This window comes from Oceanicaulis sp. (assembly GCF_965249665.1).
Taxonomy (GTDB): Bacteria; Pseudomonadota; Alphaproteobacteria; order Caulobacterales; family Maricaulaceae; genus Oceanicaulis.
In genome coordinates this window covers 2,044,065-2,101,321 of the sequence record NZ_OZ252247.1, presented here as the reverse complement: position 1 = coordinate 2,101,321, position 57,257 = coordinate 2,044,065, and the positions used below count along the sequence as shown (strand labels likewise).

The window sequence follows — 57,257 nt, the reverse complement described above, 5'->3', positions numbered from 1 at the left end:
GATGATGAGCCCGGCAGCGCCGCGGGGCGCGGCCTTTACCTATTTCGGCGCCCGCGGCGACGCCTTCACCCAAGCTGCGAAGAAGCTGGGATAAAACACGCTCACTGATTCAGTTCAGGGTTTGAGCATTCGCGCTGCGGACTTCACCTAGCAGATCAGCTTGCCGCCATAAGCTTGGCGACCGGCGCCGGCATGCGATGCTCGGAGCGGGCGTCGAGCGCCTCCGCCCAGGCCTGCTCAAGGTCTTCTCGCGCCCACTGGCTGAAGAGTTCAGGCTCAATCGCTTGGATTAACGGCGCTTTCGCCCAGTCCGCATCCGTCAGCAGATGCGTGATCGCCGCCGCCACTTCGCGCCGCTCTCCGACACACTCCCAGGGCTTGGCGTCGGTCAGCCCAGCGATTTCGCGCAGAAAGTCGAGGTTCTCAGGATTGTGCAACGGCTTGGACTGGAACACCTGCTCATGGCGCTCCACCGACAGAAACGGCGCCAACAGCACAGCGGTATAGACACATTTCGCGCATTCCCCGCACCAGCGCCTGTCCCTGGGCAAGGCGTTGGGCCCCGCGAAGACGAAATTACGATTACAGCTGGCGAAGATATCCAGCGCCGCCTCGCCCGCCGTCGCCAGATAATGCGCCGTCCAGAGTTCGCTCACCGGTCGCAGGATCGAGAAATAGGTCACCGGCGCATTGATCGCGGTGAAGGCCGTGCGCAGCGCGTCTTCAAACTCAAGCGATTTGGAGAACTGATGGTTCACTGGATGGCCATGGCTTTCCATCGTCGGCTCGCTGGCGGCGCGCTCATTGGCGAACACCACCCAATCGAGCCCTTTGGCCGCCGCATAAAGCGCCATCAGGCATGAATTGACGCCTGTAATCGGGATATGGCCGTTGAGCGCCTCGCCAGACCGACTCAGCTCGATCAGGCGGGGGTCAATCCGGCGCCGGATCAGGGTGACCGGCGCCTCGCTCATTGCGACCAGCCGTTCGCCCACGCTTTCAGACAGAATGAGGGATACCCGCTCCACGTCTACGCCTGACGCCTGGATCAGGCTGGCGGCCACATGGCTGTCCTTGCCGCCGCCAAACGCCACAGCGGCGCGAACCTCTTCGGTCTTGATTACAGGGGTTCGGAGCTGCGCCATGCGCGGCTCGGCCTTGATCGTAAAATCAGGCGGATAAGGCAGATCATTGCGCACATAAAACTCGCCCAGCCCCGGCCCATAAGCCAGCTCGACCAGGCGTCGTTCCGCCTCGCTCAGCGCGAAATCGGGCTCGATCACCTCAGCCGGCGCCGCCTTGTAATAACTGGTCCCGATCAGAATGGCCGCCATGCGCACAAGCCCCGCAAGCACAGAGCGCTCCAGTCGGTCAAACCGGGCCTCGTCGGGGAAAATCACCGTTTCGGTAAAGGCGCCAAGGCCGGGAACGTCATACTCAAAGGCGAACCCGTTCTGCCCGTCCAGGCGTCTCGGGAAACAGAGGCGAAAAGAAGACATCGGGGCTCACGACAGTCAAAGCTGGGCCGACCCTAGCGGGCCTTGCGCGCTTAGACCACCGCGTCGCGCTGCGCGGTGATGATCATATGTCCCGGCTTGTGAAAAATCGCCAGCTCCGGCTTGGCGTCCAGCACCACAGCCTGCGGCGTCACTCCGCAGGCCCAGAATACCGGCACGTCCCCGTCTTCCAGCACCGGCGCATCGCCAAAGTCAGGCGCCGAAAGATCTGAGATGCCGATTTCTGCGGGATCGCCCACATGCACAGGTCCGCCATGGCTGCCGGGAAAGCGGCCCGTGACTTCACTGACCCGCTCCACCAGCTCTGGCGGATACCCGCGCATGGACACGACCATGCCGCCTGAATACGGGCCCACGGGCGTACAGGCGATGCTGGTGCGGTACATCGGCACGTTCGTGCCCGCCGCGATATGGCGAACCGGCAGGCCTTCAGCCATCAAGGCGTGCTCAAAGGTGAAGGAACATCCCAGCAGCAACGCGACCAGATCCTCACGCCAGACATCGGTCAGATCGTTACGCTCTTCAGCGAACGCGCCATCGCGAAAGACTTCATAGCGCGGCGCGTCCGTGCGCACATCCACGTCAAGCTTCGCAATCCGCGGGTCACCGGGCTCGCTCATCCCCAGAAGCGGACAGGGTTTGGGATTGAGTTGGGTGAAGAGCAGGAAATCATAGGCCAGCGCCGCAGGCAGAACGACCAGATTGGCCTGGGCGTAGCCTGCACACAGACCGCTCGTGGGCGCGTCGAACGCGCCCGAACGCACGGCTTGCAGATGGGCGTGTCGAAGGTCGGCAGGGTCAGTCATCGCGAAGTCCTTGATCTGGCGACAGTTCACGTCAGATCAGCGCGCCACGCAAGACATGATTAACGCGATAATGCATCGCGGACAGCGTCAACGCGCGATCGACCGACGGGCGTCTCGGCGCCCCCCAAAAGACTGAGCCCGTACCGGCTTCCCGGACGGGTCAACAAGGCGTCAACCTTGCTCATATTGACCGCATACGAACGATGAACCCGCAGCAATCCCTCACCCGCCTCCTCCAGCACCGCCGCCAGGCCGCGCTGATCCAGCAACCAGCCGCCCGAACAGCGATGCACCTCGGTGTAATTGCCCGCCGCCTTCAGATAGAGCACGTCATCGAGCGCCACGCGGTGCATCCTGCCCGTCGACTGCACGGTCAGGGCGGACTGGCTTGTGACCTCCAGGGGCTCGGCCGCAGGCGATAGCAGGTCCGGCGCCCGCACCATCCAGACCCCGAAGGCGACCGCAGCGATCGCGTACACGCCCAGATCAATGAACCGCCCCGGCGCTGCGAAATTTACCAGCAAGAGCGCCAGAAACAGCCCTGTCATGGCCAGAGCGCTCCGGTCCAGCCGAAAGCCCGCGATCAGCGTCCAGACCAGACAGCCCAAGACCGTACACATGGTGAGCAAGATGATTTTGCCGTCATAGCCTTCATACAACAGCACGCCGAGCAGAGCGCAGACTGTGGTGATGCCGATGGCGGCCCGGCTCCAGACCCGACCCAGCACCCAGCGCTGAACAAGAAAGCCCAGAAATCCCGCTGAAGCGCCTGCCATGCCAAGCAAGATCACCGCCTGACGCGGCTGATGCCAGTCATAGGGATAATTCACATAGGCGCGCGACATCTCGGCCAGTGCCGCCAGGACCAGCGCGGCCAAACCGCCTGCGAGCCAGAACACCGTGCGGTCGTCACGGTCGAGCCCCAGGCGGACCAGGCTGATCGCCAGCACGGCCAGCACGCCCGCCAGCCCCAAGGTCAGAGCATAGTCGCGCAAGGAGCGTCTGGCGTCAGGCCGGTACGGCGTCACCGCCAGGGTTTGCACGATCACGGCGGGCGCGTACCCGGCGCGCGTGCTGGACAGGATGAGCATGATCTCATTTCCGCTCGGGCGGATCAGATCAGGCGGCAGGGCGATCAGGCTGTCGATCGGCCCTGCGCGCTCGGGCGCTTCATCACTCAACGGGCGTCCCTTGGCGCCGATCCTCTGGCCGTTCAAAAACGCCTCGGCGGAAAACGGGCCGGACAGGGCCAGCGCCATCGGCGTGTCTGTCGCAAAAGCAGGGTCTGGCGCCTGCCATCGTAGCTGCATGACGCCGTCTCCGGGATCGGCCCGCCAGAACGCTTGCTCCCGCCAGAGCGGCGCTTGCTCGGAAGTCTGGTCAGCGATCGCGGTCTCCACCCGATCCGCCTGCCAGACTGGCGCATTCGAACCCGGCCAGGGAACCAACAAGGCCAGCGCGCAGAGCATCGCCGCCAGCCCCGCCTCCCACGGGCGCAAGCGCTGTCCGATCTGCGCCAGACCGGCTTTGAGCCGTTCACCCTGCATATGAGCCGTTCGTCCTTTTCACCTTTTCCGCACGCGAAACCGCCTGCACAGGGAAGGCCTTGGCGGTCACCGCCTCTCCCCAAGCAAACGACAACAAGGATGCATGCAATGCAAACCCTGATAGCCGCAATCGGCGCCGCCGCGCTGGTTTCAAGCCCTGCCCCCGCGCAAAGCCACAGCGACACCGCGCAGGCGATCTTTGATCACTTTGCGCAAGACTATCCCGCGCTCAACGTCACTGTCATGGTGGAGGGCGAAATCGCGTTTGAAGCCGAAGGCGGCATGAGGCGCGGCGCGCGAGACGGCGTGACGACCGATTACAATGTCTACTCTACCGCCAAGCTTCTGACCGGGCTTGCATACGCCCGGCTCGAGGCGCGTGAGGGGCTGGATCTCGATCAGTCAGTGCGGGCCATCGACCCTGCCCTGCCCGCCGCCTACCAGCCCGTCACGCTGCGTCAGCTGCTCAGCCATACGGCCGGCGTGCGCGGCTATACCGGTGAAGAAGACTGGATCGCCTTCAATGATCGCCGATGTGCCCTGCCCTCAGACGCGCTGGGTCATTTCATCAATGATCCGCTGATCGGTGAACCCGGCGCCCAGCATGAATACACCACCTACGGCTTTGTGCTGCTGAGCCATCTTCTGGTGGAGCTGACCGGTGCGGACAGTTTTGACGCCGCCATGAGCGCGTCGCTGGGCGAGGCCTACACTGCTCAATCAGACGCAGACAACGCGAACAAGGCGACGACATTTGTCTACGCCGGCGAAGGACTGGCGCCCCTGCCGCTGTCGGCGGAATGCAAGTTTGGCGGCGGCGGCCTGATCGCCTCCAGCCGGGAGATGGCGCAGATGGGCGCGGCGCTCGCGGACGGCTCACTGCTCAGTGCGGCGGCGATCGACGCCGCCTTCATGCCAATCCAGACGCTCACAGGCGAAGCTGTCAGCTATGTCTATGGCATGGAGGCCGGATTTGAACCCAGCATCGACCTCCACTACGCCGCTCATTCGGGCGGCAGCCCGGGCGGACGCAGCTTCCTGATGGTGTATGTCGAGCCGCAAGTGGTGGTCGCCACGACCGCAAATGCAGACGGCGAAAACCATTACCCGCTCGCACTGGCGCTGGCGGATTTATATGCCGGGTATAGCCAGTAAGAGGTCGTCGAGCGCCCGGATCGCTCCGGGCGCTCGACCCAGACGGAGACCGATGGGGCCGCTGCAGGCCGACCGCAAGCGGTCTGCCGTCCATGCGATCCGTGATCGGCTCAGACTATACCAGCGCCAATCATGGATCAGCACTGAATAGGAAACGCGCCATCTGCGTTCTGGTTCTATTTTTAAGACGACTCAGGCGTCGGGCGGGGCGTCCGCATGCCGCCACATATAGCGCGCCAGATAAGATCGATACGGGGCGAACCGCGCAGCGGTGCGCAGTGTTTTACGCCGTTTGCTGGTGAGTTTTTCAAGCGTTTTACGGGCGGTCACATCGCCATCGGGCCAGATGTCGGCTTCGCCAAAATAAAAGATATTCGCCATGTCCGCAGTCCATCGCCCTACGCCCCAGATCTCCACCAGGCGATCTGATCGCGCCTGAGGGGTCAAGGCGCGCAGGGGGGCTGTCTCAAGCCAGCCTTCCCGCCGGGCCTCCGCAATGGCGATCAGCGTCTTCACCTTGGCGCCGGACAGTCCGCATTGACGTAAAACGTCATGCTGGTCGGGGTGAAACGCATCAAGCAAACCGTCAGCCTGATCGCTAAGCGTTTGCACCCGCGCCCAGATGGAGGCCGCGGCTTTCACGCTTAACTGCTGGCCCGCCACAGAGCGGCAGAGCGAGACCGGGAACTCAGTGTGCGGCGGGGTCCAGGGCTCTAGCGCGCCTTGCCGCTCAATCGCCTGAAACAGCTCAGGGCTCAGCGCTTCAGCTGCGAACAGTGCATGGTCATGGATGTGATGCGTCATGGCGCCATCCAGCCCCGGCTCGGCCCTCCCGTCAAATAACTTATTCCTGCAATTCATTCTCAACTGCTGTTGATAGTGAAAATGATTCGCATTAGTGAAAGCGCAGATTTGAGAATGGGGATCCCCGATGACTTTGCGTACCACCTTGCTTGGCGCTTGCGCCTGCCTCGCCCTCACCCCCGCTGCGCTCGCCCAGTCCGACGCCGCCCAGCCTGAAACCGGCGACGTGATCGTCGTCACCGGTACGCTGGGGACCTTTGGCGCGACCAAGTCCAGCGCACCCATCCTTGAGACCGCACGCTCTGTGTCCGTCGTCACCGCCGAAGACTTTCTGGCGCGCGGCGCACTGACCCTGGATGACTCGCTGAACTACACAGCCGGGGTCGTCGGCGACACGTTCGGTTTCTCCACGCGCGGCGACTTCTTCCAGGTGCGCGGTCTGGATGTGCCAGAATATCGCGACAATCTTCAGGCTTTGTTCGGGAACTACAACAACACCCGCCCGCACCTGTACACGGTGGATCAGGTCGAAGTGCTCAAGGGCCCGGCCTCCGTGCTCTATGGCCAGGGCTCTCCGGGCGGGATTGTGAACCTCGCCTCCAAGGTCGCAGGTCCGGATCTCGGTCAGGAAGTGGTGCTGAGCTACGGCACACATGACCGGTTGGAGATTGCAGGCGATTTCAGCGCGACCCTGATCGCGGACACACTCCATGCCCGGTTCGTCGGCGTTATTCGCGACGCGGACACCCAGGTCGACTTTGTCACCGATGACGCTGTGTCTTTGGCGCCGTCCCTGACCTGGACCCCGAGCGAGGCGACCGAGATCAATCTGCTGGTCAATTACGACGAACGCGATGGCGACACAGCGCATCAATTCCTGCCGCTGACCGGAACTTTGAACCCGGGGCCGAACGGAGAGCGCATGTCCAGCTCGGTCTATCATGGCGAGCCGGGCTTTAATCGCTATGACACCGAATCCACGTCTGTCACCGTGATCGCCAGCCATCAGCTGAATGAGATTTTCACGCTGGAAGGCACGGCGCGCTGGCGCGATTCCTCGTCTGAGTATTCCCAGAGCTGGCTGGCGTTCGCCGGCGCCGGCGTGCCGCGACTGGACGCCAATGGAAATGGCGTGCGCTCGTGGTATGACAATCCGGCCTCATCCGAACAGCTCGCGTTTGACACCCGCGTCCGCGCGGACTTCATGACGGGTGAGCTTGAGCATGAAGTGCTGGCAGGTGTGAACTACCAGACGGTGGAGCTGAGCTCATCTCGCGCCTTTCTGCGTCAAGGGGTCCTGAACGCCTTCAACCCGGTCTACGGCAATGGCGTCCCGTCCATGGCGGATCTTGACGCAGTGCGCGGCACGACCGAGAGCGAAAGCGAGTACTGGGGCTTTTACGCCCACGACCAGATCAGCTGGAACAACTGGATCGCCAATTTTGGCGTCCGGGTGGACGATGTTTCAAACACCAATAACGGCGTCTCCCAGGACGATGACGCGACCACGCTGGCGGCCGGCCTGCTCTACGCCTTCGACAATGGTCTGTCGCCCTATGTGAGCTATGCTGAGTCCTTCAACCCTCAGCTCGGTGTCGACAATGTCACCGGCGATGCGTTGAAGCCTGAAGAAGGCGAGCAGTTCGAACTGGGCGTGAAGTATCAGCCGACCGGCTCGCGCAGCTATGTGACGCTCGCCTATTTCGACATCACCCAGTCCAACCTGCCCAATCCGCAGGGCCTGCCCAATGCGCCGTCCCAGCAGGAAGGCGAAGCGAGCATTACCGGCTTTGAGATCGAAGGCGTGACCGTTGTCGAGCTGCCGGTTGGTGATCTCAAACTCAATGCGTCAGCGTCCTGGCTAGACGCGGAAGACCCTAACGGTCTGCCCTTCTCGTCCATTCCCGAAGAACAAGCCTCCCTCTGGGGCGAATTCCGTCCTGCAAGATTGCAGGATTTGCGGATGGGACTGGGCGTTCGCTATCTCAGCTCCAACAGCAGTGTCGGCGTGAACCCGTTCACAGGGGCGCCGGTGGAGATCGACACTGACGGCTACACGGTCGCCGACATGATGGTGGGCTATGACTTTGCAAACTGGAGCGCGATGCTGAATGTCCGCAACCTGTTTGACGAAGAGTATTACGCCACCTGCCTGGCGCGGGGCGATTGCTTCCCGGGCGAGGAGCGCACCGTCAATCTCCGCGTCGCGCGACGTTTTTAGGATCAGGTGCTGAGATCGTGGCGACCTCTTCGATTTTAGCACTGATCGCCGGACTGGCGCTGGGCCTTTTGGGCCTGGCGCTGGTTCGGCGATCGTGGATCCGGCGTCAGGGTTCACACCTCTATCTGATGATCGCGGGGTGGGTTCTGATGCTGGCGTCCGTCTGGCCGTTTGTGCTCGCCCTGGGACCAGACCTGGGCGTCACTGCAGCCTTCATCGCGCCCATGCTGGGCGCGATGGGCGTGATGATCCGAGGGATGACGCGCCCTGTGGCCGCGCCCGCCCTCAGAACAGCTCTGGTTTCCACTGAGGCCTCCCGCCCGCGCTGGCTGGCGAGCCTGCGCACGCTTTCCGTCGCCGCGCTCGCGGGACCTGTGTCACTGGGTGTCACGCTGATCGCCAGCATTGCGCTGTTTCGTCTGACCCAGAGTTTGAGCTGGGACATGGCGGACAGCCTGTTTACGGCCCTGGTGGTCGCGCCCCTCGCATGGGCGGGGCTGGCTGTGGTCTGCGCGCTGGAGGCGCCCCTGCGCTGGCGCACCGCGGCCCTGATCGGCCTTTCCCTTGTTTTTGCGCTGATTGCGCTTGCCCTTCCGCCCTCGGTTTCGTGAGACCCTGACTTATGGCCACCTCCTCTCGCCCCACTGTCTGGCCCGACCTCTCAGCCAAGCTCGTCGCCCGCATGCTGTCCGCCCATGCCGGGATTGGCGTGGTTCTGGGCGCCTTGCTCTACATCGTCTCCTTGAGCGGGGTGCTGGTGGTGTTTCACGCCGAGTTCGCCCGCTGGGAACAGCCCCATATCACCGAAACTCACACCGCATCGCCAGAGCTGACCGCCCGAGCAGCGCAATCCCTGCTTGATCATGCACGCGCGGCGGGCGAGACGCCGGATCGGATCTCGGTGTTCCTGCCCACCCCGGATTCTCCGCGGCTCGCAGGCGGGTATGGCGACACCTACTGGTTCATTGATCAGAACGCGGCTTTGGGCGATCGCATTGATCACGGCTTTTCCGAGTTTCTGATTGACCTGCATTACTACCTGCACCTGCCCTCCACACTGGGCCTGATTGTGGTGGGGCTTCTGGGCGTCATGATGCTTGCGCTGGTGGTGTCGGGCTTCCTGGCGCATCCGCGCGTGTTCAAGGATGCGTTTCGCAGTCACAAGCCCGGCAATGGCCAGCTGAGCCTGGCGGACCGCCATAATCGGCTGTCAGTCTGGGGCGCGCCGTTTCACATCATGATCCCGCTGACCGGCTCGGCGCTGGGGCTCGCCACCATCGTGGCGCTGACCCTGGCGCAAACTCAGCCCGGCATGGACGTCAATGAGATGTTTGACACGGTGTTCGGCCCCGGCGCCGAAGACACCGCTCAAGCCGGCCCCCTGCCCGACATCGCCCAGGCGCTGCGCGTGGTGGAGGCTGATTTCGCCGACGCCGGCCTTTCGCCCTGGATCGTACAGATTGCAAATCCGGGTCAGGACGGTCAGGCCCTGCAAATCCTGACGGCCGCCAATCAGCGGCTGATCTTCGGCGAGTACTTGCAGTTTGATTCTTCTGGGGCCTTCATCGGCAAGACCGGGCTGGATGACGGCACGTTTGGCCAACAGGCGACCGCCTCTGTCTATAATCTGCATTTTGGCAATTGGGGCGGCGTTCCGGTCAAGCTCGTCTATGTGGTGCTGGGCCTCGCGCTGTGCGTGGTCTGCGTCAGCGGTGTTCAGCTCTGGCTTTACAAGCGCACCCGCAAGACAGGCCCGCAACCGCTGCTGGAACGCAGCTGGATCGCGCTGGTCTGGGGACCACCGGCCCTGATAGGCCTCGTGCTGGCGCTCGACCGTCTGCTGGGCCTGGCCGACACCGCCATGCCCGCCGTGTTCTGGGTCGGGCTTGTCATCCTGACCGGGCTGAGCGTGTTCGCGCCCTCCAAAGCGGCTTTGTCGCGCGGGCTGAAGCTGTGCGGCGCGGCGCTGATCCTCGTCGGCGCGCTGGCGCATTTCGGAGCCTATGGCGTCTCAGGCTTCCAAAGCCCTGCCGCCTGGGGTGTCTTAGCAGGCTTGATCGTCAGCGCCCTTGTACTGGGCGCCAATGCCATGCTGAGCCCAAAAGACCGCAAAGCCGGAAAGCCCGCATCCGCCGACACGCCTGTGCAAGCCTAGACCGAGGCCACACCAACTGCGCTGCCGGGTATAGGAGTCATCAATGGCAGGCTGTACAGCCTGAGGCCCCCCCAGCGCTGAGAGCCCCAATCAGCGAAATCGTCATCCCTGAGCGACGGTATGAGAGCCTGGCCCTTTACAGGCACTGCAAGTCTAAGTGCTCGCTTGGCGACGCCTCGGTTAGGCGCCATCCTTGGGCTCAGATCACTCGGGGGCCTTATCCATGAAACGACTTCTCTTCATTGCGCTCGGGGTGATCATCGCCATCGTGCTGATCCTTGGCGGCGCCTTCGGGGCTTTCATCTGGAAGTTCACCCCGAAAATCCCGGACGCTGCTTATTCCGAACCCGCAGATGAGACAGAAGCGCGATTGCAGGATCTCGATTATCTGCGTCGGATGCCTGAAGCGGACAAAAGCTTCTCGCCTGCAGAACGGGTCGCGTTCAACGCCTTGATCGACGACCTGGAACGTCGCGCCGAGACGATGAGCCACGCCGAGTTCGTCATGGGGGTCTCGGCGGCAGGCGCTGTCACCGAGAATGGCCATTCCGGCGTCAGCATGCGCCGGACGATGAACCTGTTAAACAGCCTGCCGGTTCGCTTCGCCTGGTTTGGCGACGGCCTGCACATCGTCCGCGCCCGTGCCGAATACGCCCCTCTGATCGGCTCGCGCGTCAACCTCTATGACGGCCAGACGCCTGAAACGCTCTACCCGCAGATGGATCCCTATTTCGGCGGCAATGACAGCTTCCTACGCCAGAACACGGCTTCCTTCTTCGCCGCCCCGGCCTCGCTTCATGCAGCCGGCCTGATCGACCAGCCCGATCACGTCACACTGGAGCTCGTCAGTCTACAGGGTGAGACCTTTACACAAGCGCTTGTCGTTGAGGATCAGGCGACCGGTTTCATGGGCGTTCAGCGCAATGCGCTCGCCCGTCCCTTTGAGGTCGAGCAAGACAGCGGTCATGACTGGCGTTTTCTTGACCCCGCCCGGACAGAGGCGACCTGGTTCGGCCGTCACCCCGAGCAGGTCTTGTGGGCGGACACTCTGGACCATGGCGGGGTGTACTGGCGCATGCGCAATGTGTTCGGGAACGACGATACGCCCTTGCCGGACTGGCTTGAAACCCAGGCAGAGTCGCTACGCGACGCGCCTGCGAACTATCTGGTGCTTGATCTCAGAGCCAATGAAGGCGGGGATTACACCCGGGCGATGAGCGTGGCGCGCAATATCGGCGAGCTGGTGCAGGCTGACGGTCATGTTTATGTGCTGACCGATGGCGACACCTTCTCCGCCGGTATCGTGACGGCGTATTACGCCCTTTACGGCGCTGGGGAACGGGCCGTTCTTGTCGGGTCTCCCATGGGAGACGACATGCAGTTTTGGGCGGAAGGCGGCGGCACGCCCATGCGCCTGCCCAATTCCGATATCGCGATCTATGTCTCCACCGGTTACCACGACTGGGAAAACGGCTGTTCTGACTGGTCGCGATGCTTCTGGATCAACACCCTCTTCGGGGTGGCGCTCGGCCCTGTGGACGTGGCGCTCGAGGCACCGCTTCTGTTCGCCGATTATGCGCGCGGCGTTGATAGCGGCATGGAGGCGATCCTCGCGATCGAAGCCGAACGCGCCTCCACCCCTTAGGCAGACCTCACGGGGCGCTTCTCACTTTTGCGACAAGGGTGAAACCACCCCAGCAGTAAAGCGCACCGCATCGAGCCCAACGGGCTCGCAAGGGCGAACGCCCGTCCGCAGCGTTAGCGAGGATAAAAGAGAAAGCCAAGCCCAACGGGCTCGCAAGGGCGAACGCCCGTCCGCAACGTCAGCGAGGAGCGAAAGCCCGAACGGGCTTGAGCATCAGGTAAAAAAACAGACCGCGGGGCTCTGACGCATCAGAGCCCCGCCGCCTCCCTGTCTGGCTAGTTCGGCCCGAACGGCGCCGCGCCGGGCGTCCAGGGCGCATCGACCTCGGACAGGGTCGCCTCAAAGGCCGGGATTGTCTCACGGGTCAGGGTCGCGAGACGCTCGCGGATCGACGCAAACTCCGCCTCAGCCATGCCGAGCTGGGCCTCGTGAGACGGGGCCGGGCCATAGGTGGCGTTCGCCGTCCCCATAACAGCAAAGGACAGCCGTGAGCCCACCGTTTCGGGCTGGGCGCCATACATCCCGCCATGGCTCTGATTGCCGCCCAGGGCTTCCTCGATGTCAAACAGCGTCTGGCGCATGGCCTCCAGCTGATCGTCGAGCGCGCCGGGCGCAGTGCGCGAGCGGTGCAAGGCGGACTGCAGGACCGCCAGGTGGGTCCGGGTCTGCGCGATCGTGGCGCCGGCCGCAGAGACCTCGCGCTGCAGATCGGCGATCCGCTCCCAGAACGCCACGACCTCATCATCGGGCGAACCTGGCAGCGCGCCCTCGGTCAGGCGTTCCACCTCGATGGTCTGGCGGTCGCCGATCACCGTGGTTTCGCCATTATGCTGACGCACCAGCTCCACCGTGTACGTGCCCGGCGCCACCAGGAAGCCCGAGGTTTCGGACTCCGGCGTGTCCGGAGCGGTCACCGCGCTGGCGCTGGGATAAGTGAGGTCCCAATTGACCCGGTGGAAGCCCTGCCCGGTCGGCCCGGGCAAGCGACGGACCACCGTATCGGCCTCGTCACGGATCACCAGCCAGACGCGTGGCGGGGCCTCGCGCCGCTCGGCCTCGATCACATCAAAGCCAGGGAACGGCGTGTCCTCATAAGCTTCATTGGCCGCCTCTTCGGAGTCCTGACGGATCTCTTCGGACGTTTGCAGCGCTTCAGCCATGTAATAGGTGATCGTCGCGCCGAAATCAGGATTGGGGGCGTAGAAATACCCGTTGCCCTGATAGCCGAATGGGCCAAACCCCAGCTCATTGCGTTCCTGATACCACCAGGCGCGGCGCACCGGGAACAGACGGGTCTCGCTCTCCAGCATGGATTCGCTGACCGTACGCAGGGGTGAGATGTCGTCCAGCACATAGATCGAGCGCCCGAACGTGCCGACCACCAGATCGTCTTCACGCTCATGGATCAGCAGATCCCGTGCCGGAATGGGCGGCATGCCCGCGCTCATCTCGACCCAGTTCTCGCCGCCATCCAGCGTGAAATAGACCCCGAACTCGGTGCCGACGAACAAAAGGTCGGGGTTCTCATGGTCCTGAACGATGCGCCAGACCACCGCCCGCTCCGGCAAGCCGTCCGTGATCATGCGCCAGGACTGACCATAATCGTCAGAGCGCATCAGATACGGGGTGAAATCACCGGATTTGTGATCATCAAGGGCCATGAACACCGTGCCGGCGTCAAAACGCGACGGCTCGAAGTCATTGATGAAGGCGCGGTCTGGCACGCCGCGAATCCGCCCGGCCTCTGTCTCAGCCCAGCTCTGCCCGCCATCGCGCGTGATCTGGATGAGGCCGTCATCGGTGCCGGCATAGATCACGTCCGCATCCACTGGCGATTCCGCCAGCGCCGAGATCGTGTTGTAGACCGACATGGCGTACACATCCCAGCCTGCATCCCAGGACCATTGCCGCCCCATGATCGGCAAAAGCATGCGATCTTCATTACGGGTCAGATCGCCCGAGATCGCTTGCCAGGTGTCGCCGCGATCATTGGACCGCCAGACCCGTTGGGAGGCGTGATACAGCCGCGTCGGCTCGTGAGAAGACACGACGATGGGCGCGTCCCAGTTGAACCGCTCGGCGGGTTCGCCCGGCTCTGACTGGGGCTGGATATAGACAATCTCTCCCGTGCTGCGATCGACCCGCACCAGATTGCCCTGCTGCCAGCTTGAATAGGCGATATCGGGATTGCCCGGTTCGATATCCGGCTCGTGCCCGTCGCCGAACAGGGTCACTTCCCAATCTGAATTGCGGATGCCGTGACGGCTGTCGGTGCGGGACGGGCCGACCTGGGTGGAGTTGTCCTGGGTGCCGCCATAGACATTGTAGAACGGTTCGGCGTCATCGATCGCGATGTCGTAGAACTGGGTGATCGGCATGTTGGCGATGAAACGCCAAGTCTCCTGGTCGTCCATCGTCTCATAGAGCCCGCCGTCAGACCCGAACAGCATGTAGTCCGGATCGGTCGGGTGAAACCCGATGGCGTGATCGTCCACATGCTTGTGTTCGTTGTTCAGGTCATAAAAAGTCGCCCCGCCATCGTCGGAAATCTGGGTCGTATTCGACACCAGAATAATCCGGTCAAAATGATGCGGGTGGGCATAGAGCTCCTGATAATAGTGCGGTCCGGTGCCGCCGGAGACCGTGTCGGACATCAAGGTCCAGCTCTCGCCGCGATCACTGGACCGATAGACGCCGCCCTGACGCCGCTCGGTCTCAACAGCGGCGTAGACGATGTCTGGATTTTGCGGAGAAATGGCCAGGCCAATCTTGCCAATATTTTCAGTCGGCAGACCGCGGCTCACTTCGCGCCAGGTCTCCCCGCCGTCATCAGAGACATGAATGCCGCTCTCCGGCCCGGCGCCCATATAAGCGGCCACGGTGCGATGACGCTGCCAGGTCGCTGCGACCAGCCGGTCAGGATTGCGCGGATCCATGACGATATCCGTCACGCCGGTCCATTCGCCGGCCGAGAGCACACGGTCCCAGGTTTGGCCGCCATTAGTGGTTTTGTAGAGCCCGCGCTCCCCGCCTGCAGACCACAGGGGCCCTTGCGCAGCGACCCAGAGCGTGTCTGGATCATTGGGGTGAACCAGGATTTCAGAGATCCGCTCTGACTCCTCGAGCCCCATATGCTCCCAACTCTGACCGCCGTCGCGGGAGCGGTAGACCCCGTCGCCATAACCGGCGTGTCGGCTGCCGGTGTTTTCCCCGGTGCCCACCCAGATCGTGTGCGGATTGCTGGGGTCGACCGTCACCGTGCCGATCGAATACACGCCAGTGTCATCAAAGACCGGCGTCCAGGTCGTCCCGGCGTTGTCGGTGCGCCAGACCCCGCCAGAGCCCACGCCGACAATCCAGGTCGCGGGATCATCAGGCAGGATTTCAATGTCAGAGATGCGCCCCGACATGAAAGCCGGGCCGATCGAGCGGAACTCGAACCCCGCAAACGTCCCGGCGTTCATCACGCCTTCCTCCGCCTCTTCGGCAGGTTGGGCGCAGGCGGCTGGCGACAGCAGGCTGCAAAGAGCAGCGGCAGTGATCCAGCGTTTCATGGTTAATCTCCCCGAGTGTATGTGATTGGCTAAAACCCTAACCGCTCTGAGGAAAAAGAGAAGACCACAGATGTAACAAACTAACATAGCCGCCTTTCCGCCTCTTGACCTCTGCGGTCCGGTCGGGACCATGACCGGTATGAAACTCAGCAAGCTTATCCGCGATATTCACCATTGGGGCTCGCCGGTCCTGATGCTCCCGCTCGGCGTCATCATCATCGCCGGGCTGTTCTTGATGGTGAAAAAGGATTTTGACTGGATCCAGCCGCCCACCCAGCGCAGCGCTGTCGCGGTGGAGGGCGCGCCCGACCGCACCCTGGCCGAGCTTTACGAAGTCGCCGCCGCCATCGAGGCGTTGGAAATCACCGCCTGGGACCAGTTTGACCGAATCGATGTGCGCGCTGATCGGGGCGTGGTGAAGTTCGTCGCCCCCAACCGCTGGGAAGCCCAGATCGACATCGCCACGCTGGAGGTCTTGTCGCTCGACTATCGCCGCTCGGACCTGATCGAGCAGATCCATGACGGGTCGTTCTTCGCCGACTGGGTGAAAACCTTCATCTTCCTGCCGGTAGGAGTGCTTCTGCTGGTGCTCTGGCTGACCGGAATCTGGATGTTCTTCGACCCCCATATCAAACGCTATAAGCGCAAAAAACGCCGCGCCGCCGCCCGGAGCGGTTGAGGCGGCCTCGCTCAAACACGCACGCGGAGCACGCCCCGAACCCGAAGGGCTCGCAAGGGCGAACGCCCGCCCGCAGCTTTAGCGAGGATCGAAAGCCCGGACGGGCTTGAGCATTGTAAAAACCTGGTGCGGGCGGCCGGACTCGAACCGGCACGGGCGTTACCGCCCAACGGATTTTAAGTCCGGTGCGTCTACCAATTCCGCCACGCCCGCTTGCGCGCCTTCGTCAGACACTGTGTCTTCTGAATACGAAACGGGCCGGACTTTGAAAAGTCCGGCCCGCTGTGGTTTCGCAGAACGCCGAGACGGTTAGCGTTTGATCTCGTCCTGGCTGGTGATGATCTTGCCGCACAGGCCGTAATCCACCGCTTCCTTGGCCGACAGCCAGAAATCGCGATCGGTGTCTTTTTCGATCTGCTCGAGCGACTGGCCGGTCGCATCGGCGAAGATCTGGTTCAGACGCTCGCGCATGGCGCGCATCTCACGCACCTGAATCTCGATGTCGGACGCCATGCCGCCGGCGCCGCCGGACGGTTGGTGCAACAGAAAGCGGGTGTTGGGCAGCGCATACCGGTCTTCTTTAGCCGCGCCCACATAGATCAGCGCCCCGGCGCTCGCCACCCAGCCCGAGCCGAGCACGATGACACGCGGTTTGATAAACTTCATGGTGTCGTGGATCATGTCGCCGGATTCCACATGGCCGCCTGGCGAGGACACCACCATCAGGATGGGGTCGTCGGACTTGGCCGCCAGCGCGAAAAGCTGGGCGCAGACCTCACGCGCGGTCTTGTCCGAGATTCCCCCGGTGATCAGGATGGTGCGGCTTTCAAAGAGCGCTTTGCCCACATAATCAGGGGTTTTCGGCGCGTCCTTGTCTTCGCCGTCTTCGTCGTCATTGCGGATGATCGGGTCGGTATAGCCGTAAGACATCGGCGGCGGTCCTCAAAGTAGGCTTGAGACCCTGAACGCTCAGGGCCGGTAAGGCGGGTTCAGGCCAAAACGTAAGATGGCCCGCGCGGGACGGCAAGCATGGCCTCCAGCATATTAAGGCGCGGTTGCTTTAACGCGCGTCTGCGGCAAGCGCTTGCAGCGCACGCTCAATCGTCTGGAGCACGCCCTCATCCGTGCCGCGGGCCACCAGCGCCACGCCGCGGGTGATGGAGCCGTCCTCGGCTTCCTGAAACCAGGGGTAGGAGCCCAGCGACACGGCGGGGTAGTCGATCTGCAGCTGGCCCAGCGCCTCGGCGAGATCGCCCTCGCGGGCGTTTTCATGACGGACGGTCACGGAATGGGTGACCTTGCCACGGGTCAGGCGCGGCGCGATGTCTTCAAGCATGCCGCGGGCGATTTTCGGCACGCCGGCGAGCACAAACACATTTTCGATCTGAAAGCCTGGCGCGCCCGTGACAGGGTTATCGATCAGCACCGCCCCGTCGGGGATGCGCGCCATGCGCAGGCGGGCCGGCGTGATTTCGGTCTTCGCCTTGGCGTACCAATGTTCGAGAATGGCGCGGGCGTCCTCGCGCACATCGATGGAGCGGCCGAAGGCGGCGGCCACAGCATCGGCGGTGATGTCGTCATGGGTCGGGCCGATGCCGCCGGTCGTGAAAACATAATCACAGTGCGACGAAAGGGCCTGCACCGCCTCGACAATGGCGTCTTGATCATCTGACACAATGCGCACTTCTTTCAGACCAATGCCCAAGGGCGCCAGAAACTCGGCGATCTGCTGGACATTGATGTCGCGTGTGCGGCCCGACAGGATTTCGTCGCCGATGACCACAATACCGGCGCTGACCACCTCCGGATTCGCTTTGCTCATGATCATCCCTCTCTTGCGTGCGTGATGGGGAAGACTATGGTCCCGCCCTTCCCGCTCTCCAAGGTCTTGTGATGCGATTTCCCGCCCCGCTCCATCCCGGCGTCCTGATCAAACGCTATAAGCGCTTTCTGGCGGATGTGGAGCTTGAGACCGGCGAGACCGTGACCGCGCACTGCCCCAATCCCGGCTCGATGCTGGGCTTGAAAGATCCAGGCAGCCGCTGCTGGCTGAGCCATACCGACGATCCCAAGCGCAAACTGAAATACACGCTCGAAGTGCTGGAAGCGGACGGCGCGCTGGTGGGCATCAACACCAACCGCCCCAATGCTTTGGCCGAAGAGGCGATCCGGGCGGGAACGATCCCCGCGCTGTCAGGCTATGACAGCCTCAGGCGCGAGGTGAAATATGGCGTCAATTCGCGCATCGACCTGCTGCTGGAAAGCGCGGATCACCCGGCCTGCTATGTGGAAGTGAAGAACTGCCATCTCATGCGTACGCCCGGGCTGGCGGAGTTTCCCGACAGCGTCACAGCGCGCGGCGCCAAGCATCTGGGCGAGCTCAGCGAGATGGTGCGTCAAGGCCATCGCGCGGTGCAGCTCTTTATCGTCCAGCGCAATGACTGTGATGTTTTGGCGCCGGCCGATGATCTGGATCCGGTCTATGCGCAGGCTTTGCACGACGCCTCGGCTGCCGGCGTGGAAGTCCTCGCCTGGGCGTGTGAAATTACGCTGGAGGGCGTCGAAATTGTGCGTGAAATCGAGGTGAAGCTGTGAGCGAGCAGGGCGTATTGAACCCCGAAGACGCAGGCTGGGATTTGCCCCGTCCCTTCATCCTCCCCGTCACGGTGCAAGCGGAGGATATCGACGCGTTCGATCACGCCAATAATTCGGTCTATCTGCGCTGGGCGGATCAAACCGCCTGGGCGCACTGGACTGCGGACGGGTTTGAGCCTGATGATTGCCGCACCGAGGATCGCGGCATGGCGATCTTGCGCACCGAGGCTGATTATCTGGGCCATTGCCGGCTGGGCGACGAGATCGCCTGCGCCGTCTGGATTGCGCGCTCTGACGGCAAATTGCGCGCCGAGCGCTGGTATCAGTATCGCCGCGTCTGTGATGGAGAGACGGTGTTTCGTGCGGTGACCCGGCTGGTCTGCTTCCAGCTCAGCACCGGCCGCCCCGCCCGTATGACGACTTCTTTTGCGCGCCATTACGCCAAGCCGGCTGCAGATCTCAGCGCCGCCGCCGATACGCTGGATGCTCGCCTGAAACGCATCTGACTGCGCATTACAGACCGGAAAGTTTTCCCCAGGGCGTGTCGGGCTTATAGTCCGGCCGTGATTAAGGGGAGATTTTCATGCGTACTATTCTTGCCGCAGCGGCCAGCGCCCTGGCGCTCAGCGCCTGCGCTACAGTTCCGCCTACTGAACAAACCGAGATTCAACAGACTGCGGCTCCGGCTGTCGCAGCCTCATCCATCGAAGCGCATATCCGCTTTCTGGCCGATGACCTTCTTGAAGGTCGCGAAGCCGGTGAGCGCGGCTATGACATCGCCGCCGCCTATATGGAAAGCCAGTTCCGCCTGATCGGGCTGGAACCGGGCGGCATGGACGGCTATCGCGCCTCGGTGCCGCTTCAGGTCATGTCCGCCAACCAGGATGAAGCCCGCTTTGCTGTAAACGGTGAAGACCTGTCGCCAGGCGAAGACTTCGTTGTCATGGCCCATGCCGCGCTGGATGACGCCACGGTCGAAGCCGACGCCGTGTTCGTGGGCTTTGGTCTGGACGCGCCGCAGCTGGGCCATGACGATTATGAAGGCCTGGATGTCGACGGCAAGATTGTGGTGGTCGTGATGGGCACGCCGGGTGAGCTGCCCTCTGACATCAGCGCGCATCTCAATTCCAGCCGCACCAAGGCGCAGTTCGCTGCAGACAATGGCGCGATCGGCATGGTCGCGCTGATGCCTGAAGGCCTGTCGCGCTTCACTTTTGAACGCATGGCGCCGTTCGCCGCCGGCGAAAGCATGACCACTGAAGCCGCATCCGCCGCCACCGAGCTGCAAGTGCGCGCCGCCGTGTCCGACGCGGTCGCCACGCGTTTATTCGAGGCCGCCGGTCAGGACTACGCCGCTATGGTCGAAGCCGCCATCGAGGGCGAGACACCCGAAGGGTTCGCGTTCAACCAGCCCCTGACGATCTCGGTCAGGACCGAACGCGAAATGGTCGATTCAGACAATGTGGTGGGCGTGCTGCCCGGCTCGGATCCCGCGCTGGCCGGCGAGCCGGTGATCGTGACCGCCCACCTCGACCATATCGGCATTTGCCGTCTGGAAGAGGATGTGGACCGGATCTGTAATGGCGCGCTCGACAATGCGTCAGGATCCGCGATCATGATGGAAACCGCCCGCGCCATGGCGCAAAGCGACCGCCCGCGTCGCCCGGTGGTCTTCATCGGCCTGACAGCGGAAGAAAAGGGCCTTCTGGGCTCGGCGCATATCGCCGCCAACATCACCCCGGCGATGGAAGGCATGGTGGCCAACGTCAATCTGGACATGCCGGTCATCCGCTATGAGTTCAATGACCTGATCGCTTTCGGCGCCGAGCATTCAAGCCTGGGCCCGATCGCCGAAGCCGCCGCGCAAAGCGCTGGCGCCAGCATCTCGCCGGACCCGCTGCCTCAGCAGGCGCTGTTCGTGCGCTCGGATCATTACAACTTCGTGCGCCAGGGCGTGCCGTCGGTCTTCCTGATGACGGGTTTCTCCAGCCCCAATCCGGACGATGACGAAGGCCAGGGCTTCCTGAACTTCCTGGGCGGTGATTATCACGCCCCCGGCGATGAAACCGATGCCGGCGTGATGTTTGACCAAGGCGCCAAGTTCGCCAACATCAATCTCGCCATCATCAATGCGATCGCGAACGCGGACGAGACCCCGCACTGGAACGAAGACAGCTTCTTCGCCCAGTAAGGCGGCCACAAACTGCGACGGAATGCGCGCCCGGACCGAGGACATGTTCCATCACGGTCCGGGCGCGGCTATATAGGGGGCAGGTAAAGACAGGATAAGACGTGACTGACACCGGCTTGGACCTCGACGACGCGCCAATGCGCAACGGGCTCATCAAACGCCATACGCCCGAGGATTTTGAGGGCATGCGCAAGGCGGGCCAATTATCGGCCCGGGCGCTGGACATGCTGGTGGAGTACGTCAAACCCGGTGTCAGCACCCAGACCCTCGATGATCTGGTGCGCGAATTCTATTTTGATCATGGCGCAGCGCCGGCGACGATCTTTTATCGCGGCTACACCAAATCGAGCTGCACCTCGATCAATCACGTCGTCTGTCACGGCATCCCCAACAACAAACCGCTTCGGGACGGCGACATCGTCAATATCGACGTCACCTGCATGCTCGACGGCTGGCATGGCGACACCTCGCGCATGTTTGGCGTCGGCGAGGTCAAGCGCAAGGCGGCCCGCCTTGTTGAAGTGACCTATGAAGCGATGATGCGCGGCATCGAACAGGTCAAACCGGGCAATCATTTCGGTGATATCGGCGCCGCCATCCAGGAATACGCCGAATCCCAGCGCTATTCGGTGGTGCGCGATTTTTGCGGTCATGGCCTGGGACGCCTGTTCCATGACGCGCCCAACGTGCTGCACTTTGGCGAATACGGATCCGGTCCGGTGATCGAGGAAGGCATGTTCTTCACGATCGAGCCCATGCTCAATATCGGCAAGCCGGGCGTGAAAGTTCTCAATGACGGCTGGACGGCGGTGACGCGTGACAAATCCCTGTCCGCCCAGTTCGAGCATTCCATCGGCGTGACGAAGGACGGCGCCGAGCTGTTCACCAAATCCCCCGCCGGACTTGATCAGCCGCCCTGCGGGTAGACACACGCTGCGGCGCGTATAGAGCGCCAACTTATCCGCCCCCTCTCCCGCGTGAGCCATACTGCGTCCCGTTCCTTCCAGGGCGGGCGGCCGGCGCGTTCAGGCTGGGAGGGGCGGGATGTCCCGAGGACAGAGCGTTTAACGCACGCTCTGGCCGAAAAGGCGGATCATCATCGTACGGTCCAGGGCAGCGGCGTCTGATGAGACACTGACTGCACCGGCGGCGCGACAGCGCAGAAGTCTCCGTGCGGTGATCCCGACAAAACATCTCAAGCGCGGGAGCCGGGTGGCTTCCTAGACGATCCATATTCACTTTAACGGCCCGCTCCCGCGCGACCCGTCATGAGCTCTCCCCCTGCGTTTGCGCGCGGGGATGGTGGTGCATGGATCTCTCAGATACGCCGGGGGTGACAGATAGAGAGATTTGAAAGTTCTCTTCTCTTTCCCCGCGCAGGCGGGGACCCAGAGATCATGAAACGCTGCACTCTCGGCTCTGGGTCCCGGCCTTCGCCGGGAAAGAGTTAAATATAAAAGAGCTGAAATCCCGGGCGAGCCTCGCGAAGACCCGGGACCTCCCTCCGCAGATAACGCCTTTTCCTGCAAGAGACCCCGGCTCTGCGCTACGCCGGAGATTTAGCGTCGACACAACAAAAACCCCGGAGCAAGGCTCCGGGGTTTTCAGATCGTCAGAACCTGACTGAGCTTAAACGGTGACGCCTTTCAGGCGCGCCTTGGCTTTCTCGGCGCCGATCAGCGGCAGGATTTCGGCCATTTCAGGTCCGCGTTCCTGGCCGGTCAGGGCCATGCGCAAAGGCTTGAACAGCGCTTTGCCCTTGCGGCCCGTCGCCTCTTTCAGCGCGCCGGTCCAGACGCCCCAGCTCTCACCCGTCAGCGCGCCTTCGGGCAGCATGTCGCCGGCTTGAGAGACAAAGTCCGCGTCTTCATCAGCGATGGCGGGCGTCACCGGACCTTCGATCAGGCGCACCCATTCGATGACGTCTTTTGCAAAGGTGAGGTTCGGGCGCACGGTCAGCCAGACCGCCTCGCCGCCGTCCGCATCCAGCGCCGCCAGCTTGGGCTGGGCGTCGGCATAGCTCATGGCGTGGACCAGCTTGGCGTTCAGGCGCTTGAGCTCTTCAGGATCAAAGCGCGCCGGCGTGCGCGACAGCTTGCCGAACTCGAATTCATCGGCGAGCTGCTGGAGATCATCGCGCGCATCGACTGCATCAGAGGTGCCGATTTTGGCGAGCAGAGAGCACACCGCCATCGGCTCATAGCCGTCAATCTCGCGCAGGTCTTCAATGGACAAGGAGCCCAGACGCTTGGAGAGCTTGTCGCCATCCGCCCCGACCAGAAGCGCGGTATGGCCCATGGCCGGCGCCGAGCCCTTGCCGCCCAGCGCTTCGAAAATCTCAATCTGCGCCGCCGAGTTCGTCACATGGTCTTCACCGCGAATGATGTGGGTGACGTTTGAGTCCAGATCATCCACCACGCTCGGCAGCGTGTAGAGATAGCTGCCGTCAGCGCGGATCAGGATCGGGTCTGAGACCGAGCTGGTTTCGATATGGCTAGGGCCGCGGACGAGATCGGTCCACTCGATGCGGCCGCCCGACAGCTTGAAGCGCCAGTGCGGCTGGCGACCTTCCGCTTCGAGCTTGGCCTTGTCTTCATCCGTGAGACTAAGCGCAGCACGGTCATAGACCGGCGGCTTGCTCTGAGCGCGCTGAATCTTGCGTTTGCGATCCAGCTCGTCCTCGGTCTCATAGCACGGATACAGAAGGCCCTGATCGATCAGCGTCTGTTTGGCGGCTTCATATTGGTCAAAGCGATCAGATTGCTTGAAGCTCTCATCCCATTTCAATCCCAGCCAGGTGAGATCGGCCTTGATGGCGTCTTCATTCTCCTGGGTGGAGCGGTCCAGATCGGTGTCGTCGATCCGCAGCAGAACCGTGCCGCCCTGGCTCCGTGCGAACAGCACGTTCAGCAGGGCGGTGCGCACATTGCCCACGTGCAGACGGCCGGTGGGACTGGGGGCGAAACGAACTTTCACGGTCATGGATATCGGCTCTAATTCTATAACGAGGCGCCGCACCGATGCGCGGCCTGAAACGCGGCTTTAGACCGCCGCCACCGATGCGTCAAACATGAGAATGCGCGCACTGACTTGATGATTTAACAGGTCAGGGTGATGTTTGCCGACCAACACGGGGACCATCGATGAGCAATGAGCCGCAAACACCTGCCGATCCCGGGCCGAAAGGTCCTCAGCTTGATGAATTGCTCGACGGGCTGATGGGCTGGAACCGGAGTTTCATCAAGACACTCAAGGACGGTGTTCTTTATCCTGAACGCGTGGCCGGCGCCGTTCTGGCGCAGGATCACCAGACCTACGCCTCGCCCGTGCGCGTTCTGATCTTCCTGATGGGCCTGTACATGACGCTGACCGTCTTCATGATGGGGTCAGATTTCCAGAGCGTACAAACCTTCTCAGACAGCTCGCCCGAAGCGCTGGACGCCTGGCTGACACAGCAAGGCTCAAGCCTGGATGAAGTCAATAATGTCTGGGCGTTCTGGATACAGGTGCTGATCTGGCCCATCACCGTGATCGCCTCCCTGCCCTTTGCGCTTCTGTTCAAGGCCTATGCGCCGCGGCGCACGCTGTACGGCGCGGTGCTGGTCTACATGACCACCGTAAACGCCATGACCGCCGTCCAGATCATGCTCACCTTGGTGCTGGCCGTGTTCCTGGACAATGCCGACAGCATGGTGATCGGGCTGATACTGGTATTGTTTTTCTACTATTACATTACCGGGCGGGTCCTTTTCGCGCACTATGCGCGGACCCTCTGGGGCACATTACTGAAGCTCTTTTCCTTCGTTCTGTTGACCCCTGTCACCTTAGTGATCACGGTGCTGATGCAGCTCCTCGCCTTCGATCAGGTTATGGAGCATCGCTTTGATCTGAACGTATCGGATATTATCCAACTGAGGGGAGACACAGCGCCATGAAATCACGTGAAATCCGGCTGACGCAGCATTTCACCGGGCCAGTGAAGTCTGACTATTTCGAACTGTCGGAAACGGACCTTCCCGAACCTGCTGAAGGCGAAGTGGTCGTGCGCAACGCCTGGCTGTCTGTCGACCCGTATATGCGCGGACGGATGATCGGCGTGAAAACCTATATCGATCCGTTTGAAGTGGGCGCGCCACTGGAAGGCGGCGCTGTGGGTCAGGTTGTTCAGTCCAAGGCTGACGGCTTTAAAGAGGGCGACTGGGTCATGAGCATGAAGGGCTGGCGCGAAGGCTATGTGGCCGCCGCTGACAGCCTGACCAAGATCGACGCCAGCGTTCTGCCGCCTGAAGCATATCTGGGCGTGGCGGGCCTGACGGGCATGACCGCCTATATCGGCCTCAAGCGCATTATCGAGCTGAAAGCGGGCGAGACCTTGTGGATGAGCGCCGCCGCGGGCGCTGTGGGCTCTGCCGGCGTTCAATTCGCCAAAGCCATGGGCGCGAACGTCATCGCCACGGCCGGCGGACAAGAGAAAACCGATTTCTGCACCGAGATCGGCGCCGACGCTGTGGTCGATTACAAGGCGACGGACGATCTGGCGGGCGCGGTGCGCGCCGCAGCGGAGCCGTTTGGCGGCGTGGACGCCTATTTCGAGAATGTCGGCGGCGACCACCTTCAAGCGGCGCTGGACGTCATCAAGCCGCATGGCCGCATGGCCGTGTGCGGCATGATCGCCCGCTATAATGACGATCAGCCCCTCCCCGGCCCCACCAATCTGACCCAGATCATCGCCAAAAAGCTGAAGGTCCAGGGCTTCATCCTGTCAGATCATTTTGATCTGCAAGGCGAGTTCATCAAAGATCTGTCGGACTGGATGATGGCGGGCAAGGTGAAAACCCGAGACACCGTCTATGACGGCATCGAACAGACGCCCGACGCTTTCATGGGGCTCTTCACAGGCGCCAATATCGGTAAAATGCTGGTCAAACTCTAACGCTTGGGGCCGGGCGCGCGCTCGCGGGTCCGGCCCTTATGCGACCATAGATTAACCCCCTCTCAACCATAGATTTTTGGCGCCGATTTTCTCGCCAGTCGGTGCGCCTGTTATACGTCTTGTGAACACTTTGGACCTAAAGGTTTCCCTACCGTTATTTGAGACAGGACGGTCGTCTGTCAGGCGCCCGAGGGTTCCCATGAACGTAGAACAATTGAATGCGCGCGCTGAAGGCCGTCTCGCCGGCCTTGTGGGGCTGGATGTCATTGAGGCCAGCGCCACTCGTATTCGCGGCGCCCTGACGGTTCGTCCTGAACTGCAAGCGCCCACAGGCTTTCTGCATACCGCCACCATCATCGCCATGCTCGATACCCTGGCGGGCTATGGCGCGAGCATGAATATTCCCGACCGGTCGATCGGCTTCACCACGATTGAAGTGAGTTCGAGCTTTTTCGGCGCCGCCCGCCAGGGCCGGGTCATCGGCGAGGCGGTCCCCATCCATCGGGGCAGCACGACCCAGATCTGGTCGGCCAATTGCTGGCGTGAAAGCGACAACAAGGAAATTGCGGTGTTCCGATGCACCCAGATGGTGCTTTATCCGCCGCGTCGGGACGGACCCAAAGAAGAGTAGGATCGGTACAGGCGTCCCAGAACGCCGCCGCCGACACAGGCCCCTACAAAGGCCGCCAGCGTGTCATTTCCAAACATGTGCAGGAAACCTGCATAGGACAGACAGGCCGCTGCTACGGCCAGTCCGGTCGCGCTGATTCTGTTCAGCCATGAAACAGGTGCTTGGGTCATGGTTTCCTAAAAGCAAACAACGGGCCGGTTTTGAAGGCCTTTATTTACCATAACGCGCAATTTCGCGTTAGGACTGCAAACCAATTCAGCTGATACGCCTGTATAGCCTTGCAATCATGGTTCAGAATCGCGCTTCATGGCGCAGTCCAATGTTGGCGGCTAACGATTCTCACGCGGCCGCCTTATCCAACCAGTGGGGGGAACCCTGATGAATAAATCTGAACTCGCCAAAGCCATCGCCGACAAAGCTGGCATCACCAAAGCCCAAGCCGGCGACGCCATCGACGCGTTCGCAGACGCCATTGTCGGCGCTGCAAAGTCTGATGACTCCGTGCAACTGGCGGGCTTCGGCACCTTCCACGCCAAGCACCGCGAAGCGCGTGAAGTGCGCAATCCGCGCACCGGCGAAAAAATGATGTCCAAAGCCAAGACCCAGCTGGCCTTCCGTCCGGCTTCGGCTCTGAAAGACATCTAAGCGTTTTCCGCCCTCGGGCGGATCAAGCTGAGCGAGACCGCCGCCCTCAGGGGCGGCGGTTTTGTTTTGAGCGGATATATCGCAAGAAAAAGCCCGGCTCCATGAACCGGGCTTTTGACGGCATGCTTGCGCGCGGGCCTACTCGGCCGCGACGACGCTGCGCTTGAGGCCCTGAGCGGGTTTCAGCGCGTCCGAAATCTGGAACGCCATTTCCAGCGCCTGATCCGCGTTCAGACGCGGATCGCAATGGGTGTGATACCGGCTCGACAGATCCGCTTCGGACAGATGCCCGGCGCCGCCGACGCATTCGGTCACATCCTGGCCCGTCATCTCGAAATGCACCCCGCCCGGCTCAGCCCCTTCGGCGCGCAGCACTTCGATGAAGGTGCGCAGCTCAGACAGCACCTTGTCGAAATCACGGGTCTTGTAGCCATTGGCCGCCTTGTGGGTGTTGCCGTGCATCGGATCACACGACCAGATCACATTGCGGCCTTCAGACTGCACCTTGCGCACCAGCGGCAGCAGGCCGTCCGCCACCTTGTCCGCGCCCATGCGGACATACAAGATCAGACGCCCGGCCTCATCACGCGGGTTCAAAACGTCGATCAGACGGATCAGCTCGTCAGGATCCAGGGTCGGGCCGCATTTGAGCCCGATCGGATTTTCCAGGCCGCGCATGAATTCCACATGGGCGTGGTCAGGTTGGCGCGTCCGGTCGCCAATCCACAGCAAATGCGCGCTGGTGTCGTACCAGCGGCCCGAATTGCTCTCCATACGGGTCATCGCCTGCTCGAACGGCAGGTGCAGCGCTTCGTGGGAGGTGAAGAAATCCACCCCTTCCAGCGACGGCGCGCCGTCCGGCGTCACACCGCAGGCGCGCATGAAGGCCAACGCCTCGCCGATACGGTCGGCATATTCCTGATAACGCTCGCCCGCCGGGCTGCCCGCCAGGAAATCAAGCGTCCACTGGTGCACATTGTGAAGGTCGGCATACCCGCCCGACGCCAGCGCGCGCAGCAGGTTCAACGTCGCGGCCGACTGGTCATACGCCCGGATCAGTCGCTCGGGATCAGGCACGCGCGCTTCTTCGGTGAAGGCCATGTCATTGATGGAATCGCCGCGATAGCTGGGCAATGTCACGCCATCGATGGTCTCTGAATCCGACGAACGCGGCTTGGCGAACTGGCCCGCAATACGGCCCACTTTCACCACTGGCTTGGCGCTGGCGAAGGTCATCACCACCGCCATCTGCAGCAGCACGCGGAACGTGTCGCGCACGGTTTCGGCGGAAAACTCCTTGAAGCTTTCGGCGCAATCCCCACCCTGCAGCAAGAAGGCCTGACCCGCGGAGACATTGGCGAGCTGGCTTTTCAACCGGCGCACCTCGCCTGCGAAGACCAGCGGCGGGCGCTTTGCGAGCTCGGATTCCACCCAATAAAGCTTGTCCATATCAGGATAAGCCGGCATTTGCTTGCCAGGTTTGGATCTCCAGCTCTCAGGGCTCCACATAGTCATGGCCTTCGCCTTTCTTGTATTTGGCCGGACATTCTAACGACGATTGTGCAACGCAGTAAGCCCCGAAGGTCCGCTTCGGGGCGCACTGCGTGCAAAAAAGCAACGATGAGGGTGACAGCGCGGTTAATGCGCCCTGTCAGGATCGACGGCTTTACTCCGCGGCGCGCAATTCAGGCGGGATCCATTTTTCCTTCATGGTGACCAACTCCTCGGCCACGCTGGGATGGACGGCGCAGGTTGCATCAAACTGGGCCTTGGTCAGCCCCGCCTTCACCGCAATGCCCACCGCCTGGATGATCTCGGGGCTGTCATCGCCCACCAGATGCACGCCGATCACCGCCTGGTCAGATTGACGCACAATCATTTTCATCATCATCCGGTCGGGATGATCGGTGATGATGCCCTTCATCGGACGAAACTGGGATTTGTAAACATCCACGTCGCCGTATTCTTTGCGCGCCTCGGCCTCGGTCAATCCCACCGTGCCGACGGGCGGCTGGGTGAAGACAGCGCTGGGAATCGTCGAGTGATCATAGGCATTCGGCGTGTCGCCATAGACCGTGTCGACAAAGGCCGCACCCTCTCGGATAGCCACAGGCGTCAGGTTCACCCGGTCGGTGACGTCGCCCACCGCGTAGATCGTGTCGACGCTGGTTTTGGAATACTCGTCAACCTTGATCGCCCCCTTCTCGTTCACCTCAACGCCCGCGCTTTCAAGCCCCAGACCCTGGGTGTAGGGATCGCGGCCAATGGCGAACACAACCTGATCCACATCCTCGATCACATCGCCGTTTTTCAGGGAGACGCGCTTGGTCTTGGCATCTTCGTCGGTCAGTTCGATCTTCTCGAACACGGTGTGGGTGATCACCCGGACGCCGGCTTCTTTCAGGCCTTCATGGACGGCGGTGCGCACATCATCATCAAAGCCGCGCAGCACGGTCTCGCCGCGATACACCAGGCACGTCTCAACACCCAGACCAGCGAACACCTGGGCGAACTCCACCGCGATATAGCCGCCGCCCGCGATCACAATGTGCTTGGGCAATTGGGGCAGGTGGAACAGCTCGTTTGATGTGATGGCATGCTCGACGCCCGGCAGGCTCTCATCGGTATTGGGCGCGCCGCCGACCGCGATCAGGATATGTTTGGCGGTGACGGTGCGGTCCTGCTTGACCAGGCGAACAGTGTTGGGGCCTTCAAGCACGGCCCGATCTTCGATCAACTCGACGCCGGCGTTTGCGAGATTGCGCGAATAAATGCCCGACAGGCGGTCCACTTCAGCGTTCATAGTGTCGCGAAATTTTGGCCAGTCAAAGCTCGGCGCGCCCACATCCCAGCCATAGGCCTTGGCCTGTTTGAAGCTTTTGGCGAAGCTCGAGGCGTAGACCATGTATTTCTTGGGTACGCAGCCGCGGATTACGCAAGTGCCGCCGGGACGGTATTCCTCGGCGACGGCGACCTTTTTGCCCTTCATGGCGCTCAGGCGAGACGCCCGTACACCGCCAGACCCCGCGCCGATGGTGAACAGGTCATAGTCATACTCGTGATCGGCCATTGCGCGCCCTTTTCGTCATTCAATCAGATATGCATGCGTATGTGTGCACACGACCCCGATAGGTCAAATCACGCAAGGGCGGAAGATGGGGAAAGCGCCTATACGCGCCCATGGCGGCAATCGCCTCAAAGGTGGCGCTGGACTGAAAATTCTCCTATCAAGATAGTTCATCAAGGATGAGCGCGAACTGTGAGCGACCTCAAAGCCCTGCCTGACACCCCCCACCATGCCGGCCATCGCGACCGGCTGCGTGCGCGCTTTTCCGAGGCCGGAGGTCAGGGCCTCGCTGATTACGAACTTCTGGAGCTGGCGCTGTTTCGCTCGATCCCGCGGCGCGATGTCAAACCGCTCGCAAAAGCGCTGATTGCCCGGTTTGGCGGTCTGGGCGGGGTCTGTGCAGCGGAGCTGCATCAGCTCACCGACATCAAGGGCGTCTCGGAAAAGACCGCGCTCGACCTCAAACTGCTCGAAGCCCTGGCCGTTCGCATGGCGCGTGAACAGGTGGTGGGTCGTCCGGTCCTCTCCAGCTGGTCCGCCCTGCTCGATTACCTGCGCACGGCGCTTCAACACGCCTCCACTGAGCAGTTCCGGGTTTTGTACCTCGACAAGAAAAACCGCCTGGTCGGCGACGAACATCAGGCGCGCGGCACCGTGGATCATGCGCCGGTCTATCCGCGTGAAGTGGTCAAGCGCGCCCTGGCGCTGGACGCCAGCGCGCTGATCCTAGTGCACAACCACCCCAGCGGCGACCCGACACCGTCTCATGCCGATATCGAAATGACCAAGCTGGTGATCAGCGCCGCCAAACCCTTCAACATCGTGGTCCACGACCATCTGGTGATCGGGCGAGAAGCCACGGCGAGCTTTAAAAGTCTGGGATTGCTGTGAGCGATGACGCGCTGTGAAAGAGCTAGCCCTGCGGCCTGGCAGGCTCCCACAGCTCAATCTTGACCCCGTCAGGGTCCATCAGCCAGGCAAAGCGGCCATAGTCAAAGTCTTGCGGTTCACCGATCATGGCGACACCTGCCGCCTTGATCCGCGCCAGCAGGGCGTCCAGATCCTCGACGATCAAATTCACCATAAAGGCCTGCTCTGACGGGGCGAAATAGTCAGACTCGTCCTCAAAGCGGGCGAAGATGGTGCGCGCGCCGTCGCCAAAGGTTTCAGCCGTCTCGGCATGGGAAAAGTCAAAACCCCCGTAAGAATTTAGCTCCAGGCCCAACACCTCTTGATACCATCGCTTGCTCGCGTCAGGATCAGTCGACTTCACGAATACGCCGCCTACGCCCAATACCGGCATGTCGGTCTCCTTCTTAACCTTGTTTCACGGTGACCCATGCCTTCCGCTCCGTCCAACTTTTTCACCCATCTTGAATGCTCGATGACGGGGGCGCGAATCGAGGCCGACCGGCCGCAGAACCTCTCCCCCGAAGGCTGGCCGCTTCTGGCGCGGTATGACCTTGCACAGATGAAGGGCTGTCTTGACCGCGACGCCATCGCTGCGCGCTCCGCCGTGGATCATCCCGGCTTCTGGAAATGGCGTGAGCTGTTGCCCGTCGCCCATGACGAGGACGTCGTGTCGCTGGGCGAAGTGGACACCCCTTTGATCAACGCCACAGGCACAGCGGCTGAGATCGGCGCGTCCGGCCGTCTATGGGTCAAGGATGAAGGCCGCCTGCCCACTGGCAGTTTCAAGGCGCGCGGCCTGGCGCTGGCGGTGTCCATGGCCAAATCCTATGGCGTTCAAACCATGGCCATGCCCACAAACGGCAATGCTGGCGCAGCGCTGTCCGCCTATGGCGCACGGGCGGGCATGACAACCTATTCCTTCTGCCCGGAAGATACGCCGGACGTGAATGTACGCGAAATCGCCGCCCAGGGCGGCAAGGTGTTTCGCGTCAACGGCCTCATCCACCAGTGCGGCGCGATTGTCGGCGCACTGAAGGACCAGATGGGCTGGTTTGATGTTTCAACTTTGAAGGAGCCCTACCGGATCGAGGGCAAGAAGACGATGGGGATCGAGCTGGCCTGGCAATTGGGCTGGACACTCCCAGACGCAATTTTTTACCCCACGGGCGGCGGCACCGGACTGATCGGCATGTGGAAAGCCTTTGATGAAATGGAAAAGCTGGGCTGGATCGGCTCTGAACGTCCCAAGATGTTCGCCGTCCAGGCCGAAGGCTGCGCGCCTATCGTCAAAGCGTATGAAGCAGGCGAGGAGCACGCGCCGGAATGGCAGGACGCTCACACGTTCGCAGCAGGCATACGGGTGCCCAAGGCCATCGGCGATTTCCTGATCCTGCGTGCTGTGCGCGAAAGCGGCGGCGCTGCGCTGTCCGTGAGCGAAACCCAGATCGAAAACGCGCGTCAGCAGTGCGGGCGCGAGGACGGTTTATTACTGTGTCCGGAAGGCGCGGCGACCCTCGCCGCCTGCCATTCTGCGCTGGATCAGGGCCTGATTGAACGCGACTCAGACATCGTGCTGTTTAATTGCGGCTCGGGCCTGAAATATCCGCTGCCAGATCCGTCACGCGCTCTGGATCGTACACAGACCATCACGCCGGACATGCTTGAGGCCTGACTTGAAAGACTGAATCCGCTTCACTGAATCGTAATGCACACGAGCCTTTAACTGTAGCATCTGCCTATCGCATAACCCCGGCCTCTCTGATTCGAGCCTAAGGGATCGCCATGAGCACCCCAGCGCCTTTCACCGCCAAACGGCCGGCCGCCCGGAACGCCTGGACCGCGCTTGGGGTTTTGCTTGTGGTCTATCTGGTCAACTTCATGGACCGGCAGATCTTTGCGGTGCTTCAGGAAGAGTTCCGAGTCGATCTCAATCTGAGCGATTCACAGCTGGCTTTACTCGGCGGCACAGCCTTCGCGCTGTTTTACGACACGCTTGGCGTTCCCATCGCCATCCTGGCCGACCGCACAAACCGCGTACGCCTGATCGCTGCGGCCTGTGTAGTGTGGAGCGTGTTCACCGCCCTGTCCGGTCTCGCCAGCAATTTTGTCCAGATGCTGCTGGCGCGGATCGGCGTCGCCTCAGGCGAGGCGGGCGGAGTCTCACCCTCCTATTCCGTTCTGTCTGATTATTTTCCGCCCTCAAAGCGCGCGTTCGCCATCGGCCTGTTCTCGATCGGCGCCCCTTTGGGGCTCACGGCAGGTTCAGCGCTGGGCGCTTTTATCGCCGACGCTTTGAACTGGCGCTGGGCGTTCATTCTGGTCGGGCTGCCAGGCGTCTTGCTGGCGCTGGTGCTGGTGGTTCTGGTCAAGGAACCCAAGCGCGGCGTGTTTGATACGGATGCGTTGCGCGCCCAGAAGGCCAATGCGCTGAGTGCGCTAAAACTCGTGTTCGCCACGCCGTCGCTGCGTTTGTTCACAGCCGCCGCCGCAGTCACCTCCTTTGCGGGCTATAGCCTGTATCAATGGGCGCCCTCCTTTCTGATCCGCTCTCAAGGCATGACCTTGGAAGAGGTTGGCGCCGGTCTATCGCCTCTGTTCGCCCTCGGGCTGATCGGCTCGGTGGCGGGCGGCTGGATGGCGGACAGGGTTGGTCCGGGGCGCCCTGAAGCCTACGGGGTCATCCCCGGCCTGACCTTGCTCCTCACTGTGCCGTTCTTTCTCGGCGGGCTCATGGCGCAGGATGGCAAGACCACCTTGTTGTTTTTCGCCATTCCCTTGCTGCTCAGCTATGCCTGGATCGGGCCAGGTCTCGCCGCCACACAGACGATGACCCCGCCCGCCTCTCGCGCGGCGGTGGCGGCGATCATCGGATTTTTCAACAATCTGATCGGAATCGGCCTCGGGCCGCTGGCGGTCGGCGCCCTGTCAGACGCGCTGCGCCCCCATTACGGGGAGGGCGAAGCCTTGCGTCTGGCCTTGATGGCGGGCAGCTCCGCCTTCGCTGTGGCGGCGATTTTGTTCGTGGCAGCGGGCTATGCGCTCAAGCGCGATCTGAAGCGGCGCACTTGACGTGGCGGGCCGGTTGGCGCTGTTTGCGCGCAAACCCGCCCCTTTCGTCAGACGTGAGAGCCGCGCCCCATGATCCCTCGCTATACCCGGCCTGAAATGGCCGATATCTGGTCCCCGCAATCGAAATACCGCATCTGGTTCGAGATTGAGGCCCACGCCACCGACAAGCTGGCAGAGCTGGGCGTCGTTCCGGCTGACGCCGCCAAGGCCGTGTGGAAAGCCAGGGACATGACGTTCGACGTCGATCGGATCGACGAGATCGAAGCCGAGGTGAAGCACGACGTCATCGCTTTCCTCACCCATCTGGCCGAGCTTGTGGGGGAAGACGCCCGCTTCGTGCACCAGGGATTGACCAGCTCGGACGTGCTGGACACCTGCCTCGCCGTACAGCTCAAGCGCGCCTCTGATGTGCTGCTTGAAGGCATGGACCGGGTGCTGGCGGCGCTGAAAAAGCGCGCGTTCGAGCACAAGATGACCGCCTGCATCGGCCGCAGCCATGGCATCCACGCCGAACCCACGACGATGGGGCTGAAATTCGCGCGCTTTTACGCTGAATTTGACCGCAACCGCGCCCGCCTTGTGCAAGCGCGCGAAGAGATCGCCACCTGCGCCATTTCCGGCGCCATCGGCACCTTCGCCAATGTGAACCCGGCGGTGGAAGCCCACGTGGCCCAGGCGATGGATCTGAGCGTGGAGCCGATCTCCACCCAGGTAATTCCGCGTGATCGCCATGCGGCCTTCTTCGCCACGCTCGGCCTGATCGCGTCCGCCATCGAGAATGTGGCCGTGGAAGTGCGCCATTTGCAGCGCTCGGAAGTGCGCGAGGCGCAGGAGTATTTCTCCAAGGGTCAAAAAGGCTCTTCGGCCATGCCGCACAAGCGCAATCCGATCCTGACGGAAAACCTGACCGGGCTGGCGCGCCTGGTGCGCTCAGCCGTCGTTCCGGCGATGGAAAACGTCGCGCTCTGGCATGAACGCGATATTTCCCATTCCTCTGTGGAACGCGGCATCGGCCCGGACGCCACCGCGCATCTGGATTTCGCCCTGCACCGCACCGCGTCGATGATTGAAGGCCTGATCGTGCATGAAGATCGCTGCCGGGAGAATCTTGAGGCCTATGGCGGCATTCACAACTCCCAGCGCGTGCTGCTCGCGCTGACCCAGGCGGGCGCCTCGCGTGAGGATTCCTATCGCCTTGTCCAGCGCAACGGCATGAAAACCTGGGATGAGGGCGGCAAGCTGGTCGACCACCTCAAAGCCGATGACGGCGTCACGGCGCTCTTGTCTGATGACCAGATCGACGCCTGCTTTGACGAACACTATCACTTCAAGCATGTGAACACGATTTTCGACCGTGTGTTCGGCGCGTCCTGATCGCACATCACTCTTCGCCACTTCAGCTAGCGCCGTCCGAAGGCTCGGGCGGCGCTTTGCTTATGGCTGATTTGTAATTGTATCAAATTCCCGGCCTGCTACCGTCAAGGACATCCGGACGGAGCCGCCATGACTTACTTACAAGGCCTTTTGAGTCTCGCATTGACCTTGATGATCGGCGCAAACAGCTACGCGCAAAACACGTCCAGCATCCCCATGCAGAGAAACTCCTATGGGTTATACACTCTGCAGACCCATGTGGGACGCAGCGTGTTGTTTTCTGGAAATCCTGAGGCGGATCCGGTCCCATTCATCATCGATACCGGCGCGTCGCATACGGCGGCGCCGCGACTGATCGCTCAGCAACTCGCCGATCAGCAAGTGATCACGCTTGATCAGATCGCGCACGGCGTCACCGGACAGTTCGACACCGATCTGATTTTTGTCGAGCAACTCGATTATGGTCTCGGCCCGCGCGTCATCGAAGTCGCGGTCTTTGAAGACGCCTTTGGATCGGTGATGAGTGCTGCGGGCCTTTTGGGCGCGAACGCCTTCACCACAGAGATTATCCAGATTGATTTCCCCCGCGCCCGGTTGGAGCTGTTGCCTCAGCGTGTTTCGCTTTCAACAAGCGCATTGAGCGTGCAGGATGGTCTGGTCATGGGGCTCGGACAGGTGCGCGGCGTTGACGCGCCTGTGCGGGTGCTCGTCGATACCGGCGCGACCGCTTCTATCGTCAACACCGCTTTCATGCGCGCACGCGCCGGCCCGCAATCCTCAACGTCGATGGAGATCGAGGGTGTATCAGGCGATAGTCGGGCCGTGGGCGAAGTGCGCCGCATGTTCAGCCGGCTTCGAGTCGATGATTTCTGTATCGGCCTGTTTGAAATCACCGTCTCGGACGTCTATGCGTTTGAGCATCATGGCTGGGCCGATGAGCCGGCGATCATTCTGGGCATGGATGTGTTGCAACACGCTGTGATCAGCATTGATTACGGCTCTGGCGGCGTCGCGCTTCAGGGCTTTGACCGGATGGCGTGTCCAGGCGCCCGCACTCACGCGAGTTTGAGCCCGCGCTAGGGCGTTCTGTGCTAAGCGGTGAGGCCGTATTAAAAAGAGCCCCGCCATGATCCGCACGCCTCTCCTCGCATTGCTTCTGGTCCTCGGCCTGACTGCACTGGCGACCGCTCAGGAAGCCACGCCTGCAAGCGCCGCAGGTGACGAGCCGCGTCTGGTGGCGGCGCTGTTTCGCTCCAACTGGTGCGGCCCCTGCAAGGTGCTGGAGCCGCGCTATGAGGCGGTGATGTCTGACTACGCCGAGGCGCCGTTGGAGCGCGTACGCTTTGACAGCTCTTTCGGGCGACGCGGCGCGCTGGCGCGGCGGGCTCAGGAAGAAGGCGTTAGCGCCGTTTACGAGGCGACCGAGGGGGCCACCGGCTTTGTGCTGTTGATTGATCGCGAAACCGGAGACGTGCTGGCGCGGATCAGCATGGCGTATTCAGACGCCGACATTCGCGGCGCGCTTGATCACGCCCTGCGCGTGATCGCTGATCGTGAGGCGTTCGGACTGTAAACCGGACATGAAAACGGCGGCGCAGAGCCTGCGCCGCCGTTCGTCACTTGCAAGCAACAGCGATTAGCCTTGGCTGATCTGCTCGCGCGCCTCTTCGAGCAACTGCTCCATCTTATGACGGATCTGATGATCGGTCTGCTCAATGCCGCGGGCGTCAAAATCGCCGCGCACCTTGCGAAACACGTCTTCATGCCCGGCTTCTTCGAAATCGGCTTTGACGACCTCTTTGCCATAGGCTTCGGCGTCGTCGCCGGTCAGGCCCATCAGCTCGGCGGCCCACAGACCCAGAAGCTTGTTGCGGCGCGCAATCGCTTTGAACTCGAGCTCCTGATCGTGAGCGAATTTGTTTTCGAACGCGTTTTCGCGATCCTCAAAACCTGACATGGCGGTGGTCCTTCAACCCCAGACAAGAAAACTGCTGACCGAAGAGTTAGCTGTAGCAGCGCCGATTATCAATCGTGTAAGCCTGAGCGCAAACAGGCTTCAGCACAGATATTGATGTAAGAGGCCGCCTCGCGTATGTAGGCGCCTCGATAGCGGCCCGCGGCGACGGGCCGTTTCGCGTTTCTCATGGCATGGCCCAGGCGCGACGTCTCTGTTCCCAGCGACATCACAGCGGGCTCACGCCCCACTCGCGCGCCGCAATGCGCGCCCAAGCCGGAGCGAGGCCACGATGTCCCGCCGCAAGATGCTGTACGAAGGCAAAGCCAAAATCCTCTACGAGGGTCCCGAGCCGGGCACCGTCGTGGCCTATTTCAAGGATGACGCCACCGCCTTCAACGCCCAGAAAAAAGCCGTGCTCGAAGGCAAGGGCGTGCTCAACAACCGGATCTCCGAATACATCATGGAGCATCTGGGCCGGATGGGCATCCCCACCCACTTCATCAAGCGCTTGAACATGCGCGAGCAATTGCTGCGCGAAGTCGAGATCATTCCCCTTGAGGTCGTGGTGCGCAATGTGGCCGCCGGCTCGATCGCCAAGCGCTTTGGCCTGACGGAAGGCGATGCGCTGCCGCGCTCCATCGTCGAGTTCTATTACAAGAACGACGATCTGGAAGATCCGATGGTCGCCGAAGAACACGTCACCGCGTTCAACTGGGCCACCACCCAGGACATGGACGAGATGATCGCCATGGCGCTGCGGGTGAACGATTTCATGTCGGGCCTGTTCGCCGCGGTCGGCATTCGCCTTGTGGACTTCAAGCTCGAATTTGGCCGCGTCTACGATCAGAACGACATGCCGCGAGTGATTCTCGCTGACGAGATCAGCCCGGACAGCTGCCGTCTGTGGGACGCCAACACTAATGAGAAGCTCGACAAGGACCGGTTCCGCCGCGATCTGGGCAATGTGACCGAAGCCTATGCCGAAGTCGCCCGCCGTCTGGGCATCATGAAAGAAAACGGTTCCGTCACCGAAGAGGGGTCTCCGGAATGAAAGCGCGCATTCACGTCTATCTCAAACCCGGCGTTCTGGACCCGCAGGGCCAGGCTGTCTCCAACTCGCTGAACCATCTGGGGTTTGACGAGGTTACGGGCGTGCGTCAGGGCAAGCTGATCGAGATTGATCTCAACACTGCCGACGCCGAGGAAGCCCAGCAACGCGTCTCGGAGATGTGCGACAAGCTGCTCGCCAACCCCGTCATCGAAAATTACGACATCGAGCTGAGCGCCTAGGCGCTGGCGAGCAAGAAGCGGATCTGACATGAAAACCGCCGTCATCGTCTTCCCCGGCTCGAACTGTGACCGCGACGCGGCCACGGCGATCGAAGCCGTCACCGGCCACGCGCCGGCCATGGTCTGGCATGAAGAGACCGAACTGCCTGAGGGGCTCGACTTCGTGATGGTCCCCGGCGGGTTCTCCTATGGCGACTATCTGCGCTCGGGCGCGGTGGCTGCGCGCTCGCCGATCGTCAATGACCTGAAAAAGAAAGCCGAAGCGGGCGTGCCCATGCTGGGCGTGTGCAACGGCTTTCAGATCCTGACCGAGGCCGGGCTTCTGGACGGCACGCTGATGCGCAACGCCTCGCTGCATTTCGTCTGCGAGAAAGCGCCCCTGCTGGTGGAGACGGCGAACACCCGCTTCACCCGCGGTTATGCCGACCGCAAGGAGATCGTCATTCCGGTCGCCCACCATGACGGCAATTATTTCGCCGACGAGGCGACGCTTGACCGGATCGAGGGCGAAGGCCAGGTGGTCTTCCGCTACGCCAATAATCCCAACGGCTCCGCCCGCGACATCGCCGGCGTCACCAATGCGGCGGGCAATGTGCTGGGCATGATGCCCCACCCTGAACGCGCCGTGGACGCCGACCATGGCGGAACCGATGGACTGGCCCTGTTTGAAAGCGTGCTGGGGAAACTGTCATGAGCGAAGCCGTGAACCCGCGTTACGCCGAGGGCGTCACCGAAGAGATCGCCCTCGATCACGTCACCGCTGACGAATACGAGATCATCCTCAAGGAGCTCGGCCGCGCGCCGAACCTTGTGGAGCTGGGCATTTTCTCGGTCATGTGGTCCGAGCACTGCTCGTACAAATCCTCGCGCCTGCACCTGTCCAAATTCCCGACGTCTGGCGACAAAGTGATCTATGGCCCGGGCGAGAACGCCGGCGTCATCGATATTGGCGACGGTCAGGCCGCCATCTTCAAGATGGAGAGCCACAACCACCCGAGCTACATCGAGCCCTATCAGGGCGCAGCCACAGGCGTGGGCGGCATTCTGCGCGACGTCTTCACCATGGGCGCGCGCCCGGTGGCGCTGATGAACGCGCTGCGCTTTGGCGACCCCAAACATCCCAAGACCCGTCAGCTGGTCGCGGGCGTCACCGCCGGCATTGGCGGCTATGGCAATTGCGTGGGTGTGCCCACGGTGGGCGGCGAGACCAATTTCGACAAGGGCTATAACGGCAACATCCTGGTGAACGCCATGGCCGTGGGCCTCGCGGACACTGACAAGATCTTCACCGCCGCCGCCCGCGAACCGGATTACCCCGTGCTTTATGTAGGCGCGAAAACCGGCCGCGACGGCATTCACGGCGCCACCATGGCGTCAGCCGAATTTGGCGAAGGCTCGGAAGAGAACCGCCCGACCGTTCAGGTCGGCGACCCCTTCACCGAGAAAAAACTGATTGAAGCCTGCCTTGAACTGATGAGCGAAGACGCGATCAGCTCGATCCAGGATATGGGCGCGGCGGGTCTCACCTCCTCGTCCGTGGAAATGGCCTCGTCTGGCGGTCTGGGGATCGAGCTCGATCTCGATCATGTGCCCCAGCGCGAAGAGAACATGACCGCTTATGAGATGATGCTGTCAGAATCCCAGGAGCGGATGCTGATCATCATCAAGCCGGGCCGCGAGCATGTGGCAGAGCGCATCTTCCGCAAATGGGATCTCGATGTGGCGACCATCGGCAAGACCGCCCCTCATGGCCGTCTTGTACTGCGTCACAAGGGTGAGGTCGTCTGCGACCTGCCGCTCGATCCGATTGGCGAGAACGCGCCGAAATACGACCGTCCCTGGTTCCCCGCCGAAGCCCGCGGCTCCATCGACCCGCGCGAGCTGCACCAGCCCGAGCATCTGGGTGAAGTGCTGGCGAGCCTGATGGGCAGCCCTGACATGGCGTCCAAGCGCTGGATCTGGCGTCAGTATGACCGCCATGTGATGGCTGATACCGCCGCCAGCTCCGAAGACCCGTCCGACGCCGCCATTGTGCGCGTGCACGGCACGCAAAAGGCGCTGGCGATCACCACCGACTGCACGCCGCGCTATTGCTTCGCCGACCCGTTTGAAGGCGGCAAACAGGCGGTGGCCGAAGCCTGGCGCAACCTTACCGCTGTCGGCGCCGATCCCATCGCCATCACCGATTGTCTGAACTTCGGCAATCCCGAACGTCCCGAGATCATGGGGCAGTTCGTAGGCTGCGTTGAGGGCATGGCCGAGGCCTGCAAAGCGCTCGACTTCCCCGTCGTGTCCGGCAATGTCTCGCTCTACAACGAGACCGACGGCGTCGCCATTCCGCCCACTCCGGCAGTGGGCGCAGTAGGCCTGATTCCCGATATCGCCCAGCGCATGGGCTATGGCGGGCTGAAAGACGGCCAGGTGCTGCTGCTCGTGGGGGAAACCCGCGGCGAGCTGGGCGCTTCGCTCTATCTGCGCGAGATCGAGAACCAGGAGAAAGGCGCCTCGCCGCGCGTGGACCTGGCGGTCGAGAAACGCAATGGCGACTTTGTCCGCGAGACGATCCGCAAGGGTCACGCCCAGGCGGTCCACGACCTGTCAGACGGCGGTCTGGCCTGCGCCGCTGCTGATATGGCGATGGCGGCGGGCGTCGGGATCAAGCTCGCCTATACGGGCGACCTGCCGGTCTTCGCCTGGATGTTCGGTGAGGATCAGGGCCGCTATCTGATCGCTGCAGACGCCGCAGACGCTGAAGCCATCCGCGCGAACGCGAAAGACGCGGACGTGTCGGTCGAGGTTGTGGGCCTCGCGGGCGGCCGCTTCCTCTCGATCAATGGCGGGCACGCCGTGGATCTGATCCGGCTCAAGCAAGCCCATGAAGGCTTCATGCCAGCCCTGATGGAGGGCGAGCCTGAAGCGCGCGTCGCCGAATAAGGCGGGCGACCAAGCCCACAAAAAAGGCCGGAGCCAATGCTCCGGCCTTTTTCATTTGAACGGCTCAGCTCATTAGCTGTGGCACTGGGCCAGAGCAGAATTGTGCGTGACGGCGTCTTCACCGGCGCCCAGCTCGGCGGCGCGAGCGAAATCAGCAGCGGCGGCGGCGTGATCGCCCGCCAGCCAGAACGCGCCGCCCCGGTTGGTGTAGGCCTCCCAGCCTTCAGGATTGCGCTCGATAGCGGTGGCGCAAGCGTCCGCCGTGCCGGAATCGCTTTCATTGGCCAGCGCGGCGCACAGATTGACGGCGGCGGCGTTCTTGTTGCGGTTGGAGGTGCCGGACTCAAGCGCTTCAGACGCAAAGTGAGCGGCGTTGCGCCAGTCGCCCTGATTGATGCGGCGCGCGGACTGGCGCACGTCAGAGTTCGGGCCGGACACGCCGACGAACATCGGCTCGGACGGGCAGTCCTGGGCCTGAGCGGAACCGAAAGCGGCGATTGCGAGTGCTGCGCCAGCGAATACAGTACGAAGTGCGGTGGACATATCCATCTCCCTGATGAAACCCGAGCATGCCTATACGCCCGCGTTTGTGGCGTATAGATAGGGACCTCACCGCACTTTGAAAAGTAAACAGTGTTTATTTTTGTTATGATTTCATGACGCGCCGCAAATGTTGCGGCGCGTCAATCACTTGGCTTTGCCCTAGGGGTCGGCGCCCTCGCCCAGAACTGTTCCCAAATCCGCATCAATGCGCTCGGCCAGCGCGATCGCCACGCTCACGGCGCCCAGAAAAAAGTCAGGATTGATGGTCTCGAACTCGTCGCTGGTCTGGTGGTAATGCTCATGATCCTCCACCCCGAGATAAAGGAAGGGAATGCCGGCGACGTGAAACGCGCCCTGATCTGACAACAGCGTCCAGTCATTGCGCGGATCGCCGTCAGGTTGGTCATAGCCCGCCGCCAGGGTGATCGAGGTCTCCTGTGCGACGGCCTCCACGATGGGATGCAGGGCGGGGGTGTGATAGGGGCCCGCGGCCCAAATGTCATTGTCCGGGCTATATCCCAGCATGTCGAAATTGAGGTTGAAGACGACTGGCGCGGCTCCGTCCACGGGATTGGCGACCACTTCACGCGCCCCGTGCAACCCGCCCTCCTCTGCGTCGAAGGCCATGATCAACAGGTCATGCTCGGGCGGATTGTCGATAAAGTGCGCCGCCACGGCCAACAGCGCCGCAACGCCAGAGGCATTGTCGTCGGCGCCATTGTAAATCTCGCCCTCTTCAGTCTGACCCACATGGTCATAATGCGCGGTCACAGCGATGGCGCGGCTGCGGTCGCGTCCGGGGATCACGCCGATGACGTTTACGGCGTTGATGGTTTCTCTGGGCGAATTCGGATCGCGAAAATCAATGGCGCGCTCAAAGCTGAAGGGCTGCTCGAAGCTGTCGCCCACCGGCTGAACGCCAATCTCTGTCAGACGATCAATGATATAGGCGCGTGCGCGTGCATTGCCTTCAGTCTGCACCAGCCGCCCTTTCATCTCATCGGAACTGAGGACGCACAGATCCGCCCAAGGGGCAGGCTCCAGCCCCGCACAGTCCGAGGCGGCGGGAACGGCCAAAGCCGTGGTCAAAAGCAAGGCAGACAGCAACATGGGCGGGTCTCCGTAATATCCCTGTGAAAGTCAGGGTTCCGGGCACGCCCGGTGTGATGGTATGGCTCAGACTAGCACTGTGCAGGAGAGACGCCATGCCCATGAATGCGGAAGACATTGTCAGTCTGATCAAGGACGGCGTTCCCGGCGCCGAGGTCGAGATCACCGATCTCGCCGGCGATGGCGACCATTACAAGGCCGTGGTGGTTTCACCGGCCTTCGCCGGCCTGCCACGCGTCCGTCAACATCAGATGGTCTATGCTGCGCTGAAAGGCCGGATGGGCGGCGAGCTGCACGCTCTGGCGCTGGAAACCCGTGCGCCGGACTAGCGCGCCTGTCAGCAATTGAAACGCGCCGCCCCACCCCCCATCTTGGGGCCAAGACGAACTTAAAGGAATCCTCTCCATGTCCGACGCCGACACTCAGGAAGCGATCAAGAAAGCGGTCACCGAAAACGACGTGGTCTTGTTCATGAAGGGCACCCCCACCTTCCCGCAATGCGGGTTCTCCTCGGTGGTGGCGCGTGTGCTCGATCATGTGGGCGTGGAATACGCCGCCGTGAACGTGCTGGAAGACCACGCCGTGCGCGAAGGCGTCAAAGCCTATTCAGACTGGCCGACCATCCCCCAGCTTTATGTGAAGGGCGAGTTTGTTGGCGGGTGCGACATCGTGAAAGAGATGTTTGAAGCCGGCGAGCTGCAACAGCTCATGAAAGACAAGGGCCTGGTGGAGGCGTAAGCCCCCGCTCCGCTCCTGACCGAGAAAACCCGTCTCCGATTGGAGACGGATTTTTTCATGTCATACGGCCAAAGAAAAAGCCCGCTGCGGTGCAGCGGGCTTTTCTGTCTCGTCGTCCTCGAACACTTACGAGGAGTAGAATTCGACGACCAGGTTCGGTTCCATCTTCACCGGGTACGGAACTTCGTTGAATTCCGGCTTGCGGGTGTAGGTGGCTTTCATGCCCTTGGCGTCGAGATCGAGGTAGTCAGGCACGTCACGTTCCGGGCTGCCCAGAGCTTCAAGCACCAGCGCCATGGAACGGGACTTTTCGCGCACTTCAACCACATCGCCCGGCTTGACCATGTAAGAGGCGATATTGACGCGCTTGCCGTTCACCCGGACATGGCCGTGGTTGACGAACTGGCGTGCTGCGAAGACGGTCGGCACGAATTTGGCGCGATACACGATCGCGTCCAGACGGCTCTCCAGCAGACCGATCAGGTTTTCGGCGGTGTTGCCGCGCAGGCGCTGCGCTTCGGTGTAGATGCGCTTGAACTGCTTCTCGGTGATGTTGCCGTAATAGCCTTTGAGCTTTTGCTTGGCGCGCAGCTGCAGACCGAAGTCAGACAGCTTGCCGGCGCGGCGCTGGCCGTGTTGACCCGGGCCATAGGCGCGCTTGTTCACCGGGGATTTGGCGCGGCCCCAGATGTTTTCGCCCATGCGGCGGTCAATTTTGTATTTCTGCGAATGACGCTTTGACATAGTCTTTCCTTCTCGACGCGGCCCGGCTCTGATCCCTCAGCCAGAGCAATTGAAACGGCGGTCCACGCGTCGTCCGTTGCCATGAAAACAAAGCTCGTCCGGCAAGCCGGCGAGCGAGGGAAGCGCGGGTTATGAGCAAAGCGGCAGGCGGAGTCAATATTCGCGCTGTCGAGCGGACTGTCTCCAGAGCGTGAACAACGCGCTGGCGGCGCTCAAGCCGCCGATCATCAAGGCCTGCAAGGCAGGACGCGGCGCGCTGATTGCGCCCAGCACATCCAGATCCAGCACACAACGCGCGCCTTCATAGCCATACCGCCCAAGCTGCGGATCATAGACCGCGCACCCGGAAAACACCGACGCCTGAAACAAGCCCTGCGCCAACGCCCCCGCAATGCCCAGCACCACCAGGGCCATCGCCAGCGCTGAACTTCGACAACACAGCGCCGTCGCCAGCCCCAGATAGGCTGACAACATATGAAGATCGCCAAGCCCCGACACATAGCCCTGAAGGCCCAGCAGCAAGGCGCTGAGTGTAAAGACCGGAAGAATGAACGCCGGCGCCTGGGCCAGGGGCGGCAGACCGCGCCAGTTCAGCTCCCACCGCGCCAGAACCACAATCAACAGCCCTAATGAGATCACACGCCAACCCGGCCCCGGCAGAATGGCGGACGCGCCGCCATCTGCTGAAAACGTCGCGAGCGTGGACCACAAACGCTCGGCGAAGCGGGGGCCCAGCACAGCTGTCATCTCGTTCGGTTCAGCACTCACCAGCGCATAAACAAGCCATCCCGTCCCGATGAGAAGCGCCAGACTGAGCGCAAACACCCGCAAGACCAACCATTCCGCGTCCAGCGCAGCCGCTGTGTAAAGCCGCCAGCTGCGCCAGCCTAGATACGCCGCCAGCCCCAGCCACAAGGTCACCAGAAGCGTATTCGCCCAAACACCGAACCCAAGGGTCAGCCCCAGAGCCAGGCTGGCGGACAGGTCATTGCGTCGTGACAGGGCGATGAAGGCTGCGCAGGACAAAGCCGCGCAGCTCAGCCCCAGCGCATCGCCGCCCACAGACGTCATCTGCGCGAAAAACTGGGGGAACATGAAAGGCCAGGCCGCCATGATCACCGCGCCTTGTTCATGGATCAGGCCGTGCCGAACCGCGGTTTCGACGGCGACAGCGAAACCCAGCATCGCAGCCGACCATAAGATCAATCGGTAGAGCTGGATCTGCGCCCACCAGCCCCAGTCCGACACCATAAGGCGCACCGGCGCCAATACGACCAGGGTCAAAGGCTTGGGCCCGGCGTCGACAGGTGAAACATGGGAGGCCGACATCTGCCCCTGAGCGTCACCGGACGCGTCTTGCAGCATCGCCCAGCGCGCATACCCCGGACGCGCCTCGCTCTGCCAGGACTCCGGCCAGGGCCCGTCATGGGAGGCGATTTCAGACGGCAGCGGCGTTCCCTGTGCAACCCGGATCGCGCCAGTTTGCGAGAACTGGACCAGGGCGGCGAGTTGCTCCACCTCGCCCCGACCTTCAAAGGCGGGCTGAAACAGCACATAGCCCAGCCCCGCCATGAAGACGCCCAGCAAGAGGCGACGCCGGGCCGGCCCCAGAACCCGATTGATGATGAGAAGAAGCATGCGCCAGGCTTGCATGTCCGCCTCCTCAACTAGGCGGATGACAGGCGCGCTTCGCACTGCGCCATGGCGTCCCCTGGCGGCTCAAGGGTCAGCCGGATGGAGCGGACCAGAACAGCTTCGCCATTGCCGGCGTCACCCGGCCAGATGCCCAGCCATTCCACCCCGTTCGCTTGCGCCGTCGGCGCGACCTGATAACAAATCCCCACCGTGCTCCAGGACTGCCCCACGGGTTTCAGCGTCCGCTCTGAATCGCCATACCCGACCGTGAAATACCCGACCCGGATCTGATCAATTCGCGAATCCGAAGCCGCTTGAGCCTCGACCTCAAGCCGGACAATCCGGCCGATAGCGTTTTCTTCCCATTCTGTGGGCAGAGCGGCGCCGACACCCGCAGACAGCAAGCCCGCCGCGTCAAAGGACGCCGTGGCGCTCAACCGCGCCAGAGGTTCGCCCGCAGGTCCTATCGTCAATTCAAATCGTGTTCCGGGCCCTGGGATGAGCTGAGCGAGAGCCTCGCCCTGCATCACGAACTCCGTATCGCTAATGACGGCGTCCACTGCGCCAGGGCGTGTGCTGAGCCCCAAAACGATCAGCCCCGCCATCACCAGCATTGATGCAGGCAGGAAAATCCAATCCGGCGGCGACCAGCGGCCGGATCGACGGACAAGATCACGAAGCGCGTGCGGGAGATGAAATTCAGTCTGGGCCATGAATCTTCAGGCGGATCCTTCAAACCTCTACTCACTAAAGGATATCAATCCGTCTGGATACCGTTCGCAGCGGCGCGCCGCGCGGAAACACTCAGGCCGCCCTCTTGGAAAGAAGGCGGCCTGGCGTCTGTCCTGCCCCCACACTCAAGCAGCGTCGGGAATCTCGACCTCGCCTCGTCTGCTCTTGCGACGTTCCGGTCCGCTATAGTCCGGATTCTCAGCTTCACGGCGATTCAGCGGGCCTTCCTTGATGGCCTCAAAGAACATCTCAACGGCCTCGCGGAGCGTATCCGACTGGCTGGTGAAGGCGTCTGACGTGGTCTCCAGCAGACCGGCGGCGCTTTCGGTTTCGGCCACAGCTTCACCCACATCGCGCACCCCTTTGGCCAGGGTCGTCGTGCTCTCGGCCGCGCGCGTGGTGCTTTGCGAGATTTCTCGCGTCGCTGCGCCCTGCTCTTCAATAGCGCTGGCGATAGAGGCCGTGGCCTCGTTGATCTCTTCGCTCATCTTGGCGATGCCGCGAATGGAGTCCAAGGAGCCTGTCATCGAGCTCTGGATGTCCTTGACCAAGCTCGCCACGGTATCGGTGGCCTTGCTGGTCTGTTCAGCCAGATCCTTGACCTCGCTGGCGACGACCGCAAAGCCTTTGCCGGCGTCTCCAGCCCGCGCCGCTTCAATCGTGGCGTTCAGCGCCAGAAGATTGGTTTGCTCGGCGATGTCATTGATGAGGTCAATCACATCATTGATGCTCGACACCCGGTCAGCCAGCGCCTCGATCTGATCCACCGAGCTTTGCGAGCGCTGACCTGCGTCGCTGACCTTGTGGGAAGCGCTTTCGGTCAGGCGGGCGATCTCCTGAATCGAGCTTGAGAGCTCTTCCGCCGCCGCCGCCACAGTCTCGACGCTGTTTGCGGTTTCGCCCGCCGCGCCGTCAGCCGTCTTGGCCTGTTCGTTGGCGAAGGTGGCCTGCGAGTTCAAGCGGCCCGCGGTATGGCGCATCTCATGGGTGCGCTCGGCGAGTACTTTGAGGATCGTCTCCACCTTGTTGCGGAAGACGTCGATAGCATTGTGGGTGGCCTCTGACCGGGCTTCGCGCTCTTTGGTTGCAGTCAGCGCTTCCTTCTCCATCCGGATACGATTGATCTCGCCCGTGCGCAGATCTTCCACAGCCCGGAACAGATCGCCCAGCTCATCCTTGCGTTCGACGCCTCTCACCTGGAACTCATATTCCCCTTGCCGCACCCGGGCTATGCCGTTCACCACTGCGCCGAGATTGCTCAGAATCACGTTCATGAGAATGGCGGCGGCGGCAATAGCAATGAACGCACCACTCACCCCCAGCACGATGGTGAAGTTGCGCTGGCTTTCAAAGGCAGCGTCGATTTGCGGACCGATCCGATCCTGCAACGCGACATTGCTTGCAACCAACCTGTCCACCACTTCCGCCATTTCGGGACCAATGCGATCGAGCTCTTCCACTGCAATGGCATCGATTTCGAGACTGCGCGTCATCGCAGCGTCATAATCTGAGAGCAGCTCCTCGCTGGCCAGTGACAGGTCCGTCGCCAGTTGTTGCAGCGCATCCGGTGCAGAAGCGACCACACCGCGCATAAGCTCGACCATTTCAGAGAATTCCGCGCGGCTTCGGTCTGCGTCGGCGCCGTTGGCCTTCTCGATTGCGCTCCGGCCATAATAACGGCCCAGCATCAGGGATTGGCGCGCGTCCGCAAGATTCAAAAGGATTTGCTGTGCGCCGAGCATTTCCGAAAGGCCCATCGCATCGCCCAGTTCGGTGCGTAGGTCTCGACCGGCGGCCCGCAGGCGCTCCGCTTCAATCTCCAGCGCCAAACGGGTTTGGGAATAGCGGTCGAATGCATCAGCATATTCTGACGCCAATTGACGTATCTGCTGCTTGTCCTGCGCCATGCCGGGATCGGTAATCAGATCAATGGAAGAGGTGATAGACGCCTCAAGCTCGCTCTGGGCGTCTTGAACCCGTCCCCGGTTTCCAGCACTTGGCGTGACGCGGAAGGAAAACGCCGCATTACGCAAGGTCGCCACGCCGTCCTGTGTCTCAGCCAGCGCCAGGGAGGTTCGAGCCGTCGACCGATATTCCGTGAAATTGCCCCGACTGGTGATGGCGGAGTACAAACCGACGCCAACGAGCGCCAGCACGATTAAGCCGATCATGCCAAACCCACCGAAAAGCTGGGTCTTCAGCGATAGATTTTTGAGCACGATGCTCTCCCTGTCAGTACATCACAAGCTGACAGAATGGCGCCAATTCGGCTCAGGATTGTAAACCACCTGCGTAATGCCTCCTGAGAGGCGTTCCCGCCTAAGGGTATGCATAGACATAACAACAACCTTATGGGTTGTTTGATTAATCTCGCTCGATCCGAGCTTTGCCCCGGCCGATGGCCAACGCCTTGATCACGCCACGCAGGGTTCGGATCTCCTGCTGCGTTAACCCTCCGCGCGCAAAAATATTGATCAGGTTCTGCATCATCAGCGGTGTTTTTTCCGGCGGATAGAAAAAGCCGGCGCGATCCAGCTCATCCTCGAGATGCGTGTAGAGCCCCTGGAGCTCGTCCAGACTGGCGCGGTCTTCAAGCGGCTTGAACTCTGACGGCGCCGGATCGCCCGCCCGCCATTCATGGGCCAGCACGCCCACCGCCATGGACAGATTGAGCGAGGAGAAATTGCGGTCGACCGGCAAGGTGATGATGGCGTTCGAGATTGTGATCGCCGTATTGGGCAGGCCGGACTTTTCCGCCCCGAACAATACGCCCACACGTTGACCCGCCTGGATATGCCCGCGAATCTCCGACATGGCGGCGCGGGCCGTATGCACGGGTTTGACCATATTGCGCGGCTGCGCCGTGGTCGCAAACAGCATCTGGCAATCGGCGACCGCGTCCTCCAGCGTCGCGAAAACGCGCGCCTGATTGAGAACGGGCGAATCCGTGGCCATAGTCTCGGCCTTGGGGTTGGGCCAGCCATCGCGGGGATTGACGATTCGCAATTCCGGAATCCCGAAATTGCCCATCACCCGACAGGCCGCGCCGATGTTTTCACCCATTTGCGGCTCGACCAGGATGAAGACGGGGTTCTGAGCTTCGACCAAGGTCGGGTCTGACTGAGTCACGGGCGCCCTCTTTCTCTTACAGCGGTGCGGTGCTAGACACCCGCCACACATTCGTCCACCCCTCGACGCGGCACGTCGCATTTTGCTTGTGCGACACCTCTGCCCACAGAACACGGAAGATACGCTTCATGGCCAAGATCAAAGTCGACAATCCGGTCGTCGAACTCGACGGCGACGAGATGACCCGCATCATCTGGGCGCTGATCAAGGAAAAGCTGATCCTGCCCTATCTGGACATCGACCTGAAATACTACGATCTCTCGATCGAGAAACGCGACGAGACCGATGACCAGATCACGGTTGAGTCCGCCGAAGCCATCAAGCATTACGGCGTTGGCGTGAAATGCGCGACCATCACGCCCGATGAAGCCCGCGTGGAAGAGTTCGGCCTGAAGAAAATGTGGCGCTCGCCCAACGGCACCATCCGCAACATTCTGGGCGGCGTGGTGTTCCGCGAACCCATCGTGATCAAGAACGTGCCGCGGCTGGTTCCCGGCTGGACCAAGCCGATCGTCATCGGTCGTCACGCCTTTGGCGACCAGTACAAGGCCACCGACATGCTGGTGCCGGGTCCGGGCAAGCTGACCCTGACCTATACTCCGGCGGACGGTGGTGAGCCGATCACCCATGAAGTGTTCGATTTCCCGAGCTCCGGCGTCGCCATGGGCATGTATAACCTTGATGAATCCATCAAGGATTTCGCCCGCGCCTCGCTGCGCTATGGCCTGGATCGCGGCTGGCCGGTGTATCTGTCCACCAAGAACACCATCATGAAAGCCTATGACGGCCGCTTCAAAGACATCTTCCAGGCGGTCTTCGACTCTGAGTTCAAGGCGGATTTCGACGCCAAGGGCATCACCTACGAGCACCGTCTGATCGACGACATGGTCGCCGCGGCCATGAAATGGTCGGGCGGTTTCGTCTGGGCCTGTAAGAACTATGACGGCGACGTTCAGTCTGACACCGTGGCGCAGGGCTTTGGCTCGCTGGGCCTGATGACGTCGGTGCTGATGACCCCGGATGGGAAAACCGTCGAAGCCGAAGCGGCGCACGGCACGGTGACCCGTCACTATCGCCAGCACCAGCGCGGCGAGAAAACCTCGACGAACTCCATCGCTTCGATCTTCGCCTGGACCCGTGGCCTGAAATATCGCGGCAAGATGGACGGCAACGAACAGGTCGTTCAGTTTGCTGAAGATCTGGAAGCCACCATCATCGGCACCGTGGAAGCGGGTTACATGACCAAGGACCTGGCGCTTCTGGTCGGCGACCAGCAGGGCTGGCTGTCCACCGAAGGCTTCCTGGACGCCGTGGCCGAGCGCTTTGCTGAAGTCATGAAAGACCGCGTTTAAGCCTTCGCGCTGACACGCTTGAACGAAAAGGCCGGGCGCTTCGCCCGGCCTTTTTTATGATTTCAAACCCTGTCAGGCATTTTCCGACGCGTAGACATCCTCGCGTTCCGCCGCCAAGCGGTCACGGACAATATCGCCGGACAGCCCCAGATCTTCCAGCGCCCGCCCCGCCAGCTGAAGCGCGGCTTCGGCCGTCTCCAGCGTGACATGGCTGGCGCCGGCGGCGGCCAGCTCGACCGCATGGCGGCGGTCGCGCCCCCGCGCGATGATCAGCGCGTCAGGTCGCAGAGTACGCGCCGCCCGCACCATGTCGGACGCTTTTTGCGCATCATCGACGGTCACCACGAACATGTCCGCCCGCGCGGCGCCGGCCCGCTCCAGAAACTCAGCCCGGCCCGCATCCCCGTAAAACACAGGCCAGCCTTCCTCGCGGCCCTTGGCGACCTTCTCCGCGCTCATATCGAGGGCGACCATGGACACATTCTCGGTCTCCAGCACCCGCGCCATGGTGCGGCCCACCCGGCCAAATCCGGCGATGATCACATGCCCTTCCAGATCAACCAGGTCAGAGGGCAGCTCGGACTGTCCAACGCCATCTTCCGTCGGGGTCGACAGCTTGCGGCCAATCGCAGCCAGGGCCGGCGTGAGCAGCATGGACAGCCCCGCGATGGCGGCGACGATTGTGGCGGTTTCAGGCGGGATGACATCGCCGGCATTGGCGGTGGCGAGGATTACAAAGGCGAACTCACCCGCCGGCGCCAGCAGAAACGCCGCTTCCAGCGACAAGCGATGGTCTCCTGCGAACAGGCGGCACGCCAGATAGACGAGCAGCCCCTTCACGATCAGCATGCCGACCAGCCCCGCCAGCACCAACCCGACATTCTGCCAGACCGCGCCCAGGTCGAGCCCCATGCCCACGGTCATGAAGAACACGCCGAGCAGCAGCCCCTTGAAGGGCTCAAGGTCAATCTCGGCCTGATGCTTGAACTCGGTCTCCCCCAGCATCAACCCGGCCAGGAATGCGCCCAGAGCCAGCGACAAACCGGCCCCCGCGGTGAGCATGGAGGCGCCTACGACCACCGCCAGCGTCAGCGCCATCAACAGATCGCGACCGCCCGCCTTCGCCACCAGACGGAAGACCGGACGCAGCACCAGACGGCCGAGCAACAAGATCCAGGCCAGCGCCAGCACGCCCTGAAACAGCGCGCTGAGCAAAGCGGCGCCGATATCAGCGCCAGAATCGCGGGTGAGAAAGCCCACAAGGATCAAGATGGGCGCCACCAGAATGTCCTGCATCAACAAGACCGACAGCGAGGCGCGCCCCACGGGAGCGGCGGTGCGGCGCTCTTCAGCCATGATCTGCATGACGATGGCGGTGGATGACAAAGCCAGCGCCAGACCGATCACAAGAGCCGTCGGCGCGGTTTGTCCGATCACGAAACTGGCGACGCCGAGCACAGCCGCGCTGCCAAACGCCTGCAACCCGCCCGCGCCAAACACAGCGCGGCGCAATTGCCAGAGCCTCTGGAACGATAATTCCAGCCCCAGCAAGAAGAGTAGGAACAAGATACCAAGTTCTGCGAAGGGCTTGGCGGCTTCAGGTTCTGAAATCGTCAACCATTCCAACACCGCAAATCGTTCGGCGAGGCCGCCAAGCGCGAACGGGCCGAGCGCCAGACCTGCAATGAGGAAGCCAAGCACGGAACTGAGTTTGAACAGGCGAAAGAGCGGCACCACCACGCCCGCGGCGATCAGGAAGACGACCGCATCTTTCAACCAGACTTCATAGCCATGCCCGTGTTCCATCACGCTTCCCCGCTCACCTGATTGGCCATCAGGTTAACCTTAAACAGGAAAGTCCAGACGGTTTATGAACGTGGTGCACAAATTCGGTGCGACATGTCCGCCCCGTTTGTTTCAGGCTCCGATTGGACCGCCATCGCGCTTCAAGGTCACAAACACTTCCGAGGCGATGCGCCAGTCATCACCATCCAGCCGCCATTTGGCGAAGTAGCGGCCTGCATAGCGCACTTCAAAGCCCTGGGCCGACCATTGACCTTTCCAGCGCCCGGTCTCCGCCGCCAACAGACCATCCTCGCCCACATCGATGCGCATGGGCGTGCGCACATAGCTGACATCGGGCGCCTGATTGATGATGGAGCGCCAGGCGGCAAGCTGCGCGTCGCGCCCCGCCATCAGCTCGGCGTCATCGCCGGGCGTCAGGGTGCAATCCTCGCACAAGGCCCGCTCGATGCTGTCAAAATCACGGGCCGACAACGCGTCATTGAAAGCGGAACGGGCGGCGGCGATCTGTTTCGCCACCGCCTTGTCGCCGGTCATCTGAATATCCGCGCCCGGTTTGGCTCGCTTGACCATCAGCCCGCCAGCGCGCTGCGAATGGCGGCCAGCGCGTCTTCGGCCTTGGCGCCATCGGGTCCGCCGGCCTGAGCAAAATCAGGACGACCGCCGCCCCCCTTGCCGCCTACGGCGCCCACGGCTGCGCGCACCAGATCCACCGCACTCATCGCGCCCGCAAGGTCATCGGTCAGGCCCACGGCGAGCGCCGCCTTGCCCTCATTGACGCCCACAAAGGCTGCAACGCCTGAGCCCATCTGTTTGCGCGCTTCGTCCACCAGACCGCGCAAATCCTTGCCGCCGACGCCTTCGACGACGCGGGCGATCAACTTCGTACCATTAATCTCTTCCGGGCCCGCTGGCGCTGAAGCGCCGCCGCCCCCGCCCATGGCGAGCTGTTTCTTGGCGTCCGCCAGCTGACGCTCCAGCGTCTTGCGTTCAGCCTGCAAGGCGGCGACGCGCTCCACCAGCTCATGGGTGGGCACTTTCAGAGACAACGCGGCGGTCTTGGCCTTGTTGGCTTCAGTCTCCAGCCATTGACGGGCGGCTTCGCCGGTCAGGGCTTCCAGACGGCGCACGCCGGAACTGACCGAGCTCTCGCCCACGATCTTGAACAGGGCGATATCACCGGTGCGGTCCACATGAATGCCGCCGCACAGCTCAACCGAATAGGCTTTGTCGTCATCATTCAGAGACTCGCCCATGGCCAGCACGCGCACGGTGTCGCCATATTTCTCGCCAAACAGCGCCAGCGCGCCCGCCTCAATCGCTTTCTCCGGCGTCATTTCGGCGATTTTCGCGTCGGCGTTCTGACGGATCACAGCGTTGACCTGCGCCTCAATGGCTTGAGTCTCGTCTTCGCTCAGCGCCTTGGCGTGGGAGAAGTCAAACCGCAACCGGTCCGGCCCCACATAAGAGCCTTTCTGGGTCACATGCGGCCCCAGCACATCACGCAGCGCGGCGTGCAACAGATGGGTGGCGGAGTGGTTGGAGCGCACTTTGGTGCGGCGCTCGGCGTCCACCTTCAGAGACGCCGGATCGCCCAGCTTGATCGCCCCGCGCTCGAGCACTCCGATATGAGCGTAGACCTCGCCGGCGCGCTTTTGCACGTCGGTGACGGTGAATACAGCGCCCGTATCGAAGGTGATCACACCCGCATCGCCGATCTGGCCGCCACCCTCAGCGTAGAATGGCGTGGACTTGAAGATCAGCTCGGCGCCCGCGCCCTCGGTCAGCTCGGACTGCTCCGCCCCGTCGGCGACAATGGCGGTGAGTTCAGACTGTCCGTCATGGCTTTGATAGCCGGTGAACTGGGTCGCGCCGAGGCGGTCCCGGACCTCAAACCACAGGGCTTCGGGCGCAGCCTGGCCCGACCCGCTCCAGCTGGCGCGCGCCTCAGAGCGCTGGCGCTCCATGGCGGCGTCAAACCCGGCCTGATCCACGCTCAGCCCACGCGTGCGCAGGGCGTCTTCGGTCAGGTCGAGCGGGAAGCCATAGGTGTCATAAAGCTTGAACGCAGTCTCTCCCGGCAGAGCGTCGCCGTCCTTGAGGTCGGCGGTCGCCTCCTCCAGCAGCGTCAGGCCGCGGCCCAGCGTCCGCTGAAAGCGTTCTTCCTCGCCGCGCAGGGTCTCCTCGATCGCCGGCAGAGCGCGCGGCAATTCGGGGAAGGCGTCGCCCATCTCGTCAGACAGGGTTTTCGCAAGGCCGAACAGCACCGGCTCATTCGCGCCCAGAAGGTGCGCATGGCGCATGGCGCGGCGCATGATCCGGCGCAGCACATAACCGCGGCCTTCATTGGACGGCGTGACCCCGTCAGCAATCAGGAAGGAGGTGGAACGCAAATGGTCGGCGATGACCCGATGGCTGGCCAGCGCGTCCCCCTCGGCCTTCACCTTGAGCGCCTCTTCAGAAGCGTTGATCAGGGTTTTGAACAGGTCCACATCATAATTGTTGTGAACGCCCTGCAGCACCGCTGCGATACGCTCAAGCCCCATGCCGGTGTCGATGGAGGGTTTGGGCAGGTTGATGCGCTCCCCGCCCGCCTGCTGTTCATATTGCATGAACACCAGGTTCCAGATTTCGATAAAGCGATCGCCATCCTCTTCCGGGCTGCCCGGAGGGCCGCCCCAGATCTCCGGGCCGTGATCAAAGAAGATTTCCGAGCACGGACCGCACGGACCCGTATCGCCCATGGACCAGAAATTGTCCGAGGTGGAAATTCGGATGATCTTCTCGTCGGCAAGGCCCGCAATCTTGCGCCAGAGCGCCGCCGCCTCTTCATCTTCGGCATAGACCGTGACCAGGAGCTTGTCCTTGGGCAGGGCGAATTCGCGGGTGACCATGGACCAGGCAAACTCGATCGCCTGTTCCTTGAAATAGTCGCCGAACGAGAAATTCCCCAGCATTTCAAAGAAGGTGTGGTGGCGCGCGGTATAGCCGACATTATCAAGGTCATTGTGCTTGCCGCCCGCCCGCACGCATTTCTGAGAGCTGGTGGCGCGCGAATAGTCGCGGCGTTCCGCGCCGGTGAAGACGTTCTTGAACGGCACCATGCCAGCGTTCACAAACAGCAAGGTCGGATCGTCCTGCGGCACGAGCGGCGCGGACTGAACGATCTCATGGCCCTCTTTGCCAAAGAAATCGAGAAACTGGCGGCGAATATCGCGCAAGGCTGTCATGTATGCACTCCGGGCGCTGGCGCGCGGCGTTGAGAGGAGGGTCGCCTGCTCTGACGGCGACCTTTGGGTGTTGGTTCACCCCCATATACGAACGGGCGCCCGGCAAAGCCAAGCGCCCGTTGTAGATTCATCACCGTTTTGGCGGTGAAGGATGCGGTGAGGCCTGTCTGAAACTAGCCCGTAGCCTCATCGTCCAGATCATCATCCTCGCCCGGGCCCACCAGCAGCTCGTCCGCGATCAGGCCCGCATTCTTACGCACCTGGGCTTCGATCTTGTTCGCCATTTCGGGATGGTCGAGCAGGAATTGGCGCGCGTTTTCACGGCCCTGCCCGATGCGTTCGGAGTCGTGCGAATACCATGAACCCGATTTCTCGATGATATTGCCCTTCACGCCCAGATCGAGCAGTTCGCCTGTTTTGGAGATGCCTTCGCCATAAAGGATGTCGAACTCCACCTCGCGGAAGGGCGGCGCCACCTTGTTCTTGACCACTTTGACGCGGGTCTGGTTGCCGATCACTTCGTCGCGGTTCTTCAGCGCGCCGATGCGGCGGATATCCAG

General features: G+C 62.1%; 51 protein-coding genes and 1 tRNA gene (2 of these 52 cut by a window edge). 28 read left to right on the top strand and 24 right to left on the bottom strand.

The genetic code is table 11. From position 1 onward, the window contains the following. A protein-coding gene (gene murD, locus ACP154_RS10095; protein ID WP_421859543.1) for a UDP-N-acetylmuramoyl-L-alanine--D-glutamate ligase crosses the window boundary here: on the top strand, positions 1-94 show its 3' portion. 1,226 nt of this gene lie to the left of the window's left edge; the window shows 94 of its 1,320 coding nt (coding positions 1,227-1,320); its start codon lies beyond the left edge, outside the window; the stop codon is at positions 92-94. Positions 95-155: 61 nt separating this feature from the next. Here the strand turns inward: murD and ACP154_RS10090 are convergent, their stop codons facing one another. Genes ACP154_RS10090 through ACP154_RS10080 form a run of 3 tightly spaced genes read right to left on the bottom strand, consistent with a single transcriptional unit; the run spans position 156 to position 3,870 of the window. Further along, a complete protein-coding gene (locus ACP154_RS10090) occupies positions 156-1,499 on the bottom strand; it encodes a hypothetical protein (protein ID WP_421859544.1) in 1,344 nt (447 codons plus the stop codon). 50 nt (positions 1,500-1,549) lie between these two features. After that, complete coding sequence (locus ACP154_RS10085; RefSeq protein ID WP_421859545.1) at positions 1,550-2,323, bottom strand: putative hydro-lyase; 774 nt, start codon at positions 2,321-2,323, stop codon at positions 1,550-1,552. Between the two features lie 59 nt (positions 2,324-2,382). Further along, positions 2,383-3,870: a LytTR family DNA-binding domain-containing protein gene (locus ACP154_RS10080; RefSeq protein ID WP_421859547.1), complete on the bottom strand. Its 1,488-nt coding sequence runs from the start codon at positions 3,868-3,870 to the stop codon at positions 2,383-2,385. Positions 3,871-3,978: 108 nt separating this feature from the next. On the opposite strand from ACP154_RS10080, the gene ACP154_RS10075 reads away from it, so the two are divergent. Next, positions 3,979-5,025 carry a serine hydrolase domain-containing protein gene (locus tag ACP154_RS10075; RefSeq protein ID WP_421859549.1) on the top strand — a complete coding sequence of 349 codons (1,047 nt, stop codon included), beginning with the start codon at positions 3,979-3,981 and terminating at the stop codon, positions 5,023-5,025. A 192-nt stretch (positions 5,026-5,217) separates the two neighbouring features. Here the strand turns inward: ACP154_RS10075 and ACP154_RS10070 are convergent, their stop codons facing one another. Then, positions 5,218-5,829 carry a DNA-3-methyladenine glycosylase family protein gene (locus tag ACP154_RS10070; protein WP_421859550.1) on the bottom strand — a complete coding sequence of 204 codons (612 nt, stop codon included), beginning with the start codon at positions 5,827-5,829 and terminating at the stop codon, positions 5,218-5,220. Positions 5,830-5,956: 127 nt separating this feature from the next. Between ACP154_RS10070 and ACP154_RS10065 the strand changes: the two genes are divergently transcribed. The 4 genes from ACP154_RS10065 (at position 5,957) to ACP154_RS10050 (ending at position 11,850) form a co-directional block, all read left to right on the top strand. After that, complete coding sequence (locus ACP154_RS10065; RefSeq protein ID WP_421859552.1) at positions 5,957-8,050, top strand: TonB-dependent siderophore receptor; 2,094 nt, start codon at positions 5,957-5,959, stop codon at positions 8,048-8,050. Positions 8,051-8,067: 17 nt separating this feature from the next. After that, complete coding sequence (locus ACP154_RS10060; RefSeq protein WP_421859554.1) at positions 8,068-8,661, top strand: hypothetical protein; 594 nt, start codon at positions 8,068-8,070, stop codon at positions 8,659-8,661. 11 nt (positions 8,662-8,672) lie between these two features. After that, positions 8,673-10,205 carry a PepSY-associated TM helix domain-containing protein gene (locus tag ACP154_RS10055; RefSeq protein ID WP_421859556.1) on the top strand — a complete coding sequence of 511 codons (1,533 nt, stop codon included), beginning with the start codon at positions 8,673-8,675 and terminating at the stop codon, positions 10,203-10,205. Positions 10,206-10,428: 223 nt separating this feature from the next. Next, on the top strand, positions 10,429-11,850 hold the full coding sequence (locus ACP154_RS10050; protein WP_421859558.1) for a hypothetical protein: 1,422 nt from the start codon (positions 10,429-10,431) through the stop codon (positions 11,848-11,850). A gap of 275 nt (positions 11,851-12,125) precedes the next feature. On the opposite strand, the gene ACP154_RS10045 is transcribed toward ACP154_RS10050, so the two are convergent. Further along, a complete protein-coding gene (locus tag ACP154_RS10045) occupies positions 12,126-15,404 on the bottom strand; it encodes a VPS10 domain-containing protein (RefSeq protein WP_421859560.1) in 3,279 nt (1,092 codons plus the stop codon). Positions 15,405-15,534: 130 nt separating this feature from the next. On the opposite strand from ACP154_RS10045, the gene ACP154_RS10040 reads away from it, so the two are divergent. Further along, positions 15,535-16,083 (top strand): PepSY domain-containing protein, encoded by a 549-nt coding sequence (locus ACP154_RS10040; protein ID WP_421859561.1) that lies wholly within the window; start codon positions 15,535-15,537, stop codon positions 16,081-16,083. A gap of 124 nt (positions 16,084-16,207) precedes the next feature. Here the strand turns inward: ACP154_RS10040 and ACP154_RS10035 are convergent. The 3 genes from ACP154_RS10035 to ACP154_RS10025 all read right to left on the bottom strand — a co-directional run bounded on the left by ACP154_RS10035 (position 16,208) and on the right by ACP154_RS10025 (position 17,905). Continuing rightward, a tRNA-Leu gene (locus ACP154_RS10035) sits at positions 16,208-16,296 on the bottom strand. A gap of 96 nt (positions 16,297-16,392) precedes the next feature. Continuing rightward, complete coding sequence (locus ACP154_RS10030; RefSeq protein WP_133722922.1) at positions 16,393-17,013, bottom strand: ATP-dependent Clp protease proteolytic subunit; 621 nt, start codon at positions 17,011-17,013, stop codon at positions 16,393-16,395. 130 nt (positions 17,014-17,143) lie between these two features. Then, positions 17,144-17,905 carry a competence/damage-inducible protein A gene (locus ACP154_RS10025; RefSeq protein WP_421859563.1) on the bottom strand — a complete coding sequence of 254 codons (762 nt, stop codon included), beginning with the start codon at positions 17,903-17,905 and terminating at the stop codon, positions 17,144-17,146. Positions 17,906-17,976: 71 nt separating this feature from the next. Here ACP154_RS10025 and sfsA point away from each other — a divergent pair, with 71 nt between their 5' ends. The 4 genes from sfsA (at position 17,977) to map (ending at position 21,795) form a co-directional block, all read left to right on the top strand. Next, positions 17,977-18,678 (top strand): DNA/RNA nuclease SfsA, encoded by a 702-nt coding sequence (gene sfsA / locus ACP154_RS10020; protein WP_421859564.1) that lies wholly within the window; start codon positions 17,977-17,979, stop codon positions 18,676-18,678. Further along, a complete protein-coding gene (locus ACP154_RS10015; RefSeq protein ID WP_421859566.1) occupies positions 18,675-19,184 on the top strand; it encodes an acyl-CoA thioesterase in 510 nt (169 codons plus the stop codon). The genes sfsA and ACP154_RS10015 overlap by 4 nt, the downstream gene beginning before the upstream one ends. A gap of 77 nt (positions 19,185-19,261) precedes the next feature. Next, entirely contained in the window at positions 19,262-20,869 is a 1,608-nt protein-coding gene (locus ACP154_RS10010) for a M28 family metallopeptidase (RefSeq protein WP_421859568.1), read from the top strand. A gap of 137 nt (positions 20,870-21,006) precedes the next feature. After that, positions 21,007-21,795 (top strand): type I methionyl aminopeptidase, encoded by a 789-nt coding sequence (gene map / locus ACP154_RS10005; RefSeq protein WP_421861494.1) that lies wholly within the window; start codon positions 21,007-21,009, stop codon positions 21,793-21,795. 703 nt (positions 21,796-22,498) lie between these two features. On the opposite strand, the gene gltX is transcribed toward map, so the two are convergent. Further along, complete coding sequence (gene gltX / locus ACP154_RS10000; RefSeq protein WP_421859570.1) at positions 22,499-23,851, bottom strand: glutamate--tRNA ligase; 1,353 nt, start codon at positions 23,849-23,851, stop codon at positions 22,499-22,501. Between the two features lie 161 nt (positions 23,852-24,012). Here gltX and ACP154_RS09995 point away from each other — a divergent pair, with 161 nt between their 5' ends. From ACP154_RS09995 to ACP154_RS09980, 4 genes are all read left to right on the top strand, one after another. Beyond that, a complete protein-coding gene (locus tag ACP154_RS09995) occupies positions 24,013-24,804 on the top strand; it encodes a hypothetical protein (RefSeq protein ID WP_421859571.1) in 792 nt (263 codons plus the stop codon). After that, a complete protein-coding gene (locus tag ACP154_RS09990) occupies positions 24,801-25,802 on the top strand; it encodes an MDR family NADP-dependent oxidoreductase (RefSeq protein WP_107712842.1) in 1,002 nt (333 codons plus the stop codon). Before ACP154_RS09995 ends, ACP154_RS09990 begins: the two co-directional genes overlap by 4 nt. A gap of 199 nt (positions 25,803-26,001) precedes the next feature. After that, complete coding sequence (locus ACP154_RS09985; RefSeq protein WP_107712841.1) at positions 26,002-26,433, top strand: PaaI family thioesterase; 432 nt, start codon at positions 26,002-26,004, stop codon at positions 26,431-26,433. A 378-nt stretch (positions 26,434-26,811) separates the two neighbouring features. Next, the gene (locus ACP154_RS09980; RefSeq protein WP_028284481.1) at positions 26,812-27,078 is read left to right on the top strand and encodes an HU family DNA-binding protein; all 267 of its coding nucleotides are present in this window, start codon (positions 26,812-26,814) and stop codon (positions 27,076-27,078) included. Positions 27,079-27,216: 138 nt separating this feature from the next. Here ACP154_RS09980 and ACP154_RS09975 read toward each other — a convergent pair whose 3' ends face one another. Together ACP154_RS09975 and gor are read right to left on the bottom strand one after the other, a co-directional pair. Next, positions 27,217-28,593: a class II 3-deoxy-7-phosphoheptulonate synthase gene (locus ACP154_RS09975; protein ID WP_107712840.1), complete on the bottom strand. Its 1,377-nt coding sequence runs from the start codon at positions 28,591-28,593 to the stop codon at positions 27,217-27,219. A 151-nt stretch (positions 28,594-28,744) separates the two neighbouring features. Next, positions 28,745-30,148, bottom strand: a complete 1,404-nt coding sequence (gene gor / locus ACP154_RS09970) for a glutathione-disulfide reductase (RefSeq protein WP_421859574.1) — start codon at positions 30,146-30,148, stop codon at positions 28,745-28,747. A 189-nt stretch (positions 30,149-30,337) separates the two neighbouring features. Between gor and radC the strand changes: the two genes are divergently transcribed. Continuing rightward, positions 30,338-31,036 (top strand): RadC family protein, encoded by a 699-nt coding sequence (gene radC / locus ACP154_RS09965; RefSeq protein WP_421859575.1) that lies wholly within the window; start codon positions 30,338-30,340, stop codon positions 31,034-31,036. A 22-nt stretch (positions 31,037-31,058) separates the two neighbouring features. On the opposite strand, the gene ACP154_RS09960 is transcribed toward radC, so the two are convergent. After that, on the bottom strand, positions 31,059-31,448 hold the full coding sequence (locus ACP154_RS09960; protein WP_421859576.1) for a VOC family protein: 390 nt from the start codon (positions 31,446-31,448) through the stop codon (positions 31,059-31,061). Positions 31,449-31,484: 36 nt separating this feature from the next. On the opposite strand from ACP154_RS09960, the gene ACP154_RS09955 reads away from it, so the two are divergent. From ACP154_RS09955 to ACP154_RS09935, 5 genes are all read left to right on the top strand, one after another. After that, positions 31,485-32,729, top strand: coding sequence for a threonine synthase (locus ACP154_RS09955; RefSeq protein WP_421859578.1), 1,245 nt, complete (start codon positions 31,485-31,487; stop codon positions 32,727-32,729). A gap of 110 nt (positions 32,730-32,839) precedes the next feature. Beyond that, positions 32,840-34,126 carry a spinster family MFS transporter gene (locus ACP154_RS09950; protein WP_421859579.1) on the top strand — a complete coding sequence of 429 codons (1,287 nt, stop codon included), beginning with the start codon at positions 32,840-32,842 and terminating at the stop codon, positions 34,124-34,126. Positions 34,127-34,195: 69 nt separating this feature from the next. Continuing rightward, entirely contained in the window at positions 34,196-35,500 is a 1,305-nt protein-coding gene (purB, locus tag ACP154_RS09945; RefSeq protein WP_421859580.1) for an adenylosuccinate lyase, read from the top strand. A gap of 129 nt (positions 35,501-35,629) precedes the next feature. Next, positions 35,630-36,580 (top strand): aspartyl protease family protein, encoded by a 951-nt coding sequence (locus ACP154_RS09940; RefSeq protein WP_421859581.1) that lies wholly within the window; start codon positions 35,630-35,632, stop codon positions 36,578-36,580. Between the two features lie 46 nt (positions 36,581-36,626). After that, a complete protein-coding gene (locus tag ACP154_RS09935) occupies positions 36,627-37,073 on the top strand; it encodes a thioredoxin domain-containing protein (protein ID WP_421859582.1) in 447 nt (148 codons plus the stop codon). 63 nt (positions 37,074-37,136) lie between these two features. Here ACP154_RS09935 and ACP154_RS09930 read toward each other — a convergent pair whose 3' ends face one another. Beyond that, the gene (locus ACP154_RS09930; protein WP_421859584.1) at positions 37,137-37,457 is read right to left on the bottom strand and encodes a DUF1476 domain-containing protein; all 321 of its coding nucleotides are present in this window, start codon (positions 37,455-37,457) and stop codon (positions 37,137-37,139) included. Between the two features lie 289 nt (positions 37,458-37,746). Between ACP154_RS09930 and purC the strand changes: the two genes are divergently transcribed. From purC to purL, 4 genes are read left to right on the top strand one after another with little or no spacing between them, the layout of a single operon-like run. Beyond that, entirely contained in the window at positions 37,747-38,508 is a 762-nt protein-coding gene (gene purC, locus ACP154_RS09925; protein ID WP_107712832.1) for a phosphoribosylaminoimidazolesuccinocarboxamide synthase, read from the top strand. Next, complete coding sequence (gene purS, locus ACP154_RS09920; protein ID WP_107712831.1) at positions 38,505-38,747, top strand: phosphoribosylformylglycinamidine synthase subunit PurS; 243 nt, start codon at positions 38,505-38,507, stop codon at positions 38,745-38,747. Before purC ends, purS begins: the two co-directional genes overlap by 4 nt. Positions 38,748-38,775: 28 nt before the next feature. Beyond that, complete coding sequence (gene purQ, locus ACP154_RS09915; RefSeq protein ID WP_022699939.1) at positions 38,776-39,441, top strand: phosphoribosylformylglycinamidine synthase subunit PurQ; 666 nt, start codon at positions 38,776-38,778, stop codon at positions 39,439-39,441. After that, complete coding sequence (gene purL / locus ACP154_RS09910) at positions 39,438-41,681, top strand: phosphoribosylformylglycinamidine synthase subunit PurL (protein ID WP_421859586.1); 2,244 nt, start codon at positions 39,438-39,440, stop codon at positions 41,679-41,681. The genes purQ and purL overlap by 4 nt, the downstream gene beginning before the upstream one ends. A gap of 72 nt (positions 41,682-41,753) precedes the next feature. Here purL and ACP154_RS09905 read toward each other — a convergent pair whose 3' ends face one another. Further along, entirely contained in the window at positions 41,754-42,224 is a 471-nt protein-coding gene (locus ACP154_RS09905; RefSeq protein WP_133725265.1) for a hypothetical protein, read from the bottom strand. A gap of 159 nt (positions 42,225-42,383) precedes the next feature. Then, positions 42,384-43,334 (bottom strand): M20/M25/M40 family metallo-hydrolase, encoded by a 951-nt coding sequence (locus ACP154_RS09900; protein ID WP_421859588.1) that lies wholly within the window; start codon positions 43,332-43,334, stop codon positions 42,384-42,386. Between the two features lie 95 nt (positions 43,335-43,429). On the opposite strand from ACP154_RS09900, the gene ACP154_RS09895 reads away from it, so the two are divergent. Together ACP154_RS09895 and grxD are read left to right on the top strand one after the other, a co-directional pair. Next, a complete protein-coding gene (locus tag ACP154_RS09895) occupies positions 43,430-43,663 on the top strand; it encodes a BolA family protein (protein WP_421859590.1) in 234 nt (77 codons plus the stop codon). A 76-nt stretch (positions 43,664-43,739) separates the two neighbouring features. Then, positions 43,740-44,072 (top strand): Grx4 family monothiol glutaredoxin, encoded by a 333-nt coding sequence (gene grxD / locus ACP154_RS09890; RefSeq protein WP_107712826.1) that lies wholly within the window; start codon positions 43,740-43,742, stop codon positions 44,070-44,072. Positions 44,073-44,198: 126 nt separating this feature from the next. On the opposite strand, the gene rpsD is transcribed toward grxD, so the two are convergent. The 5 genes from rpsD to ACP154_RS09865 all read right to left on the bottom strand — a co-directional run bounded on the left by rpsD (position 44,199) and on the right by ACP154_RS09865 (position 50,312). Next, positions 44,199-44,816, bottom strand: a complete 618-nt coding sequence (gene rpsD, locus ACP154_RS09885; RefSeq protein WP_107712825.1) for a 30S ribosomal protein S4 — start codon at positions 44,814-44,816, stop codon at positions 44,199-44,201. Between the two features lie 153 nt (positions 44,817-44,969). Further along, positions 44,970-46,469, bottom strand: coding sequence for a hypothetical protein (locus ACP154_RS09880; protein ID WP_421859592.1), 1,500 nt, complete (start codon positions 46,467-46,469; stop codon positions 44,970-44,972). A 14-nt stretch (positions 46,470-46,483) separates the two neighbouring features. After that, positions 46,484-47,164 (bottom strand): hypothetical protein, encoded by a 681-nt coding sequence (locus ACP154_RS09875; RefSeq protein WP_107712823.1) that lies wholly within the window; start codon positions 47,162-47,164, stop codon positions 46,484-46,486. A 144-nt stretch (positions 47,165-47,308) separates the two neighbouring features. Further along, positions 47,309-49,402: a methyl-accepting chemotaxis protein gene (locus ACP154_RS09870; protein ID WP_421859594.1), complete on the bottom strand. Its 2,094-nt coding sequence runs from the start codon at positions 49,400-49,402 to the stop codon at positions 47,309-47,311. Positions 49,403-49,547: 145 nt separating this feature from the next. Then, entirely contained in the window at positions 49,548-50,312 is a 765-nt protein-coding gene (locus ACP154_RS09865; protein WP_421859596.1) for an RNA methyltransferase, read from the bottom strand. A 128-nt stretch (positions 50,313-50,440) separates the two neighbouring features. On the opposite strand from ACP154_RS09865, the gene ACP154_RS09860 reads away from it, so the two are divergent. Beyond that, complete coding sequence (locus ACP154_RS09860) at positions 50,441-51,664, top strand: NADP-dependent isocitrate dehydrogenase (RefSeq protein WP_107712820.1); 1,224 nt, start codon at positions 50,441-50,443, stop codon at positions 51,662-51,664. A gap of 72 nt (positions 51,665-51,736) precedes the next feature. Here the strand turns inward: ACP154_RS09860 and ACP154_RS09855 are convergent, their stop codons facing one another. From ACP154_RS09855 to recA, 4 genes are all read right to left on the bottom strand, one after another. Beyond that, positions 51,737-53,470 carry a cation:proton antiporter gene (locus ACP154_RS09855; RefSeq protein ID WP_421859598.1) on the bottom strand — a complete coding sequence of 578 codons (1,734 nt, stop codon included), beginning with the start codon at positions 53,468-53,470 and terminating at the stop codon, positions 51,737-51,739. 111 nt (positions 53,471-53,581) lie between these two features. Further along, complete coding sequence (locus tag ACP154_RS09850) at positions 53,582-54,040, bottom strand: nuclear transport factor 2 family protein (RefSeq protein WP_107712818.1); 459 nt, start codon at positions 54,038-54,040, stop codon at positions 53,582-53,584. Continuing rightward, entirely contained in the window at positions 54,040-56,697 is a 2,658-nt protein-coding gene (gene alaS / locus ACP154_RS09845) for an alanine--tRNA ligase (protein WP_421859600.1), read from the bottom strand. Before alaS ends, ACP154_RS09850 begins: the two co-directional genes overlap by 1 nt. 173 nt (positions 56,698-56,870) lie before the next feature. After that, positions 56,871-57,257 carry the 3' portion of a recombinase RecA gene (recA, locus tag ACP154_RS09840; protein ID WP_107712816.1) on the bottom strand. Its footprint extends 696 nt past the window's final position, so 387 of the gene's 1,083 nt are visible here — the last part of the coding sequence; the start codon falls outside the window, past its right edge — the gene reads right to left on this strand; its stop codon occupies positions 56,871-56,873.

Bases quoted from the DNA above. Each gene is read 5' to 3' on its own strand.
- ACP154_RS10090 (WP_421859544.1), bottom strand. From the start codon at position 1,499: ATGTCTTCTTTTCGCCTCTGTTTCCCGAGACGCCTGGACGGGCAGAAC.
- ACP154_RS10085 (WP_421859545.1), bottom strand. From the start codon at position 2,323: ATGACTGACCCTGCCGACCTTCGACACGCCCATCTGCAAGCCGTGCGT.
- ACP154_RS10080 (WP_421859547.1), bottom strand. From the start codon at position 3,870: ATGCAGGGTGAACGGCTCAAAGCCGGTCTGGCGCAGATCGGACAGCGC.
- ACP154_RS10075 (WP_421859549.1), top strand. From the start codon at position 3,979: ATGCAAACCCTGATAGCCGCAATCGGCGCCGCCGCGCTGGTTTCAAGC.
- ACP154_RS10070 (WP_421859550.1), bottom strand. From the start codon at position 5,829: ATGACGCATCACATCCATGACCATGCACTGTTCGCAGCTGAAGCGCTG.
- ACP154_RS10065 (WP_421859552.1), top strand. From the start codon at position 5,957: ATGACTTTGCGTACCACCTTGCTTGGCGCTTGCGCCTGCCTCGCCCTC.
- ACP154_RS10055 (WP_421859556.1), top strand. From the start codon at position 8,673: ATGGCCACCTCCTCTCGCCCCACTGTCTGGCCCGACCTCTCAGCCAAG.
- ACP154_RS10050 (WP_421859558.1), top strand. From the start codon at position 10,429: ATGAAACGACTTCTCTTCATTGCGCTCGGGGTGATCATCGCCATCGTG.
- ACP154_RS10045 (WP_421859560.1), bottom strand. From the start codon at position 15,404: ATGAAACGCTGGATCACTGCCGCTGCTCTTTGCAGCCTGCTGTCGCCA.
- ACP154_RS10040 (WP_421859561.1), top strand. From the start codon at position 15,535: ATGACCGGTATGAAACTCAGCAAGCTTATCCGCGATATTCACCATTGG.
- ACP154_RS10030 (WP_133722922.1), bottom strand. From the start codon at position 17,013: ATGTCTTACGGCTATACCGACCCGATCATCCGCAATGACGACGAAGAC.
- ACP154_RS10025 (WP_421859563.1), bottom strand. From the start codon at position 17,905: ATGAGCAAAGCGAATCCGGAGGTGGTCAGCGCCGGTATTGTGGTCATC.
- sfsA (WP_421859564.1), top strand. From the start codon at position 17,977: ATGCGATTTCCCGCCCCGCTCCATCCCGGCGTCCTGATCAAACGCTAT.
- ACP154_RS10010 (WP_421859568.1), top strand. From the start codon at position 19,262: ATGCGTACTATTCTTGCCGCAGCGGCCAGCGCCCTGGCGCTCAGCGCC.
- map (WP_421861494.1), top strand. From the start codon at position 21,007: ATGCGCAACGGGCTCATCAAACGCCATACGCCCGAGGATTTTGAGGGC.
- gltX (WP_421859570.1), bottom strand. From the start codon at position 23,851: ATGACCGTGAAAGTTCGTTTCGCCCCCAGTCCCACCGGCCGTCTGCAC.
- ACP154_RS09995 (WP_421859571.1), top strand. From the start codon at position 24,013: ATGAGCAATGAGCCGCAAACACCTGCCGATCCCGGGCCGAAAGGTCCT.
- ACP154_RS09990 (WP_107712842.1), top strand. From the start codon at position 24,801: ATGAAATCACGTGAAATCCGGCTGACGCAGCATTTCACCGGGCCAGTG.
- ACP154_RS09985 (WP_107712841.1), top strand. From the start codon at position 26,002: ATGAACGTAGAACAATTGAATGCGCGCGCTGAAGGCCGTCTCGCCGGC.
- ACP154_RS09980 (WP_028284481.1), top strand. From the start codon at position 26,812: ATGAATAAATCTGAACTCGCCAAAGCCATCGCCGACAAAGCTGGCATC.
- ACP154_RS09975 (WP_107712840.1), bottom strand. From the start codon at position 28,593: ATGACTATGTGGAGCCCTGAGAGCTGGAGATCCAAACCTGGCAAGCAA.
- gor (WP_421859574.1), bottom strand. From the start codon at position 30,148: ATGGCCGATCACGAGTATGACTATGACCTGTTCACCATCGGCGCGGGG.
- ACP154_RS09960 (WP_421859576.1), bottom strand. From the start codon at position 31,448: ATGCCGGTATTGGGCGTAGGCGGCGTATTCGTGAAGTCGACTGATCCT.
- ACP154_RS09955 (WP_421859578.1), top strand. From the start codon at position 31,485: ATGCCTTCCGCTCCGTCCAACTTTTTCACCCATCTTGAATGCTCGATG.
- ACP154_RS09950 (WP_421859579.1), top strand. From the start codon at position 32,840: ATGAGCACCCCAGCGCCTTTCACCGCCAAACGGCCGGCCGCCCGGAAC.
- purB (WP_421859580.1), top strand. From the start codon at position 34,196: ATGATCCCTCGCTATACCCGGCCTGAAATGGCCGATATCTGGTCCCCG.
- ACP154_RS09940 (WP_421859581.1), top strand. From the start codon at position 35,630: ATGACTTACTTACAAGGCCTTTTGAGTCTCGCATTGACCTTGATGATC.
- ACP154_RS09935 (WP_421859582.1), top strand. From the start codon at position 36,627: ATGATCCGCACGCCTCTCCTCGCATTGCTTCTGGTCCTCGGCCTGACT.
- ACP154_RS09930 (WP_421859584.1), bottom strand. From the start codon at position 37,457: ATGTCAGGTTTTGAGGATCGCGAAAACGCGTTCGAAAACAAATTCGCT.
- purC (WP_107712832.1), top strand. From the start codon at position 37,747: ATGTCCCGCCGCAAGATGCTGTACGAAGGCAAAGCCAAAATCCTCTAC.
- purS (WP_107712831.1), top strand. From the start codon at position 38,505: ATGAAAGCGCGCATTCACGTCTATCTCAAACCCGGCGTTCTGGACCCG.
- purQ (WP_022699939.1), top strand. From the start codon at position 38,776: ATGAAAACCGCCGTCATCGTCTTCCCCGGCTCGAACTGTGACCGCGAC.
- purL (WP_421859586.1), top strand. From the start codon at position 39,438: ATGAGCGAAGCCGTGAACCCGCGTTACGCCGAGGGCGTCACCGAAGAG.
- ACP154_RS09905 (WP_133725265.1), bottom strand. From the start codon at position 42,224: ATGTCCACCGCACTTCGTACTGTATTCGCTGGCGCAGCACTCGCAATC.
- ACP154_RS09900 (WP_421859588.1), bottom strand. From the start codon at position 43,334: ATGTTGCTGTCTGCCTTGCTTTTGACCACGGCTTTGGCCGTTCCCGCC.
- ACP154_RS09895 (WP_421859590.1), top strand. From the start codon at position 43,430: ATGCCCATGAATGCGGAAGACATTGTCAGTCTGATCAAGGACGGCGTT.
- grxD (WP_107712826.1), top strand. From the start codon at position 43,740: ATGTCCGACGCCGACACTCAGGAAGCGATCAAGAAAGCGGTCACCGAA.
- rpsD (WP_107712825.1), bottom strand. From the start codon at position 44,816: ATGTCAAAGCGTCATTCGCAGAAATACAAAATTGACCGCCGCATGGGC.
- ACP154_RS09880 (WP_421859592.1), bottom strand. From the start codon at position 46,469: ATGCAAGCCTGGCGCATGCTTCTTCTCATCATCAATCGGGTTCTGGGG.
- ACP154_RS09875 (WP_107712823.1), bottom strand. From the start codon at position 47,164: ATGGCCCAGACTGAATTTCATCTCCCGCACGCGCTTCGTGATCTTGTC.
- ACP154_RS09860 (WP_107712820.1), top strand. From the start codon at position 50,441: ATGGCCAAGATCAAAGTCGACAATCCGGTCGTCGAACTCGACGGCGAC.
- ACP154_RS09855 (WP_421859598.1), bottom strand. From the start codon at position 53,470: ATGGAACACGGGCATGGCTATGAAGTCTGGTTGAAAGATGCGGTCGTC.
- ACP154_RS09850 (WP_107712818.1), bottom strand. From the start codon at position 54,040: ATGGTCAAGCGAGCCAAACCGGGCGCGGATATTCAGATGACCGGCGAC.
- alaS (WP_421859600.1), bottom strand. From the start codon at position 56,697: ATGACAGCCTTGCGCGATATTCGCCGCCAGTTTCTCGATTTCTTTGGC.